Annotated in this window: 53 protein-coding genes, 1 tRNA gene and 1 pseudogene (2 of these 55 only partly in view); 37 read left to right on the forward strand and 18 right to left on the reverse strand. The window is 69.7% G+C overall.

What is annotated here, in order from left to right:
- The 5 genes in view from ML340_RS00780 to ML340_RS00800 are tightly spaced (at most 60 nt apart) and all read left to right on the forward strand, a layout consistent with a single transcriptional unit that may run on beyond the window.
- Positions 1 to 1,284, forward strand: the 3' portion of a protein-coding gene (locus ML340_RS00780; RefSeq protein ID WP_240095663.1) for a sensor histidine kinase. 72 nt of this gene lie to the left of the window's left edge; only the last 1,284 of its 1,356 coding nucleotides appear in the window; its start codon lies off the left edge, out of view; the stop codon is at positions 1,282 to 1,284.
- Between the two features lie 60 nt (positions 1,285 to 1,344).
- Complete coding sequence (locus ML340_RS00785; protein WP_240095665.1) at positions 1,345 to 1,923, forward strand: anthranilate synthase component II; 579 nt, start codon at positions 1,345 to 1,347, stop codon at positions 1,921 to 1,923.
- Between the two features lie 2 nt (positions 1,924 to 1,925).
- The gene (gene trpD, locus ML340_RS00790) at positions 1,926 to 2,963 is read left to right on the forward strand and encodes an anthranilate phosphoribosyltransferase (RefSeq protein ID WP_240095667.1); all 1,038 of its coding nucleotides are present in this window, start codon (positions 1,926 to 1,928) and stop codon (positions 2,961 to 2,963) included.
- Positions 2,960 to 3,748: an indole-3-glycerol phosphate synthase TrpC gene (gene trpC, locus ML340_RS00795; RefSeq protein WP_240095669.1), complete on the forward strand. Its 789-nt coding sequence runs from the start codon at positions 2,960 to 2,962 to the stop codon at positions 3,746 to 3,748. Before trpD ends, trpC begins: the two co-directional genes overlap by 4 nt.
- Positions 3,745 to 4,464, forward strand: a complete 720-nt coding sequence (locus ML340_RS00800; RefSeq protein WP_240095671.1) for a haloacid dehalogenase-like hydrolase — start codon at positions 3,745 to 3,747, stop codon at positions 4,462 to 4,464. Before trpC ends, ML340_RS00800 begins: the two co-directional genes overlap by 4 nt.
- A 15-nt stretch (positions 4,465 to 4,479) precedes the next feature.
- Here ML340_RS00800 and ML340_RS00805 read toward each other — a convergent pair whose 3' ends face one another.
- Both ML340_RS00805 and crp read right to left on the reverse strand, forming a co-directional pair.
- Positions 4,480 to 4,947, reverse strand: coding sequence for a GNAT family N-acetyltransferase (locus tag ML340_RS00805; protein WP_240095673.1), 468 nt, complete (start codon positions 4,945 to 4,947; stop codon positions 4,480 to 4,482).
- A gap of 6 nt (positions 4,948 to 4,953) precedes the next feature.
- Positions 4,954 to 5,634, reverse strand: a complete 681-nt coding sequence (gene crp / locus ML340_RS00810; protein WP_240095675.1) for a cAMP-activated global transcriptional regulator CRP — start codon at positions 5,632 to 5,634, stop codon at positions 4,954 to 4,956.
- 129 nt (positions 5,635 to 5,763) lie between these two features.
- On the opposite strand from crp, the gene speD reads away from it, so the two are divergent.
- The gene (gene speD, locus ML340_RS00815) at positions 5,764 to 6,555 is read left to right on the forward strand and encodes an adenosylmethionine decarboxylase (RefSeq protein WP_240095677.1); all 792 of its coding nucleotides are present in this window, start codon (positions 5,764 to 5,766) and stop codon (positions 6,553 to 6,555) included.
- Positions 6,556 to 6,684: 129 nt separating this feature from the next.
- Here the strand turns inward: speD and coq7 are convergent, their stop codons facing one another.
- Positions 6,685 to 7,332 (reverse strand): 2-polyprenyl-3-methyl-6-methoxy-1,4-benzoquinone monooxygenase, encoded by a 648-nt coding sequence (gene coq7 / locus ML340_RS00820; RefSeq protein WP_240095679.1) that lies wholly within the window; start codon positions 7,330 to 7,332, stop codon positions 6,685 to 6,687.
- A 192-nt stretch (positions 7,333 to 7,524) separates the two neighbouring features.
- Between coq7 and rplM the strand changes: the two genes are divergently transcribed.
- The 6 genes from rplM to maiA all read left to right on the forward strand — a co-directional run bounded on the left by rplM (position 7,525) and on the right by maiA (position 11,107).
- Entirely contained in the window at positions 7,525 to 7,953 is a 429-nt protein-coding gene (rplM, locus tag ML340_RS00825) for a 50S ribosomal protein L13 (protein WP_240095680.1), read from the forward strand.
- Positions 7,954 to 7,965: 12 nt separating this feature from the next.
- Positions 7,966 to 8,358, forward strand: coding sequence for a 30S ribosomal protein S9 (rpsI, locus tag ML340_RS00830; RefSeq protein ID WP_240095682.1), 393 nt, complete (start codon positions 7,966 to 7,968; stop codon positions 8,356 to 8,358).
- Positions 8,359 to 8,427: 69 nt separating this feature from the next.
- Positions 8,428 to 8,502: transfer RNA gene (locus ML340_RS00835), tRNA-Gln, on the forward strand.
- Between the two features lie 108 nt (positions 8,503 to 8,610).
- Positions 8,611 to 9,375, forward strand: a complete 765-nt coding sequence (locus ML340_RS00840) for a 2OG-Fe dioxygenase family protein (RefSeq protein ID WP_240095684.1) — start codon at positions 8,611 to 8,613, stop codon at positions 9,373 to 9,375.
- A gap of 51 nt (positions 9,376 to 9,426) precedes the next feature.
- Positions 9,427 to 10,416 carry a fumarylacetoacetate hydrolase family protein gene (locus tag ML340_RS00845; protein ID WP_240095686.1) on the forward strand — a complete coding sequence of 330 codons (990 nt, stop codon included), beginning with the start codon at positions 9,427 to 9,429 and terminating at the stop codon, positions 10,414 to 10,416.
- A 28-nt stretch (positions 10,417 to 10,444) separates the two neighbouring features.
- Positions 10,445 to 11,107, forward strand: a complete 663-nt coding sequence (gene maiA, locus ML340_RS00850) for a maleylacetoacetate isomerase (protein WP_240095688.1) — start codon at positions 10,445 to 10,447, stop codon at positions 11,105 to 11,107.
- Between the two features lie 9 nt (positions 11,108 to 11,116).
- Here maiA and ML340_RS00855 read toward each other — a convergent pair whose 3' ends face one another.
- Positions 11,117 to 12,223 (reverse strand): PilT/PilU family type 4a pilus ATPase, encoded by a 1,107-nt coding sequence (locus ML340_RS00855; RefSeq protein WP_240095690.1) that lies wholly within the window; start codon positions 12,221 to 12,223, stop codon positions 11,117 to 11,119.
- Positions 12,224 to 12,304: 81 nt separating this feature from the next.
- Between ML340_RS00855 and ML340_RS00860 the strand changes: the two genes are divergently transcribed.
- From ML340_RS00860 to ML340_RS00940, 17 genes and pseudogenes are all read left to right on the forward strand, one after another.
- A complete protein-coding gene (locus ML340_RS00860) occupies positions 12,305 to 13,585 on the forward strand; it encodes an OmpA family protein (RefSeq protein WP_240095692.1) in 1,281 nt (426 codons plus the stop codon).
- A 439-nt stretch (positions 13,586 to 14,024) separates the two neighbouring features.
- Entirely contained in the window at positions 14,025 to 14,240 is a 216-nt protein-coding gene (locus ML340_RS00865) for an HP1242/YdcH family protein (protein ID WP_240095694.1), read from the forward strand.
- A 111-nt stretch (positions 14,241 to 14,351) separates the two neighbouring features.
- Positions 14,352 to 15,728 carry a pyridoxal-phosphate dependent enzyme gene (locus ML340_RS00870; protein WP_240095696.1) on the forward strand — a complete coding sequence of 459 codons (1,377 nt, stop codon included), beginning with the start codon at positions 14,352 to 14,354 and terminating at the stop codon, positions 15,726 to 15,728.
- A gap of 28 nt (positions 15,729 to 15,756) precedes the next feature.
- Entirely contained in the window at positions 15,757 to 16,917 is a 1,161-nt protein-coding gene (locus ML340_RS00875) for a cystathionine gamma-synthase (RefSeq protein ID WP_240095699.1), read from the forward strand.
- A 250-nt stretch (positions 16,918 to 17,167) separates the two neighbouring features.
- The gene (locus tag ML340_RS00880) at positions 17,168 to 17,962 is read left to right on the forward strand and encodes an ABC transporter permease (RefSeq protein ID WP_240095701.1); all 795 of its coding nucleotides are present in this window, start codon (positions 17,168 to 17,170) and stop codon (positions 17,960 to 17,962) included.
- A 37-nt stretch (positions 17,963 to 17,999) separates the two neighbouring features.
- Positions 18,000 to 19,274 carry an ABC transporter ATP-binding protein gene (locus tag ML340_RS00885; protein WP_240095703.1) on the forward strand — a complete coding sequence of 425 codons (1,275 nt, stop codon included), beginning with the start codon at positions 18,000 to 18,002 and terminating at the stop codon, positions 19,272 to 19,274.
- The gene (locus ML340_RS00890; RefSeq protein WP_240095705.1) at positions 19,267 to 21,468 is read left to right on the forward strand and encodes a glycosyltransferase family 2 protein; all 2,202 of its coding nucleotides are present in this window, start codon (positions 19,267 to 19,269) and stop codon (positions 21,466 to 21,468) included. Before ML340_RS00885 ends, ML340_RS00890 begins: the two co-directional genes overlap by 8 nt.
- A 222-nt stretch (positions 21,469 to 21,690) precedes the next feature.
- A complete protein-coding gene (locus ML340_RS00895; protein ID WP_240095707.1) occupies positions 21,691 to 25,905 on the forward strand; it encodes an RHS repeat-associated core domain-containing protein in 4,215 nt (1,404 codons plus the stop codon).
- Between the two features lie 250 nt (positions 25,906 to 26,155).
- On the forward strand, positions 26,156 to 26,350 hold the full coding sequence (locus ML340_RS00900; protein WP_240095709.1) for an RHS repeat domain-containing protein: 195 nt from the start codon (positions 26,156 to 26,158) through the stop codon (positions 26,348 to 26,350).
- A gap of 66 nt (positions 26,351 to 26,416) precedes the next feature.
- Positions 26,417 to 27,516, forward strand: a protein-coding gene (locus ML340_RS00905; RefSeq protein ID WP_240095711.1) for an IS3 family transposase whose coding sequence is annotated in 2 segments (ribosomal slippage) — positions 26,417 to 26,666 and positions 26,666 to 27,516 — 1,101 coding nt in all. Because the reading frame shifts where the segments join, the coding sequence is not laid out codon by codon here.
- A gap of 35 nt (positions 27,517 to 27,551) precedes the next feature.
- On the forward strand, positions 27,552 to 28,853 hold the full coding sequence (locus ML340_RS00910) for an RHS repeat domain-containing protein (protein WP_240095713.1): 1,302 nt from the start codon (positions 27,552 to 27,554) through the stop codon (positions 28,851 to 28,853).
- Between the two features lie 506 nt (positions 28,854 to 29,359).
- Positions 29,360 to 29,752, forward strand: a pseudogene (locus tag ML340_RS12015) (RHS repeat-associated core domain-containing protein); the annotation flags it as partial.
- Between the two features lie 357 nt (positions 29,753 to 30,109).
- Positions 30,110 to 31,471, forward strand: coding sequence for an RHS repeat domain-containing protein (locus tag ML340_RS11960; RefSeq protein ID WP_486679352.1), 1,362 nt, complete (start codon positions 30,110 to 30,112; stop codon positions 31,469 to 31,471).
- Positions 31,472 to 31,587: 116 nt separating this feature from the next.
- Positions 31,588 to 31,905: a hypothetical protein gene (locus ML340_RS00930; RefSeq protein WP_240095715.1), complete on the forward strand. Its 318-nt coding sequence runs from the start codon at positions 31,588 to 31,590 to the stop codon at positions 31,903 to 31,905.
- 77 nt (positions 31,906 to 31,982) lie between these two features.
- On the forward strand, positions 31,983 to 32,114 hold the full coding sequence (locus ML340_RS11910) for a hypothetical protein (protein WP_275672547.1): 132 nt from the start codon (positions 31,983 to 31,985) through the stop codon (positions 32,112 to 32,114).
- Positions 32,115 to 32,151: 37 nt separating this feature from the next.
- On the forward strand, positions 32,152 to 33,081 hold the full coding sequence (locus ML340_RS00935) for an RHS repeat-associated core domain-containing protein (protein WP_240095717.1): 930 nt from the start codon (positions 32,152 to 32,154) through the stop codon (positions 33,079 to 33,081).
- Positions 33,047 to 33,454, forward strand: coding sequence for a hypothetical protein (locus ML340_RS00940; protein ID WP_240095719.1), 408 nt, complete (start codon positions 33,047 to 33,049; stop codon positions 33,452 to 33,454). Before ML340_RS00935 ends, ML340_RS00940 begins: the two co-directional genes overlap by 35 nt.
- A 77-nt stretch (positions 33,455 to 33,531) precedes the next feature.
- Here the strand turns inward: ML340_RS00940 and ML340_RS00945 are convergent, their stop codons facing one another.
- Positions 33,532 to 34,473, reverse strand: coding sequence for an electron transfer flavoprotein subunit alpha/FixB family protein (locus ML340_RS00945; RefSeq protein ID WP_240095721.1), 942 nt, complete (start codon positions 34,471 to 34,473; stop codon positions 33,532 to 33,534).
- Positions 34,473 to 35,219, reverse strand: a complete 747-nt coding sequence (locus ML340_RS00950; RefSeq protein ID WP_240095723.1) for an electron transfer flavoprotein subunit beta/FixA family protein — start codon at positions 35,217 to 35,219, stop codon at positions 34,473 to 34,475. Before ML340_RS00950 ends, ML340_RS00945 begins: the two co-directional genes overlap by 1 nt.
- A gap of 182 nt (positions 35,220 to 35,401) precedes the next feature.
- Here ML340_RS00950 and ML340_RS00955 point away from each other — a divergent pair, with 182 nt between their 5' ends.
- Together ML340_RS00955 and ML340_RS00960 are read left to right on the forward strand one after the other, a co-directional pair.
- Positions 35,402 to 36,115 (forward strand): CoA transferase subunit A, encoded by a 714-nt coding sequence (locus tag ML340_RS00955; RefSeq protein WP_240095725.1) that lies wholly within the window; start codon positions 35,402 to 35,404, stop codon positions 36,113 to 36,115.
- A gap of 137 nt (positions 36,116 to 36,252) precedes the next feature.
- Positions 36,253 to 36,879 (forward strand): CoA transferase subunit B, encoded by a 627-nt coding sequence (locus tag ML340_RS00960; protein ID WP_240095727.1) that lies wholly within the window; start codon positions 36,253 to 36,255, stop codon positions 36,877 to 36,879.
- Positions 36,880 to 36,985: 106 nt separating this feature from the next.
- Here the strand turns inward: ML340_RS00960 and ML340_RS00965 are convergent, their stop codons facing one another.
- From ML340_RS00965 to ML340_RS00985, 5 genes are all read right to left on the reverse strand, one after another.
- Entirely contained in the window at positions 36,986 to 38,599 is a 1,614-nt protein-coding gene (locus tag ML340_RS00965) for an electron transfer flavoprotein-ubiquinone oxidoreductase (protein ID WP_240095729.1), read from the reverse strand.
- Between the two features lie 73 nt (positions 38,600 to 38,672).
- On the reverse strand, positions 38,673 to 39,311 hold the full coding sequence (locus ML340_RS00970) for an ABC-type transport auxiliary lipoprotein family protein (RefSeq protein WP_240095731.1): 639 nt from the start codon (positions 39,309 to 39,311) through the stop codon (positions 38,673 to 38,675).
- Positions 39,311 to 40,237, reverse strand: a complete 927-nt coding sequence (locus ML340_RS00975) for an MlaD family protein (protein ID WP_240095733.1) — start codon at positions 40,235 to 40,237, stop codon at positions 39,311 to 39,313. Before ML340_RS00975 ends, ML340_RS00970 begins: the two co-directional genes overlap by 1 nt.
- A gap of 9 nt (positions 40,238 to 40,246) precedes the next feature.
- Positions 40,247 to 41,095, reverse strand: a complete 849-nt coding sequence (locus ML340_RS00980; RefSeq protein ID WP_240095735.1) for an ABC transporter ATP-binding protein — start codon at positions 41,093 to 41,095, stop codon at positions 40,247 to 40,249.
- A complete protein-coding gene (locus tag ML340_RS00985) occupies positions 41,095 to 42,216 on the reverse strand; it encodes an ABC transporter permease (RefSeq protein WP_240095737.1) in 1,122 nt (373 codons plus the stop codon). Before ML340_RS00985 ends, ML340_RS00980 begins: the two co-directional genes overlap by 1 nt.
- Before the next feature lie 77 nt (positions 42,217 to 42,293).
- Between ML340_RS00985 and ML340_RS00990 the strand changes: the two genes are divergently transcribed.
- On the forward strand, positions 42,294 to 43,544 hold the full coding sequence (locus ML340_RS00990; protein WP_240095739.1) for a threonine/serine exporter family protein: 1,251 nt from the start codon (positions 42,294 to 42,296) through the stop codon (positions 43,542 to 43,544).
- Positions 43,545 to 43,679: 135 nt separating this feature from the next.
- Here the strand turns inward: ML340_RS00990 and ML340_RS00995 are convergent, their stop codons facing one another.
- The 4 genes from ML340_RS00995 to ML340_RS01010 form a co-directional block, all read right to left on the reverse strand.
- A complete protein-coding gene (locus ML340_RS00995; protein ID WP_240095741.1) occupies positions 43,680 to 44,051 on the reverse strand; it encodes an H-NS histone family protein in 372 nt (123 codons plus the stop codon).
- A 211-nt stretch (positions 44,052 to 44,262) separates the two neighbouring features.
- The gene (locus ML340_RS01000) at positions 44,263 to 45,975 is read right to left on the reverse strand and encodes a proline--tRNA ligase (protein ID WP_240095743.1); all 1,713 of its coding nucleotides are present in this window, start codon (positions 45,973 to 45,975) and stop codon (positions 44,263 to 44,265) included.
- Between the two features lie 196 nt (positions 45,976 to 46,171).
- Positions 46,172 to 46,438, reverse strand: a complete 267-nt coding sequence (locus tag ML340_RS01005) for a DUF4124 domain-containing protein (protein ID WP_240095745.1) — start codon at positions 46,436 to 46,438, stop codon at positions 46,172 to 46,174.
- Complete coding sequence (locus ML340_RS01010) at positions 46,435 to 46,863, reverse strand: DUF4124 domain-containing protein (RefSeq protein WP_240095747.1); 429 nt, start codon at positions 46,861 to 46,863, stop codon at positions 46,435 to 46,437. The genes ML340_RS01005 and ML340_RS01010 overlap by 4 nt, the downstream gene beginning before the upstream one ends.
- A 75-nt stretch (positions 46,864 to 46,938) precedes the next feature.
- On the opposite strand from ML340_RS01010, the gene pssA reads away from it, so the two are divergent.
- The 3 genes from pssA to rimI are packed head-to-tail and all read left to right on the forward strand — an operon-like array spanning position 46,939 to position 48,523.
- Entirely contained in the window at positions 46,939 to 47,712 is a 774-nt protein-coding gene (gene pssA, locus ML340_RS01015) for a CDP-diacylglycerol--serine O-phosphatidyltransferase (protein WP_240095749.1), read from the forward strand.
- Entirely contained in the window at positions 47,709 to 48,047 is a 339-nt protein-coding gene (locus ML340_RS01020) for a hypothetical protein (protein WP_240095751.1), read from the forward strand. Before pssA ends, ML340_RS01020 begins: the two co-directional genes overlap by 4 nt.
- Positions 48,044 to 48,523, forward strand: a complete 480-nt coding sequence (gene rimI, locus ML340_RS01025; protein WP_240095753.1) for a ribosomal protein S18-alanine N-acetyltransferase — start codon at positions 48,044 to 48,046, stop codon at positions 48,521 to 48,523. Before ML340_RS01020 ends, rimI begins: the two co-directional genes overlap by 4 nt.
- Before the next feature lie 222 nt (positions 48,524 to 48,745).
- Here rimI and ML340_RS01030 read toward each other — a convergent pair whose 3' ends face one another.
- The 3 genes from ML340_RS01030 to ML340_RS01040 all read right to left on the reverse strand — a co-directional run bounded on the left by ML340_RS01030 (position 48,746) and on the right by ML340_RS01040 (position 53,574).
- Positions 48,746 to 51,574 carry a valine--tRNA ligase gene (locus ML340_RS01030; protein WP_240095755.1) on the reverse strand — a complete coding sequence of 943 codons (2,829 nt, stop codon included), beginning with the start codon at positions 51,572 to 51,574 and terminating at the stop codon, positions 48,746 to 48,748.
- A gap of 10 nt (positions 51,575 to 51,584) precedes the next feature.
- The gene (locus ML340_RS01035) at positions 51,585 to 52,010 is read right to left on the reverse strand and encodes a DNA polymerase III subunit chi (protein WP_240095757.1); all 426 of its coding nucleotides are present in this window, start codon (positions 52,008 to 52,010) and stop codon (positions 51,585 to 51,587) included.
- A 70-nt stretch (positions 52,011 to 52,080) separates the two neighbouring features.
- Positions 52,081 to 53,574, reverse strand: coding sequence for a leucyl aminopeptidase (locus tag ML340_RS01040; RefSeq protein WP_240095758.1), 1,494 nt, complete (start codon positions 53,572 to 53,574; stop codon positions 52,081 to 52,083).
- Positions 53,575 to 53,705: 131 nt separating this feature from the next.
- Between ML340_RS01040 and lptF the strand changes: the two genes are divergently transcribed.
- Both lptF and lptG read left to right on the forward strand, forming a co-directional pair.
- Entirely contained in the window at positions 53,706 to 54,785 is a 1,080-nt protein-coding gene (gene lptF, locus ML340_RS01045) for an LPS export ABC transporter permease LptF (protein WP_240095760.1), read from the forward strand.
- On the forward strand, positions 54,782 to 55,751 hold the 5' portion of the coding sequence (lptG, locus tag ML340_RS01050; RefSeq protein ID WP_240095763.1) for an LPS export ABC transporter permease LptG. 128 nt of this gene lie beyond the right edge of the window; only the first 970 of its 1,098 coding nucleotides appear in the window; it begins with the start codon at positions 54,782 to 54,784; its stop codon lies beyond the right edge, outside the window. The genes lptF and lptG overlap by 4 nt, the downstream gene beginning before the upstream one ends.

Genomic DNA, 55,751 nt, shown 5'->3' on the forward strand with positions numbered 1-55,751 from the left:
GTGGTGCTCGGTGCCGGGGTCTACCTGACCGTCTCCACCCTGCTGCTCGACGACGTGCGCGGGTTGGTGCGCAGCGACGCCCAGAACCTGGAGGACATCCACCGCCACGGCGGGCGCGCGCTGCTGCTGCAGGAGCTGCGCCAGCGGATCGAGGACGAGGGCGACCCGGACGCGATCTATGCGCTGCAGACCGCGGCCGGCGAGGCGCTGGTCGGGCGCCTGCCGCCCGGGCCGCTGCCGGCGAGCGGCACCCGCTGGGTCGAGTTCCTGCAGAGCCCGCAGGACCCGGACGAGCACGTGCTGCGCGTAGTCGCCCAGATCCGCCGCCTGCACGGCGGCGACCTGCTGCTGGTCGGCCAACGCCTGCGCGGGCAGGACCGCTTCCTCCTGCTCATGCAGCGTGCGGCGCTGCTGGCGCTGCTGGTGGCCGCCAGCCTCGGTGCGGTGGTTGGTTGGTTGACCTCGCGCTGGGTCGCGCGCCGGCTGCAGCAGTTCAACGCGGTGGCCGACCGTGTCGGCGCCGGCGAGCTGGCCCTGCGCGTGCGCCCCGACCACAGTGGCGACGCCTTCGACCGCCTGGCGCAGCGCTTCAACGGCATGCTCGACCGCATCGGCGAGCTGCTGGAGGGCGTGCGCCACGCCACCGACCACATCGCGCACGACCTGCGCACTCCGCTGACCCGCCTGCGCAACCGGCTGGAACTGCTGCGCGACCAGCCGCAGCCGGAGCCGACCCGGGCCGGGCTGGACGCCGCGATCGCCGAGACCGACCAGCTGCTGCAGTCGTTCGGCGCGCTGCTGCGGCTGGCGCGGATCGAGGCGCAGGCGCCGGTGCACGATGCGCCGGTGCTGGACCTGCGCGAGCTGGCCGCGGACGCGGCCGAGCTGTACACCCCGGTGGCGCAGGAGCGCGGCATCCGGATCGTGGCCGCGCTGGCCGACGCCGGCGTGCGCGGCGACCGCGACCAGCTGTTCCAGCTGCTGGTCAACCTGCTCGACAACGCGGTCAAGTACGCCCCGGCCGGCAGCGAGGTCGCGCTCTCGCTCTGGCGCGAGGACGCGCACGCGGTGCTGGAGGTCGCCGACCGCGGCCCCGGCATCCCGGAGGCCGACCGCGAGCGGGTGTTCGACCGCTTCCAGCGGCTGGAAGCGCACCGCGGCTCGCCCGGCACCGGGCTGGGCCTGAGCCTGGTGCGCGCGATCGTGCAGCGCCACGGCGGGCGCGTCGCCCTGCTCGACCACCAGCCCGGTCTGCGCGTGCGGGTGGAGCTGCCGGCCGCCTGAGCCGGCGGCCTGCGGTATCCTGCGCGGCCCGGCCGCGCCCACGGAGCCGCACCGCCCGCCATGTTGCTGGTGATCGACAACTACGACAGCTTCACCTTCAACCTCGTGCAGTACCTGCAGGAGCTGGGTGCCGAGGTGCGGGTGGAGCGCAACGACGCGCTCGACGTGGACGTGATCGCGGCGCTGGCGCCGGAGAAGATCGTGCTCTCGCCGGGGCCGTGCACCCCGAACGAGGCCGGCGTCTGCCTGGACGTGATCGCCCGCCTGGGGCCGCGGGTGCCGATCCTCGGGGTCTGCCTCGGCCACCAGAGCATCGGCCAGGCCTACGGCGGGCGGGTGGTGCGTGCCGGCAGCATCATGCACGGCAAGACCTCGCCGATCCGCCACACTGGCACCGGCGTGTTCGCCGGCTTGCCGGATCCGTTCCAGGCCACCCGCTACCACTCGCTGGTGGTCGAGCAGGCCAGTCTGCCGGACTGCCTGGAGGTCACTGCCTGGACCGAGACCGCCGACGGCGGGCGCGAGGCGATCATGGGCCTGCGCCACCGCCAGCACCCGGTCGAGGGCGTGCAGTTCCACCCCGAGTCGATCCTCACCGAGCACGGCCACGCCCTGCTGCGCAACTTCCTGGAGCGCTGAGCATGCCGATCACCCCGCAGGAGGCGCTGCAGCGCACGATCGAGCACCGCGAGATCTTCTTCGACGAGATGGTGCAGCTGATGCGCCAGATCATGCGCGGCGAGGTCAGCCCGGTGATGACCGCGGCGATCCTGACCGGGCTGCGGGTGAAGAAGGAAACCGTCGGCGAGATCGCGGCCGCCGCCAGCGTGCTGCGCGAATTCGCGCGGCCGGTGCAGGTGGCGGACAGGGCGCACCTGGTGGACATCGTCGGCACCGGCGGCGACGGCGCCCACACCTTCAACATCTCCACCGCCAGCATGTTCGTGGCCGCGGCCGCCGGGGCCAAGGTCGCCAAGCACGGCAACCGCAGCGTGTCGTCTAAGTCGGGCAGCGCGGACGTGCTGGAGGCGCTGGGCGCCGCGATCGAGCTGCAGCCGGAGCAGGTCGGGGCCTGCATCGACCGCTGCGGGATCGGCTTCATGTTCGCGCCGATCCACCATCCGGCGATGAAGGCGGTCTCCCCGGTGCGGCGCGAGATGGGCGTGCGCACCCTGTTCAACATCCTCGGGCCCCTGACCAACCCGGCCGGCGCCCCGGCGATCCTGATGGGCGTGTTCCACCCCGACCTGGTCGGCATCCAGGTGCGGGTGCTGCAGGAGCTGGGCGCCGAGCGCGCGCTGGTGGTGTGGGGGCGCGACGGCATGGACGAGCTCTCGCTCGGCGCCGCCACCCTGGTCGGCGAGCTGCGCGACGGCCAGGTGCGCGAGTACGAGCTGCATCCGGAGGACTTCGGCATCGCCATGGCGCACAGCCGCAACCTGCGGGTGGCGGACGCCGCCGAATCGAAGGCGATGCTGCTGGCCGCGCTGGAGAACCGCGAGGGCCTGCCGCGCGAGATCGTGGCCTACAACGCCGGCGCCGCGCTGTACGCGGCCGGCATCGCCGAGGACATCGCCGACGGCATCGCGCGCGCGCGCCGCGCGCTGGCCGACGGCAGCGCGCGCGACCGCCTCGACGCCTACGTCGCCACCACCCGCGCCCTGGCGGAGGCGGCATGAGCACCATCCTCGACACCATCCTCACCCGCAAGCACGCGGAAGTGGCCGCGCGCCGCGCGCAGGTGCCGCTCGCCGAGCTGCGCGCGCGCGCGGCCGACGCCCCGCCGCCGCGCGGCTTCGCCGATGCCATCGCCGCCCGGGTCGCGGCCGGGCGGGCGGCGGTGATCGCCGAGGTGAAGAAGGCCAGCCCGAGCCAGGGCGTGATCCGCGCCGACTTCGACCCGGCCGCGATCGCGCGCAGCTACGCCGCCGCCGGCGCGGCCTGTTTGTCGGTGCTGACCGACGTCGACTTCTTCCAGGGCCACGATGCCTACCTGCAGCAGGCGCGCGCCGCCTGCGCGCTGCCGGTGCTGCGCAAGGACTTCGTGGTCGATGCCTACCAGATCCACGAGGCGCGCGCGCTGGGCGCCGACTGCGTGCTGCTGATCGCCGCCGCGCTGGACGATGCGCAACTGTCGGAGTTCGGTTTCCTCGCCGCCGAGCTGGGCCTGGACGTGCTGCTGGAAGTGCACGACCTGGACGAGCTGGAGCGCGCGCTGCCGGTGCCGGCGCGCCTGCTCGGCATCAACAACCGCAACCTGAAGACCTTCGAGGTCTCGCTGCAGACCACGCTCGACCTGCTGCCGGCGGTGCCGGCCGACCGCGTGCTGGTGACCGAGAGCGGCATCCACACCCCGGCCGACGTGGCGCGCATGCGCGCGGCCGGCGTGCATGCCTTCCTGGTCGGCGAGGCGTTCATGCGCCAGCCCGACCCGGGCGCGGCGCTACGGGCCTTGTTCGCATGACCGCGGCCTACCCGCCGCCGCGGGACGAGGCGCCGCTGGTGGTGTTCGACTTCGACCACACCCTGTACGACGGCGACTCCGGCAGCCACCTCTTCAAGTGGCTGATCGACCGCGCTTGGTGGCGGCGCGCGCTGGCGCTGCTGCTGGCGCCGGTGGCCGGCCCGCTGGTGGCGTTCCTGCCGACCCGCCGTGCCGGCATCTCGGCCTTCGTCTGGGCCGGCACCGTGGGCGTGCATGACCGCACAACGCTGGAGGTGCTGATCGGCCGCTACGTCGCGCTGCATGGACACGCCCTCCAGGCGCGTCTGCTGCCGCGGGCGCTGGAGGTGTTCCAGAAGCACCGCGCGCACGGGGATCGCGTGCTGGTGGCCACCGGCGCCCCGCCGGAACTGGCGCGCGCGATCCTGGCGCTGGCCGGGCATGGCGACGTGCCGGTGATCGGCACCCTGCTGGCGCCGCGCCTAGGCGGAATGGGCGCGCGGCGGCACTGTCACCATGCGATGAAGATGGCCATGATCCGCGCGGCCGGCTATGCCCAGCCGGTGGCGCAGGCCTATTCCGACAGCAGCGCCGACCTCCCGCTGCTGCAGGCCGCGGCGCGGCCGGTGGTGGTCAATCCCAAGCCGGGGCGGGTGGCGTGGTTCCGGCGCGTGCTGCCGGCGGGGACGCCGATCCTGCACTGGGGCAGCCGCGGGCGCGGCGGCGATCCGGCCTGATCCGGCGGCGCGCCCTCAGTCGCCGAGCGCCTTGACGAAGCGCACCGAGCTGTCCTTGTAGCCGCAGGCGCGGTAGAACGCATGCGCCTCGGTGCGCTGCGCGCCGGAGGTCAGCTCGATCCGCGCCGCGCCGCCGGCGCGCGCGCGGCGTTCGGCCTCCTTCAGCAGGGCGCGGCCGATGCCCTGGCCCTGCGCGCTGTTGGTCACCACCAGCGCGGTCACCCGGCAGGTGGTGGTGCCCAGCGGCAGGTAGTACATGAAATCCAGCGCGACCAGCCCACACACCGCGCCGGCGCGGCGCGCGACCACCAGCGCCTGGCGGTCGTTGGCGAGGATCGCCGCGATCCGCTCGGCCGCCTCGTCGAGTTCGCAGGGATAGCCCAGCTCGGTCAGCAGCCGCGCCACGTCGTCGGCGTCGGCCACCATCGCGTTGCGCAGGTCGACGCCGGGCAGGTGGCGGCCGGGGGCGAACGCGCGGCTCATGCCGGGTCAGCGGGTGCCGTACAGGACCACGGTCTTGCCGCGCGCGTGCAGCTTGCCGTCCGCCTGCAGTTTCTTCAGCACCCGCCCGGCCATCTCGCGCGAGCAGCCGACCAGGCGCGCCAGCTCTTGGCGCGAGACCCGCAGCTGGGTGCCCTGCGGATGGCTGAGCGCCTCCGGCTCGCGCGCGAGGTCGAACAGGGTGCGGTAGATGCGGTCGGTCACGTCCAGGAACGCCAGCCGGCCGGCCTTGCGGCTGGTGTCCAGCAGGCGCTGGCTGATTTGCGCGCCGATCGAGTAGAGCAGGCGCGAGGCATCGCTGGCCTGCGCCAGCAGCAGCGCCTGCAGGCGGTCGTAGCCGATCTCGGCCAGCTCGCAGGCGGTGCGCGTGCGCAGCGCGACCCCGCGCTGCTCGGTCTCGACGAACAGGCCCATCTCGCCGACGAACTCGCCGGCGCCGATGTAGCCGAGCACCAGCTCGCGGCCGTCGTCCTCGGTGGCGATGATGCTGACCGAGCCGGAGATGATGTAGTACAGGGTGCCGGCCGGGTCCCCGGGGCGGAAGACATCGGTGCGCGCCGGGTACTTGCGGCGGTGGCAGTGGGCGATGAAGCGCTCGATCGTGGCCGCGTCCGCGCCCAGCGGCGTGGCCAGGCGGGCGAGCTGGGGCTTGGCGAAGGTGCTGCTCATGCCCCAATGGTACGTGAACGGAGGGCGGCCGGGGGCGGCAACCGCGCATCCGGGATGCCGCGGCCATGCGGCGGACACCCGCATGCCGCATAATCGCGGCCCCGCCACCGTCCCCGGAACCCGACCGCCGTGGTCAAGCCGCTGCCGCGCCTGAAGCTCCAGGGCTTCAACAACCTCACCAAGTCGCTGTCGTTCAACATCTACGACGTGTGCTACGCGGCGTCCGAGGACGAGCGCCGGCGCTACATCGAGTACATCGACGAGGCCTACAACGCCGACCGCCTGACCCAGATCCTGACCGACGTGGCGGAGATCATCGGCGCCAACATCCTCAACATCGCGCGCCAGGACTACGACCCGCAGGGCGCCTCGGTGACCATCCTGATCTCCGAGCAGCCGGTGATCGACAAGGCCGACGCCAAGGGCGTGATCTCCGACGCGGTGGTCGCGCACCTGGACAAGTCGCACATCACCGTGCACACCTACCCGGAGACCCATCCGGACAACGGCATCGCCACCTTCCGCGCCGACATCGACGTGTCCACCTGCGGCGTGATCTCGCCGCTGAAGGCGCTCAACTACCTGATCGAGAGCTTCGAGTCCGACATCGTGATCATGGACTACCGGGTGCGCGGCTTCACCCGCGACATTAAGGGCAAGAAGCACTACATCGACCACAAGATCAACTCGATCCAGGACTACCTGGCCAAGAACGTGAAGTCGCGCTACGAGATGCTCGACGTCAACGTCTACCAGGAGAACCTGTTCCACACCAAGATGCACCTGAAGGACTTCGACCTCGACCAGTACCTGTTCGAGGAGAAGGCGCGCAACCTGTCGTTCAAGGAGCGCATGAAGATCGAGGCGCGGCTCAAGCGCGAGATCGAGGAGCTCTACCACGGCCGCAACCTGGTCGACTGACCGCGGTCGCCGCCGCCACGTCCCCCGGCGCGCCGGCCTGCGCCAGCCTGTCGCCCACTGCGCACGGGCGCCGGGCCGCATGGGGCGATCGCCGGCTGCGGGCGGCGCGGCAGGCGCCGGCCATGGCGGTCACAGCCGGTAGGCCACGGCCTTCATCACCTTCGACATCCCCGCCATCAGGCTTGGGATCGGCGCCGGCAGCACGCGCGCGCCGGCGGCCAGCGCGGCATCGGCGTGGCGGGCCTCGTCGGCCTGCATCACCGCCAGGATCGCGCGGCTGCGGGCGTCGCCCTCCGGCAGCGACTGCAGGTGCGCGGCCAGGTGCGCCTCGACTTGGCGCTCGGTCTCGACCACGAAGCCGAGGTTCCAGCCGTCCCCGCGCAACCCGGCCAGCGCCCCGATCGCAAAGCTGCCGGCGTACCACAGCGGGTTGAACAGGCTCGGGCGGCTGCCGAGCTCGTGCAGGCGGTCCGCGCACCAGGCCAGGTGGTCGGTCTCCTCCTGCGCCGCCTGCAGCAGGTGGGCGCGGGTGGCCGGATCGCGCGCGACCGCGGCCTGGCCGACGTACAGGGCCTGCGCGCAGACCTCGCCGGTGTGGTTGATCCGCATCAGCCCGGCGGCGTGCCGGCGCGCGGCGTCCGCGAGGTCGCTGTCGGCGAGATCGGCGGCCGGGTTCGGGCGCTCGGCATGGGCCGGCCCGGCCACCGTCTGCAGCGCGTTCTGGGCGGCATCCAGCAGGCGGTCGAGGGCGGTCAGGCGGCGGGCGGTGGCGTCCATGCCGGCATTCTAGGTCGGCGGCGGGGCGCCCGCAGCCGGCGGGCGGGCTGCGGCTTGCAAGCGCCCGGCGGCGCAGCTATCATCCCGCCTCTTTCCGCTCGCGGGCCAAGGCCGGGCGCGGGAAACCACAACGCGAGGCGCCGTTCCGCAGGCCGCGGAACCAGCCCGACCAGAGACCCAGCAGAGTCCGTCATGAAGACCTTCATCGCCAAGAACGAGACCGTCCAGCGCGACTGGTACGTCGTCGACGCCCAGGGCAAGACCCTCGGCCGCCTCGCCGCCGCCCTGGCCTACCGCCTGCGCGGCAAGCACAAGCCCGTCTACACCCCGCACGTCGACACCGGCGACTATCTGGTCGTGATCAACGCCGACAAGATCGTGGCGACCGGCAACAAGCTGCAGGACAAGCTCTACCACCGTTTCACCGGCTACGTTGGCAACCTCAAGACCGAGACCCTGGCGCAGGCGCTGGAGCGCCACCCGGAGCGGGTGATCGAGATCGCGGTCAAGGGCATGCTGCCGAAGGGCCCGCTGGGCCGCGCCATGTACCGCAAGCTCAAGGTCTATGCCGGCCCGGAGCATCCGCACGCCGCCCAGCAGCCGCAGCCGCTCGACATCTAAGGTCCGATCCCCATGGCTATCACCCAGAACTACGGCACCGGCCGCCGCAAGTCCTCCACCGCCCGCGTGTTCCTGCGCAAGGGCAGCGGCAACATCACCATCAACGACCGTCCGCTGGACGAGTTCTTCGGCCGCGAGACCGCGCGCATGATCGTGCGCCAGCCGCTGGAACTGACCCAGACCCTGGACAAGTTCGACGTGGTGGTCACCGCCAGCGGCGGCGGCACCACCGGCCAGGCCGGTGCGATCCGCCTCGGCATCGCGCGCGCCCTGGTCGAGTACGACGAGACCCTCAAGCCGGAGCTGCGCAAGGCCGGGCTGATGACCCGCGACGCGCGCGAGGTCGAGCGCAAGAAGGTCGGCCTGCACAAGGCCCGCCGCGCCACCCAGTTCTCCAAGCGCTAAACGGCCGTTGCCCGCGCCCGGCGGGCGGCTTGCTCCGCCGGGCCGGTTTGGTCTTACAATTTGCAGCATAGCCCCGTCGCCAAGCGGTAAGGCACCTGACTCTGACTCAGGCATTCGGTGGTTCGAATCCATCCGGGGCTGCCATCTTCGGGCGAAGGCCCAGAAAACCCGCCGCAAGGCGGGTTTTTGCTTGCGCGCAAGCCGGCGCCGCGCGCCGGTGCCAGAATCCCCGCGACGACCGGAGCCCGATCCATGGCCGACCGCTTCCCGCCCCCGCTGGTGTCGCCGACGGCACTGGATGCGACCCTGCAGGCGCAGGGCTATGCGGTGCTGGATGCCGCCGGGGTGCGTGCGCTGGCCGGGGTGGACGCGGCGGCGCTGGCGGCGCTGGAGCCGGGCTGGGACGACCTGCCGCCGGACGACTACCTGAAGGACGGCGGGCGCTACCGTCGCCGCCGGCACGGTTCGTTCGTGGTCGAGGGCGGCCACCTGCACCCGGTGCCGCACCGCCGCCACTGGCAGCCGGTCGACTACAACGCGCTGCATGGCGGCATGGACCGCTGGTTCGCGCCGCTGGCCCCGGCCACGGTGGCCGCCCCGGGCTTCGCCGCGCTGGTGCTGGGGATCGCCGCCGCCTGCCAGCGCCAGCGTCCGCAGGCCGCGCGCTGGTACGTCGAGGCGCACCAGTTCCGGATCGACACCACGGATGGCCTGGGACGCCCGACCCCGGAGGGCGCCCATCGTGACGGGGTGGACTACGTGGCGGTGCTGCTGGTCGCGCGCCACCGCATCAAGGGCGGCGAGACCCGGGTGTTCGAGGCCGACGGCCCGCACGGGCAGCGCTTCACCCTGGCCGAGCCATGGTCGCTGCTGCTGCTGGACGATGCGCGGGTGATCCACGAATCGACCCCGATCCAGCCGCTGGATCCGGCCGGCGGGCACCGCGACACCCTGGTGCTGACCTTCCGCGAGCACGGCTTCCTCGGCGACCCGCCGGGCGTGCCGGCACCGGCCTGAGCCGGCCACCGTTACAATTGCAACATTGTCGAGCACACGGGCGAGGATGCGATGAAGCTGGGCTCCCTGAAGGAAGGCGGGCGCGACGGCACCCTGGTCGTGGTCGCGCGCGATCTGGCCCGCGCGGTGCGCGCGGACGGCATCGCGCCGACCCTGCAGCGCGCATTGGACGACTGGCAGCAGGCCGCGCCGCGGCTGGCCGCGCTGGCCGAGGACCTCGAGGCCGGGCGCGCCGCCGGCGCGTTCACGCTCGACATGCAGGCGCTGGCGGCGCCGCTGCCGCGCGCCTACGAGTTCGTCGACGGCAGCGCCTACCTGCCGCACGTGGAGCGCGTGCGCCGCGCGCGCGGCGCGCAGGTGCCGGAGCGCTTCTACGTCGATCCGCTGATGTACCAGGCGACCAGCGCCGGGTTCTACGGCCCGCGCGACCCGGTGCTGGTGGCCAGCGAGGACTACGGCATCGACCTCGAGGCCGAGGTGGTGGTCGTCACCGACGACGTGCCGATGGGCGTGGACCCGGCGCAGGCGGCCGCGCACATCCAGCTGGTCGGGCTGGTCAACGATGTGTCGCTGCGCAACCTGATCCCGGACGAGCTGGCCAAGGGCTTCGGCTTTTTGCAGTCCAAGCCGCGCAGCGCGCTCAGCCCGGTGCTGGTCACCCCCGACGAGCTGGGCCCGGCCTGGCAGGGCAACAAGGTGCACCTGCCGCTGCTGACCCACATCAACGGGCAGTGGTTCGGCGCCCCGGAGGCGGGCGTGGACATGCAGTTCGACTTCGCCCAGCTGGTCGCGCATGCGGCCAGGACCCGCCCGCTGGTGGCCGGGACGCTGGTCGGCTCCGGCACCGTGGCCAACCAGGACACCGCCAAGGGCGCGTCCTGCTTCGCCGAGAAGCGCACCGTCGAGGCCCTCGAGCACGGCCAGCCGCTGACCCCGTTCCTGAAGTTCGGCGACGTGGTGCGGATCGAGATGCTGGACCGCGACGGCCACAGCGTGTTCGGCGCGATCGAGCAGCGCATCGTGCGCTATCCTGCAAGCTGAGCCGGCGCGCGGCCGCGAGGGGGCGGCGATGAGCGAACACCTGCGGCTGTATTCGTACTGGCGTTCCAGCGCGGCCTACCGGGTGCGGATCGGGCTGCACCTGAAGGGGCTCGCCTACGAGACGGTGCCGGTGCACCTGCTGCGCGACGGCGGCCAGCAGCACGCCCCCGAATACCACGCGCTCAACCCGCAGGCGCTGGTGCCGACCCTGATGCATGGCCAGCGCCGCCTGACCCAGTCGCTGGCGATCCTGGAATACCTGGACGAGCTGTGGCCGACCCCGCCGCTGCTGCCGGCCAGCGCGCGCGACCGCGCGCGCGTGCGCGCGCTGGCGCAACTGGTCGCGTGCGACATCCACCCGCTCAACAACCTGCGCGTGCTGCAGTACTTCGAGCGCGAATGGGGCGTGCCGCAGGCCGAGCGCGACGGCTGGGTGCGGCACTGGATCGCGCAGGGCTTCGCTGCGCTGGAGGCGCAGCTGGCCGGGCACCCCTCGACCGGGCCGTACTGCGACGGCGAACAGCCGGGGCTGGCCGACTGCTGCCTGGTGCCGCAGGCCTACAACGCGCGCCGGTTCGGGGTGGATCTGGCCGCGTATCCCACCATCGCCCGGATCGAGGCAGCGTGCCTGGCACTGCCGGCGTTCGCCGCGGCCCGGCCGGAGGCGCAGCCGGACGCGCCGCCCGCGTAAGCGGCGCCCTCAGCGGGTCGCGAACACGTCGGCGTAGGGGTCGTGTTCGCCGCTGGCGCCCTCGGACAGGCGGAACTTGAGGGCCAGGCCGTCGCGCGAGTCGGCCGCCTTGAGCGCCTCCTCCATCTCGATCTTGCCGTCCTTGTACAGCCGGAACAGGCACTGGTCGAAGCTCTGCATGCCTTCCTGCAGCGACTCCTCCATCGCCTGCTTGATCTCGTGCACCTGGCCGCGGCGCAGCAGGTCGCGGATCAGCGGGGTGTTGATCAGCACCTCGGTGGCCGGCAGGCGGCGGCCGTCGATGCCGGTCACCAGGCGCTGGCTGACCACCGCCTTCAGGTTCAGCGCGAGGTTCATCAGCACGTTCTTGTGCGCGCCCTCGGGGAAGAAGTTGAGGATGCGCTCGATGGTCTGGTCGGCGTTGTTGGAGTGCAGGGTGGCCAGGCAGATGTGGCCGGTCTCGGCGAACGCGATCGCCGCCTCCATGGTCGCCGCGTCGCGGATCTCGCCGATCAGGATCACGTCCGGCGCCTCGCGCATCGCGTTCTTGAGCGCGGCGTGGAAGCTGTGGGTGTCCAGCCCGACCTCGCGCTGGTTGACGATCGACTTCTTGTGCCGGTGCAGGTACTCGATCGGGTCCTCGATGGTCAGGATGTGCCCGGTGGTGGTGCTGTTGCGGTGGTCGATCATCGAGGCCAGCGTGGTCGACTTGCCGGCGCCGGTGGAGCCCACGATCAGGACCAGCCCGCGCGGGGCCATGATGATGTCCTTGAGCACCTGCGGCAGCTGCAGTTCCTCGATGCTCGGGATCTGGCTGCGGATCGCGCGGATCACCAGCGCGACCTCGCCGCGCTGGCGGAACACGTTGACGCGGAAGCGCCCGGAATTGGGTACCGCGATCGCCATGTTCATCTCCATCTCGCGCTCGAACTCGGCGATCTGCGCCTCGTCCATCAGCGAGTAGGCGATCTTCTTCGGCATCCCGGCCGGCAGCGGCGCGCTGCCGAGGCTGATTAGCTGGCCCTCGACCTTGATGTTCACCGGCGCCCCGGACGTGAGGAACATGTCCGAGGCGTTCTTGTCCGCCATCAGCTTGAGGAAGTAGCCGATATCCATCGCGTGACTCCCGCGCCGGCCATTTGCGTCGGGGTGGCCGGCTTCCGACAATGACGGCAGCTCCCCAGGCCACCCGTCCCCATGACGCGCGCAAGCTTCGCACACTTCCCCGCCGCCCGGCAGGTCCGCCGCCTCGGGCTTGCGACCGTGGTCGCACTGGCCGGCTGCGCCAGCCTGCCGCCGCCCACGGCGGAGCTGGACACCGCGCGGGTCGCGGTCGAGCGCGCGCAGCAGGCGGACGCCGACCAGTACGCCGCGGAGATGATCGCGCGCGCGCGCGCCGAGCTGGAGCAGGCGCAGGCCGAGGCCGCGCGCGGGCGCGAGGACAAGGCGCGCAGCGCGGCGGTCGCCGCCGCGGCGGATGCCGACTTCGCGCGCATCCAGAGCGAGGCGGCGGTGCTGGCCGCGGACCGCCGCCAGCGCCTGGCGGAACTCGCGCGGCTGCGGCAACGCCTGCAGCTGGCGGAAGCGGGCGAGGACGACGGCCCCGACCTGCTCGGCCTGCCGCCTGGCAGCGGCAGCCCCGGCGAGCGCCTGCGTGCGCTGGAGGCCGATCCGCGCCTGAACCCGTACGCTCAGTACGAACGCCTGCAGGCGCGCCAGGCGATCGCTGCGCTGGAGGCGGCCGGCCGCCGCGACCAGGCCGCCGCGCTGGCGCTGGCGCAGCGCCGGGTCGAGATCGCCGAGCAGGCGGCGCGGATCGAGGCCACCCGCCGCGCGCTGGCGCGGCTGGACCGCGAGCGCGCCGATCTGCTGCTGGAAGCCAGCCGTCGCGACGCCGAGCGCGCGCGCGCGGAAGCCGAGCGCCTGCGGCTGGAGGCGCAGGTGCAGGCGGAGGAGGCGGCGCGCCTGCGCGCGCAGGCACAGCAGGCCGAGGCCGCGCTCGACGGCGCGCAGCAGGCGCAGGACGCGCGCGCGTCCGCGGCGCGCCAGAAGGAGTTGGCGCTGGCCCGGCAGGAGGCGGAGCTGGTGGCCGGGGCCAAGCTGCCGCCGGTGCGCACGGCCGCCGACGGCAGCGAGGTCTACACCCTCGCCGGCGATGCCTTCGCCTCCGGGCAGGCCACCTTGACTCCGGGAGCCGCGGCCAGCGTGCGCGCGCTCGGCACGTATCTGGCGCGGATCGGCGCCCCCGCGGTGGAGGTGGTCGGCCACAGCGACGACCAGGGCAAGCCGCAGGCCAACCTGCAACTGTCGCAGCGGCGCGCTGCCGCCGTGCGCGAGGCACTGGTCGCGGCCGGACTGCCACGTGGCCAGGTGCAGGCGCGCGGGGTCGGCGCCGCCGACCCGGTGGCCAGCAATGCCACTGCCGCCGGGCGCGCGCAGAACCGCCGGGTCGAGATCCGGGTCGCGCCCGGCGGCTGAAACGCCTGCATCTGCGCCTGGCCGCGAGGCGGGTGCGGACGAATCCCGAGCCAGGCAGGTGCCGCACAAGCTGAATGCGCGCCGCGAGCCGGTGTCGCTTGCGGGCCTAGGCGGGCGGGCGTAGTGTCGGGCCATGGGGTCGGTGCACCCGACCCCCGCGAGGAGGCCGGCCGATGCAGCACCCGATGCCGAGCGCGGAGCCCGCCGCCGCACATCGCGGTGCGTGCGCCGCGCGGCCGCGCCTGTGCATTCCCCGCCGGTTCCGGCCATCGGCCGGCATGCGCGAACTTCTGCCCGCATGCCGGGTCACATCTTTTAGGACGCGCGTCGGCGCATGCGTCGCTCGCGCTATCCGCATGGGGCAGGCCCGGCCTGCCCATCCCCCGCCGTCCCGCCCCGGCGCGGACGGTTCGTCCCCAGCCGAGTGAAGGAGGTTTCCATGTTCGAAGGTCAGCCGCAGGCGGAAGTCGAAGCCCTGATGAAGGCGAGCCCGGAGTTCCGGCAGCTCTACTACCGGCACCAGGAACTGGACAAGCAGGTGCTGGACGCGGAACTGGGCGTGCTGCCGCTGGACGACGTCACCCTCGGCCAGATGAAGCGCGAAAAGCTGGCGGCCAAGGAACGCCTGCTGCGGATGTACGAGAACCGGCACTGAGCGTCCACTTGCGGCCGGCGGGCGGCTTCCTCGTCGCCCGCCCGCCGGCCGCGCCCGGGCGGCGCACCGGGCATTGCTAGAATCCGCCCCTGCTGACTGGGCGAGCGCCGCATGGCCGTACACGATTCCATTCTCGAACTGATCGGGCAGACCCCGATCGTGCGCGTGCGCGGCCTCGACACCGGCCCCTGCGCGCTCTACCTCAAGCTCGAGTGCCAGAACCCGGGCGGCTCGATCAAGGACCGCATCGGCCTGGCCATGATTGAGGCCGCCGAGCGCCGCGGCGCGCTGCAGCCCGGGGCGACCCTGGTCGAGGGCACCGCCGGCAACACCGGGATCGGGCTGGCCCTGGCCGCGCGCCAGAAGGGCTACCGGCTGGTGCTGGTGGTCCCGGACAAGATGAGCCGGGAGAAGATCTTCAACCTCAAGGCGATGGGCGCGCAGGTGGTGCTGACCCGCAGCGACGTCGCCAAGGGCCATCCGGAGTACTACCAGGACCTCGCGCGCCGGATCGCGCAGGAGACCCCGGGGGCCTACTTCATCAACCAGTTCGGCAACCCCGACAACCCGGCCGCGCACGAGCACGGCACCGGGCCGGAGATCCTCGCGCAGATGGCCGCGGTCGGCGGGCTGGACGCGATGGTGGTCGGCTGCGGCAGCTCCGGCACCCTGACCGGGCTGTCGCGCTGCTTCGCCGCGCAGTCGCCGCACACCGAACTGGTGCTGGCCGACCCGGTCGGCTCCATTCTCGAGGAGTACATCAACCGCGGCACCCTGCGCGAGAAGTCCGGCACCTGGATGGTGGAGGGCATCGGCGAGGACTTCCTGCCGTCGATCGCCGACTTCAGCCGGGTCCGCCGCGCCTACGCCATCGGTGACCGCGAGAGCTTCGCCACCGCGCGCGAGCTGCTGGCGCGCGAGGGCATCCTCGGCGGCTCCTCGACCGGCACCCTGGTCGCCGCCGCGCTGCGCTACTGCCGTGAGCAGACGCAGCCGAAGAACGTGCTGACGCTGGTGTGCGACACCGGCAACAAGTACCTGTCGAAGATGTACAACGACGACTGGATGCTGGACAACGGCTTCCTCGAGCGCGCCCCGCACGGCGACCTGCGCGACCTGATCCTGCGCCCGTACGCGCAGCGCGGCACGGTGGTGGTGACGCCGCAGGACCCGCTGACCATCGCCTGGCAGCGCATGAAGCTGTACGACGTGAGCCAGCTGCCGGTGATGGAGGACGAGCGCATCGTCGGCATCGTCGACGAGTCCGACGTGCTGCTGCACGTGTACGGCGACGAGGCGCGCTTCCGCGACCCGGTCGCCACCGCGATGGTGCGCAAGCTGGACGTGGTCGACGTGCGCGCGCCGGTGGAGGCGCTGCTGCCGGTGTTCGACCGCGGCCACGTCGCGATCGTGATGGAGGGCGAGCGCTTCCTCGGCCTGATCACCCGCATCGACCTGCTCAACTACCTGCGCCGGCGCGTGCAGTGACCGCCCCCGCGCCCACGGACCTTTGCCGATGACCGAGCCTGCCCCGCTGCGCCTCGCCACCCTCGCCATCCACGGCGGGCAGGCGCCCGACCCGTCCACCGGCGCGGTGATGCCGCCGATCTACGCCACCAGCACCTACGCGCAGTCCAGCCCGGGCGTGCACCAGGGCTTCGAGTATTCGCGCAGCCAGAACCCGACCCGGTTCGCCTACGAGCGCTGCGTCGCCGCGTTGGAGGGCGGCAGGCGCGGCTTCGCGTTCGCCTCCGGGCTGGCCGCCACCGCGACCGTGCTCGAGCTGCTCGACAGCGGCGACCATGTGATCGCCAGCGACGACCTGTACGGCGGCAGCTACCGCCTGTTCGAGCGCGTGCGCAGGCGCAGCGCGGCGCTGGACTTCAGCTTCGTCGACCTGTCCGACCTCGACGCGTTCGCCGCCGCGATCACCCCGCGCACCCGCCTGGTGTGGATCGAGACCCCGACCAACCCGCTGCTGAAGCTGGTGGACATCGCCGCGGTCGCCGCGCTCGCGCACCGCCACGGGCTGCGGGTGGTGGTCGACAACACCTTCGCCTCGCCGGTGCTGCAGCGCCCGCTGCAACTGGGCGCCGACATCGTCATGCACTCGGCCACCAAGTACTTGAACGGCCATTCCGACATGGTCGGCGGGGTGCTGGTGGTCGGCGAGGATGCCGCGCTGGCCGAGCAGTTGGCCTTCCTGCAGAACGCGGTCGGCGCGGTGCAGGGGCCGTTCGACAGCTTTCTCGCCCTGCGCGGCCTGAAGACCCTCCCGCTGCGCATGCGCGCGCACTGCGCCAATGCGCTGGCGCTGGCGCAGTGGCTGCAGGGCCAGCCCGGCGTCGCCGAGGTGCTGTATCCGGGCCTGCCCAGCCACCCGCAGCACGCCCTGGCCGCGCGCCAGATGGACGGCTTCGGCGGCATGCTCTCGCTGCGCCTGGCCGGCGGCTTCCCCGCCGCGCAGCGGTTCTGCGAGCGGCTGCGGCTGTTCACCCTGGCCGAATCGCTGGGCGGGGTGGAGTCGCTGGTCAACCACCCGGCGGTGATGACCCATGCCAGCATCCCGCCGGCGCGGCGCGCGCAGCTGGGGATCGGCGACGACCTGGTGCGCCTGAGCGTCGGCATCGAGGCGGTCGAGGACCTGCAGGCCGACCTCGCCCAGGCGCTGGCATGAACCGCGCCGGCGCCGGAATGATCAGGGCAGGAAGTCGATCCCGTGGCGGGCACGCAGGGCGCGGCGGGGGCCGTGAGACGACCGGCGTCGCATGCGGTCATGCGCAAGATGGGGTCGGCCGGATGCACGCGGTGGATATGACGGATGCCGATGATCGCCGGATGGCGGGCGGGGCGGCGCCTCCCCGCGGTGCCCACGTCGACGGTGTCTGCATCCACCAGATCGGGGCGGGATGATGGCTTTGCCCCCGATGCAGGCCGGACCAATCCCGTTTCGTCGCCAGCATGTCTGGCTGGCATGGGAGTTGACCAAGCGGGAATGGCTCGCGCGCTATCGGCATGCGTTGCTCGGGCGGCTATGGGCGCTGGCGATCCCGGTGCTGATGCTCGGTGTCTACCTACTGGCCTTCGGTCCGCTGGTACGCGGGCATTGGCCTGGCGCGTATGGCTGGGGCGATTTCGCGCTGGCAGTATTCATCGGGCTGGCCGTGCACGGACTGTTCTCGGAGTGCCTGATGCGTGCTCCTACCCTGGTCACCACCAACCCCAGCTACGTCACCCGGATTGTCTTCCCGCTGGATCTGTTGCCATGGCCGATTCTCGTCAGTGCCAGCGTGCAGTTCGCTCTGCAGATGCTGGTTCTGCTCGTGGTCGTCGCGGCGACGCGCGGGCTCGGATGGAGCATCCTGACTGTGCCGCTGCTGCCGTTGCCGCTGCTGCCATTCCTGCTCGGCCTGTTGTGGATGCTGGGGGCGCTTGGCGTATACGTGCGCGACCTGCGCCAGCTGGTCGCGCCGGCGTCTTCGGTGATGCTGTTCCTCTCCTCGGCGCTGGTGCCGCTGACAGCGGTACCGGAGCGTTGGCGCTGGGTGTTCGAGATCAATCCGCTCACCCCCATCATCGAACAGTTGCGGCGGGTGCTGCTGTGGGGGCTGTGGCCGCAGTGGTGGGGGCTGTTCACTTATCTGCTGCTAGTGTCTGCATTCGCGCTGGCGGCGCATGCACTTTTTATGCGGTTGCGGCCGGGTTTCGCGGATGTGCTCTGACATCATCGTCCGGGTGCGAGGCCTGGGGAAATGCTACATGACGTACTCGCGCCCCTGGCATCGGCTGCAGGCGCTGCTGGGCGGCCGTCCCCGCGGGGATGCCTACTGGGCGCTTCGTGACGTGGACTTCGATCTGCATCGCGGCGAGACACTCGGAGTGATCGGCCGCAACGGCTCCGGCAAGTCCACCCTGTTGCAGATGATCGCCGGCACCCTCCAGCCCACCGAAGGGGAAATCGCCGTGCATGGCCGCGTCGCGGCCTTGCTCGAGCTCGGCAGCGGATTCAACCCGGATTTCACTGGGATCGAGAACGTCTATCTCAACGCGGCGCTGCACGGCCTCACGCGGGCGCAGGCCGAAGCGCAGCTTGGCGACATCCTGGCATTTGCCGACATCGGCGAGCATGCGTGGCAGCCTGTGCGTACGTATTCCAGCGGCATGTTGGTGCGGCTGGCGTTCGCGGTACTAGCGCACGTCGATGCGGACATCCTGATCCTGGACGAGGCCCTGGCTGTCGGGGATGCCTTCTTCGCGCAGCGATGCATGCGCTTCCTGCGTGAATTTCAGCGCCGCGGAACCCTGCTGTTCGTCAGCCACGATGCCGCCATGGTCAATGCCTTGTGCCGGCGTGCCCTTTGGCTCGATCGTGGCAGGCTGACAATGGATGGTGAGGCGTCCGCGGTGAACGAGGCCTACCTCGAGGCGTTGATCGCCGAGCGCGAAGGGCGAAGGCCACGACAGCCGGTGGCACGCGCGGCCATGCCCTCGGCTAGCGAGCAAGATGTTCGGCAGGAATTGTTCGAGACGCAATTGCGGAACTCGATCCACGTCCCGGTATTCGATCCGAATCGAGATCCCGACTTCGGAGATGGTGGGGCGAGGTTGCTGGACGTGAGGCTCGTGGATGCGCGAGGGGATGCGCTCGCGAACGTGACCGGTGGTGAGCTGGTGACCTTGGAGATCATTGCCGAGGCGATGGTCGATATCGAATCACCAATCGTGGGCTTTTACCTCAAAGATCGTTTCGGCCAGCTGCTGTTCGGCGACAACACCTTCCTGACGACGCGGGATGCTCCGCTGCGGCTCGCAGCCGGGACCGAGTACCGCGCACGCTTCACCTTCCGCATGCCGCGCTTGCAGGCGGGCGACTATGTGTTCACCGTCGGCCTCGCACGCGGTACCCAGGACGACCACGTGATCCAGCTGTGGGCGCACGAGGCGCTGCGGCTACATGCCCTGGGGCAAGGGTTGCCTACGGGCATCTTCGGCCTGCCGATGCTGGGCATTACACTCGAACCCCGGCATGGATGATTGCACTGAAATTGCCTTGATGCCGCGCGATGGGCCGCCCGGATTACCGGGTTGGTACCTGCTGCGGGTGCGTCTGCCGCCGATGCAGCCCTCGGTCGCGCGTTCCTGCCTCGAGGTCGAGACCCGCCAGCACGTTCGCTTGGCAGAGGCGGTCACGGTGCTGCCGCCGTGGCGGGGGGGCGGGGTCGGCGAACTCGTGGTTTGCCTGCGTGCGCCCTGGGCACGCGCGAGGCTCCGGATACCCCAGACATCGGCTACGGCCTGCACGGCGCGGGCCGGATTCGTCCGCATCGGCAAGTTCAGGGCGATGGCGCGGATGCTGGTTCACCTCATGCGCCGTCGCGGAATGGCGCAGACGCGCGCACTTGCGCTCGGTGCCATCGTCCGCTGGGTGGCGCAGGGCATGCGCAATGCCGGGACGTGGATGCACGCGCGTTACCTCGCTGCGATGGGTGTGCCTGACGACGAATATGCGATCTGGCAGGCCCTGCGTGCGCTGGATCCGGAAGCCGACGCGGATGCCATGCGCGCGCGCGTGCGTCGGTTGCCTGCGCGCCCGCGAGTCTCCATCCTGCTGCCAGTCTGCGACCCGCCCGAAGTCTGGCTCCGCAAATGCCTGGACAGTGTCCTCGCTCAGGCCTATCCGGACTGGGAGCTGTGCATCGCCGACGATGCTTCGGCCCTGCCGCACGTCCGTGCAGTGATCGAGGAGTATGCCCGCCGAGATGCCCGCATCCGCCGTCTGTTTCGCGCCCGCCGTGGTCACATCACCGCTGCGAGCAACGATGCACTGACTATGGCCAGCGGCGACTGGGTGGCACTGCTGGATCACGACGATCTGCTGGCGCCGCACGCGTTGCAGGAGATGGTCGCGGCCGCATTGGCGCACCCGCAGTGGCGGCTGCTGTATTCCGACGAGGACAAGATCGACGCCGAGGGTCGTCGCTTCGATCCGTACTTCAAGCCTGACTTCAACTACCGGTTGTTGCTCGGGCAGAATTACGTCGGCCATCTGCTGATGTGCCGCGCCGATCTCCTGCGCGAGATCGGCGGCTTCCGCACGGGGTATGACGGCAGCCAGGATTGGGATCTCGTCCTGCGCTGCGTGGAACGCCTGCGGCGCGAGGAGATCGGGCACGTTCCGCAGGTGCTGTACCACTGGCGCGCGCATGTCGGTTCCACGGCGGCCGACCCAACGGTGAAGAGCTATGCAACCGAGGCCGCCCGGCGTGCGGTGCAGGCGCATCTGCAGCGTCGCGGGCAGGAAGCGGAGGTGGAAGAGGTGGCTCCCGGATGCATGCGGGTCCGCCGCGCGTTGCCGTCAGTACCGCCGCAGGTGACGCTGATCGTGCCCACCCGTGACCGCGTGGATCTGCTGCGTCCCTGCGTCGAGGGCCTGCTGCACGCCACGGACTACCCGGCGCTGGAGCTGCTGGTGGTGGACAACGGGTCAGTGGAGGTGCGGACCCGCGATTACCTTGCAGCGATCGCACGCGATCCAAGGGTACGGGTGCTGCGGTTCGACGCGCCCTTCAATTACTCGGCGATCAATAATTTCGCTGCCCGTCATGCGTCCGGCAGCGTGCTCGGCCTAGTCAACAACGACATTCTCGTGATTGAGCCTGGATGGTTGCAGGAGATGGTGGCGGAGGTACTCTCGCCCGAGGTCGGCGCGGTTGGAGCGCGCCTGCTCTATCCGGACGGCCGCCTCCAGCATGCGGGGGTGGTCCTTGGCATCGGCGGTGTGGCCGCGCACCCCTGGTGTGGCTGGCCGGAGGAGACCCTCGGGCAGATGGGGCGCCTGCAAGTGGCGCAGGAACTGTCGGCGGTCACGGCGGCCTGTCTGCTGGTCCGGCGGGAGGTGTTCGAGCAGGTCGGCGGATTGGACGAGGCCTTAGCCGTGGCCTACAACGACGTGGACTTCTGTCTGCGTGTCCGCGCTGCGGGCTATCACAACGTCTGGACGCCGTACGCGCGGCTGGTGCACGCCGAATCCGCTACCCGCGGAGACGACCTGCGCCCGGACAAGCGCGCCCGACTGCAGCGCGAGGCGGATTTCATACGCCAGCGCTGGGGCGCGCTGCTCGACGACGATCCTGCCTACAACCCCAACCTCAGCCTCGACAGCGAAGCCTTCGCCCTCGCCGCCATCCCACGACCGCGGGCGAGGGGCCAATATGGAGGCAGTGGCTGATACCGGCGCTTTTCCGGATTGCCATCGCAAGAACCCCTGTGCTAGTTTCGGCCCACTCACTTCCTTCCCGGGGGCATGCGCGGCGGCTCATGGAGGAACGTGGGGTTGCCATGTCCGCAACGGCGCCCATGCTGGGGCGCCGGGCATTCTTGGGGAGGAAGCAGACGATGCAAATGCGCAACCGCTTGGCATTGCGGGGGGGGGGTAATTCTTGCAGTCGGGGTGTGGATCGCGCCGGCTGCTTCGTGGGCAGCAGGAACAAGCGGCACCAAAACCCTCGAAACAGTCGTCGTTCATGGCTATCGGCTGCTGAGGGTTGATTCCGGTTTTTCTCCCGGGGGGTTCAGTGTGCGAGAGGGGGATTCCCCTTCTGAGCGAAAGCAAAAAGAGAAGGAAAAAAACAAACAAATTCCTTGTGAGTCGGACGCAACCGACCATCCGGTACAAATTGCCACCGGCAAAAAGTTCCTGCCGGAATTCGATATCCCGGCGGTCGGCGAAGGCATCCCGCTGACCTTGAACCGGCTGTACCAGCAGGGCAACACCAAGATCGGGGCCTTCGGGCCCTCGTGGAGTTCCAATATCGATTACACCCTGGTGTTCGAATACCAGGGGCTGGTGTGCTGGGCGTATCTGGACCATGTGGAGCCGTGCGTTCCGGGCGGCAAGCCGCTGCTGACGGTGTATGCCTACGGGCCGAGCGGCTACCCGGTACGGTTCAACGCGGTAGATGGGCAATGGCGCTCCGCGCAGGGCGACGTGGCGGTTCTCGAAAACGGAACCTGGACGGTCCGCTATGCCAGCGGGGATCGTCATGAGTTCGACGGCAACGGCCGTCCGCTGCGGATTCTTGGCGAGCGCGGCATCGGCCTGACCTATGGCTACGACACGGGCGGGCGCCTGACCCGGATCACCCATACCAGCGGCCGCTTCCTGACCCTGACCTGGATCGGCGGCAAGGTGGCCAGCGTCACCGATGCCGGCGGCAAGACTTATGCCTTCGGCTATGACGCGAATGGATACCTGGCCAGGGTCGCGTATCCGGACAATCTGGGTATCCGCACCTATCACTACGAAAGCCCGTTGGGTGCCGACCTGCTGACCGGTGTGTCCATCAACGGCGTACGCTCCCTGCGTGTGCAGTACGTGAGTACCAGCGATGGCGTGAAGGTGCAGTGGTCTGGGTTGGAAGGCGGCGTAGAGCGCAGCAGCTTCGAATATTTCGCCGACCGCACCGAAGTGACCAACGCGCTGGGCCAGAAGACCACCTACTACGTCGGACAGGTCGGTGGTGGTCGCAATATCCTCGCGGTGGAGCGACCGCCGTCGCCGACCTGCGCGGGTAGCGTCGCGCAGACGTTCTACGATGCGAACGGCAACGTCATCGAGGAGCGCGACCAGTTCGGCGTGCGCACCACCTATGCCTACGATGCCGACCAGCGGCTGGTGGAGAAGATCACCGGCATCGGCCCCAATGGGGAGACCGACCAGCAGCAGATCACGCGGCTGGTGTGGGATGCGGTGTACAAGAACCGGCTGAACCAAGTGCAGGTCTATGGCGCCAGTCTGGACCAGCCGCTCAATACCACCACCTACACCTACTATCCAGACGGGGATCCGCGGGCGCGGCTGCTGCAGTCGGCGACGCTGACGAATCTGGGGGGTGGCCCGGTGGGCAGCCTGACCACCACCTACGCTTACACCCTGCACGCGAACGGCCTGGTGGCCACGATGGCGGTGGACGGTCCGCTGCCGGGTGACGGCGATGCGGTCACGTACGCCTACGACACGGCGGGCAACCTGACCAGCGTCCGCAACAGCCTGGGGCACGTGGCGACGTACTCCAATTACAATGCGCTCGGCCAGCCGGGTCGCATGGTCTCGCCCAACGGGGCCGTCACGGATTACACCTACAACGCGCGCGGCCAGGCACTGACGGAAAAACGTTGGGTCGACGGGGTGGCGCAGGTCACCGCCACCACCTATGACGATCGTGGGCGTCCGATTAGCGCGACGACCCCGGATGGAGTGACGACCCAGGCCGCCTACGATGTGTACGATCGGGTGGTGTCGATCAGCCGGGTGACGGCTCTGCCGCTGGAGGAGCCATGCGATCAGGGCCTAACGATCTGCGAGACGAGCCGGACCTGGACCGAGTTGCAGGCGTTCAGCTACAACCTGTTGTCGCAGCCGCTGACAGTGACGGTGAACTCGCGGTATCGGCTGACGCTATGGGACCAGGAGCGCAAAAAGCCGATCGTACGTGACACCACTACGCTGCAGCAGCGCGCGACCTTCGAGTACGACGGCAACGGCTTCCTCAGCCGCCGCAAGGGCGAGCATGGGCAGGCCACGACCTATCACTACAATGCCAACGGCGATCTGGACCAGGTCAGCGATGCGCTGGGCAATACGGTCAGCTACGGCTACGACCGGCGGCGCCGTGTCACCACGGTGACCGATGCGGCGGGGACGACGGTGACGGGGTATGACGCGCTGGGGCGGGTGGTGTCGGTGCGCGATGCGCGCGGGACTGTCACCCGCTACACCTATGACGGGCTGGGCCACCTGCTGGCGCAGGTCAGCCCGGACACCGGCACCACTGCGTTCACCTACGATGCGGTTGGGCAACTGATGCAGACGCAGAAGGCCGACGGCACGACGATCACGCAGGCCTACGACGGGCTGGGACGCCTGATCCGCCAGAGCGCGGGCGGGCAGACGCGCACGCTGACCTACGATGCCTGCACCAACGGCAAGGGGCTCCTGTGCGTGGCGGCGAAGACCGGTGGCACGGCGACGGCCGCCAGCTTCGCCTATACCCCCTGGGGCCAGCTCGCCACCCGGCAGGACACGCTCGACGGCGTGACCGACACCACCCGCTACGGGTATGACGGCCTGGGCCGTCTGAGCCGGATCGAGTACCCGAGCGGGATCGCGGTGGGATATGGCTATACCGATGGGCACCTGGAGACGGTCACGGCGGCGGTGAATGGCAGTACGACGACGGTGGCGACGCTGAGCGGCTACCAGGCCTTTGGCCCGCCGGCCTATCTGACCTATGGCAACGGGCTGCTGCGGACGGTGAGTTACGACACCGACCGGCGCATCATCGGCATCAGCACGAATGCGGCATCGGGCCCGCTGCAGAGCCTGACCTACGGGTTCGATGCGGCAGATCGCATCACCGCGATCACCGATGGCGTCGATGCGGCGCAGACCCAGCACTACCAGTACGATGCGCTGTCGCGCCTGGTGCGGTCGGAGCACGCGGGCGGGAACGTGGCCAGCTACGGGTACGACGCGGTGGGCAACCGGGTGAGCCAGGGCAACACCGTCCCGGCGAGCGCGAGCAGCTACACCTACGCGGCGGACGGCAACCGCCTGCTGCAGGCGGCCACGGGCGGGCTGAGCCGCGGGTTCACCTACGACGCCACCGGCAACGTCACCGCGTACACGGATGCATCGGGCATCGCGCACACGCTGGCGTATGATCCCTTCGGCCGCCTGGCCGGCCACACGGCGCAGGGGGTGACCACGACCTACACGGTGAACGCCCTGGACCAGCGGATGGGCAAGCGCAACGCCAGCCACCAGAGCCGCTACGTGTACGCCGGCTTCAACCAGCTGCTGGCCGAATACACCGATGGGCAATGGACGAGCTACATCTACCTCGGCAGCGAGCCGGTCGCGCTGGTGCGCAACGCCCAACTCTATTACCTGCACCCCGACCACCTGGGAAGGCCGCAGCTGGCGACGGATGCCGGGCAGCAGGTGGTGTGGAAGGCGGCGAACCGGGCATTCGACCGCGGCGTCACTCTCGACACCATCGGCGGGCTGAACCTCGGCTTCCCGGGGCAGTATTACGAGGCCGAATCCGGCCTGTGGCACAACGGCTACCGCGAGTACGACGCGGGCTTGGGCCGCTACCTGCAGTCCGACCCGATCGGGCTGGCGGGCGGGGTGAATACGTATGCCTATGTCGGGGGGAATCCGATCTCGTTTATTGATCCGTTCGGATTGCGGGAGTGCTATTACACACGGGCAGGCTTGAACGAAGCGCTCGAGCCGGTATCTCCAGAGTCGTACCTTCTCGGCGGCGGTCGCTTGGTGTATGCAGGGCTCGCAAAAGCTATCCCTGCGATTGCAGCTACATTGGAGTCAACAACAATAGGGCAAGCTGCATTCGCGGTGGCGGCTCGAAATTCGTTGAAAGATTTGTTCCGTGGGCCACTTGCGCCAGTTTTTGCTGGTATCAGGCAGCCGAGCTTTCAAGCACAAATGGAAAAATACGGATTTGATGCGGCAAAAGTTTTGTCGAAATCATCCGCAACGAATGCGACTTTGAATAGTGGCGCAGCCGCTGCAGTTGCAGCTACTGCGGCTGCAGATGCGGGGAATAAATCCAATGGCTCGCCATGCTTTTGTAAAGATTGATAGCGAAGCCATGTCGATATTCAGAAGGCTGGTTATTGGGGTTGTCATTCTTTCGGCAATATGGGCTGTTGGGTACTTCTTCGCTGGGTTCCAAGTGGCGTGGGTCTTGGTTGTCGCGGCAATCATCATTGCGTTGGTTGGCATGGTGATTACGTGATGCTAGCCCGCGCAGGTCGGGTCTCGGCATATTGGGGTCCACTGTATTGGGGTCAGGTTCACTTCCTGACCGTAAGCAGAAAGTTCCTGCACCATGGCTTTGGGCCGCATCACCGCGATCACCGATGGCGTCGATACGGCGCAGACCCAGCAGTTCCAGTACGACGCGCTGTCGCGGCTGGTGCGGTCCGAGCATGCGGGCGGCAACGTGGCCAGCTACGGGTACGACGCGGTGGGCAACCGGGTGAGCCAGGGCAATACCCTGCAGGGTATATCGGGGTGGGGCTGACCTGAGACGTATCGTGTAGCCACCTGGCTGGTGAGTTCTCTACCCTCAACAGGCAAGGAGAGCTCCATGAAGAAGCGATTCACCGACGAGCAGATCATCGGCATCCTGCGCGAGGCCGAGATCGGCGCCATGTCGATCAAGGCCTTGTGCAAGAAGCACAACGTCACCGAGCAGACCTTTTTCCGGTGGTGCAACAAGTTCGGCGGCCTTGACGTTCCAGATGCCCGCCGGCTCAAGGACCTCGAGTCTGAGAATGCCCGGCTCAAGCGGCTGGTCGCCGAGCAGATGCTGGTCATTGATGGGATGAAGGAGATCGTCCGAAAAAAATGACGACCCCGTCGGAACGACGCGACACGGTTCAGGTGCTGGTCCGTCGGGGTCTCTCGCAGCGAAAGGCGCTTCGTTATCTGGGCCTGAGTCGCCGCATCGCCAGCTACGCCCCGCGCCAGGCCGCCAAGGACCAGGCGGTGGCCGAGCGGCTGCTGGCCGCGTCGCCGAAGGTGCCGCGCTTCGGGTATCGCCGGATGGCGGCCTGGCTGGACCTGGGCGAGGCCCGGGTGCGGCGCCTGTGGCGCCAGCTGGGCTTGAACATTCCCCGCCGCAGGCCGCGTCGCCGCCGCTGCGGCAACGACATCCGCCTGCCGGGCGCGGTGCGCCCGAATGCGGTCTGGAGCTACGACTTCGTCCACGACCAGATGGTCGACGGGCGCTCGCTGAAGATGCTGTGCGTGATCGACGAATACACCCGCGAATGCCTGGCGATCGAGGTCGATGCCAGCCTGCGGGCGCAGGACGTGATCCTGACCCTGTCGCGGCTGATGCGGCTCTACGGCAAGCCGGCCTTTGTCCGCTCCGACAACGGCGCCGAGTTCACGGCGGCCAAGGTGATGCGCTGGCTGCGCGACGCGGCGATCGGCCCGGCGTTCATCGCGCCGGGTAGCCCCTGGCAGAACGGATTCGTCGAAAGCTTCAACGGCAAGCTGCGGGACGAACTGCTGAACCGCGAATGGTTCCGCAGCCGCGCCGAGGCAAAGGTGCTGATCGAACGCTGGCGGCAGTTCTACAACGAGCAGCGGCCGCACAGCGCCCATGGCTACAAGCCCCCGGCGAGCGTTCGCCGGAACTGGTCGGAACCCGATACCATCAACCCCGGACTCACTGCCTGATTGGCTACAAGTTCCGTACTCAGGTCACCTTTGCCATGGCTTTGGACCGGATCACCGCGATCACCGATGGTGTGGATGCGGCGCAGACCCAGCAGTACCGGTACGACGCGCTCTCGCGCCTGGTGCGGTCCGAGCATGCGGGCGGCAACGTGGCCAGCGACGGGTACGACGCGGTGGGCAACCGGGTGAGCCTGGGGAATACCCTGCCGGCGAGCACGACGGGCTACGCCTACGCCGCCAGCGGCAACCGGCTGCTGCAGGCGGCCACGGGCGGCGTGAGCCGCGGGTTCACCTACGACGCCACCGGCAATGTCACCGCGTACGCCGATGCCGCAGGCATCACGCACACACTGGCGTATGATCCCTTTGGCCGTCTGGCCAGCCACACGGCGCAGGACATGACCACGACCTACACGGTGAACGCCCTGGACCAGCGGATGGGCAAGCGCAATGCTGGCCACCAGAGCCGGTATGTGTACGCCGGCTTCAACCAGCTGCTGGCGGAGTACACCGACGGGGCGTGGACGAGCTACGTCTACCGCGGCGGCGAGCCGGTGGCGCTGGTGCGCAATGACCAACTCTACTTCCTGCACCCCGACCACCTGGGCCGGCCGCAGCTGGCGACGAATGCCGGGCAGCAGGTGGTGTGGAAGGCGGCCAACCGGGCGTTCGACCGCGGCGTCACTCTCGACACCATCGGCGGGCTGAACCTGGGCTTCCCGGGGCAGTACTACGATGCCGAATCCGGCCTGTGGCACAACGGCTACCGCGAGTACGAGGCCAGCCTGGGCCGCTACCTGCAATCCGACCCGATCGGGCTGGTGGGTGGGGTGAATACGTATGGGTATGTTGGGGGGAATCCAATCTCGTTCGTTGACCCGCTAGGGTTGAGGGCTACGTGTAAGTGCACCGGAAATGGCGCAGAAATTAATATCAATTTCGAATTCAAAGGCGACGGAGCCACCCCGGAAAAGATTGCAGCGATGAGGTCATCGATCGAAAATCGATGGTCCGCCCCTGGTTTCACAGTCACTACGAGTATCGGTGGTCGGGGCGCATCGAAGATCAATATTCCAGCGGCTGATGGTCGGTCGTTCGTGCAAGGAAACGGCGGCACATGGTATGGAGAGGCAGATCCATGGGTGGCTGCACACGAGGCGGGCCATTTAATGAAACTGCCTGATCGCTATACGGAACCTACGCCGGGGCACACTATTCCACAGCCAGGGTGGGAAGGAACAATCATGGCTGAATATATGGGTACGGTGACTTCAGCGGATCGCCAAGGTGTACTTGATGCACTCGGCTGCAACTGTGCGTGTGGGGGTGGCAAGTGAGACCTCTGAAGCATGTCACAATTGCGGTGATTGTTCTAGGTTTCTTGCCTGGCTGTGCTAGTGGCCGAAGCGAAGAGGAGTTTGAGGCGCGCGTATCCAAGCTTGTCGATCATACGACGAAGTCGGCAACAGCAGAGCAGACGGCATTCAGGGAGTTGGAAGCGTTTGGGCCCCGAGTGGTGCCGTATCTAGTTGGTCACTTGGGTGACATGCGGCCTCTAGCGGAAAACAAAATTAGCTTTGAGAGCAGGGCATCGGATACCTTCGAGGGAGTACGGCATTATAGCCCAGGCACGGTTCACGATGCTTTGGCTGCCATCCTCAATGCAATCACCGGTCAGAGTTTCGTTTTTGTATACAATGGCGCAACAGGGGCAGAGCGGGAAAAGAATCGGCGCAGTTGGATCGAGTGGTGTCGCGCGACATATCCTGATCAAGCCGATGTATGCAGTGGGGAATAGCCAAGAGGGCTCAGGTCGACCCAGCAGCGCGCGACCTTCGAGTACGACGGCAACGGGTTTCTCAGCCGCCGCAAGGGCGAGCACGGGCAGGCCACGACCTACCACTACAACGCCAATGGCGATCTGGACCAGGTCAGCGATGCGCTGGGCAATACGGTCAGCTACGGCTACGACCGCCAGCGCCGTGTCACCACGGTGACCGATGCGGCGGGGACGACGGTGACGGGGTATGACGCGCTGGGGCGGGTGGTGTCGGTGCGCGATGCGCGCGGGACTGTCACCCGCTACACCTATGACGGGCTGGGCCACCTGCTGGCGCAGGTCAGCCCGGATACCGGCACCACCACGTTCACCTACAACGGCGTTGGGCAACTGATGCAGACGCAGAAGGCCGACGGCACGACGATCACGCAGGCCTACGACGGGCTGGGACGCCTGATCCGCCAGAGCGCGGGCGAACAGACGCGCACGCTGACCTACGATGCCTGCACCAACGGCAAGGGGCTCCTGTGCGTGGCGGCGAAGACCGGTGGCACGGCGACGGCCGCCAGCTTCGCCTATACCCCCTGGGGCCAGCTCGCCACCCGGCAGGACACGCTCGACGGCGTGACCGACACCACCCGCTACGGGTATGACGGCCTAGGCCGTCTGAGCCGGATCGAGTACCCGAGCGGGATCAGTGTCGGATATGGCTATGCCGATGGGCGCCTGACCGGCATCACGGCGACGGTGAACGGCAGTACGACCACCGTGGCGACGCTGGATGGATACCAGGCCTTCGGCCCGCCGGTGTACATGATCTACGGCAACGGGCTGCTGCGTACCTTCAATTACGACACCGACCGCCGGATCACCGGTATCAGCACCAACGCGGCGGCGGGCCCGCTGCAAAGCCTGACCTACGGGTTCGATGCGGCGGACCGCATCACCGCGATCACCGATGGTGTGGATGCGGCGCAGACGCAGCAGTACCAGTACGACGCGCTGTCGCGGCTGGTGCGCGCGGAGCACGCAGGCGGCAACGTGGCCAGCTACGGATACGATGCGGTGGGCAACCGGGTGAGTCTGGGGAATACCCTGCCGGCGAGCACGACGGGCTACGCCCACGCCGCCAGCGGCAACCGGCTGCTGCAGGCGGCCACGGGCGGGGTGAGCCGGGGTTTTGCCTACGACGCCACCGGCAATGTCACCGCGTACACCGATGCATCCGGCGTGGCGCACACGCTGGCGTATGATCCGTTCGGCCGCTTGGCCAGCCACGTGGCGCAGGGGGTGACCACGACTTACACGGTGAACGCCCTGGACCAGCGGATGGGCAAGCGCAATGCCAGCCAGCAGAGCCGCTACGTGTACGCCGGCTTCAACCAGTTGCTGGCCGAATATACCGACGGCGCGTGGACGAGCTACGTCTACCGCGGCAGCGAGCCGGTAGCGCTGATCCGCAACAGCCAGATCACATACCTGCACCCCGACCATCTGGGCCGGCCGCAGCTGGCGACGGATGCAGGCCAGCAGGTGGTGTGGAAGGCGGCCAACCGGGCGTTCGACCGCGGCGTCAGCCTCGACACCATCGGCGGGCTGAACCTCGGCTTCCCGGGGCAGTACTACGATGCCGAATCCGGCCTGTGGCACAACGGCTACCGCGAGTACGACGCGGGCCTGGGCCGCTACCTGCAGTCCGACCCGATCGGGCTGGCGGGCGGGGTGAATACGTATGCCTATGTTGGGGGGAATCCGGTTAATTGGATTGATCCGCTTGGACTGCGAGCACTCACTGATTGTGAGAAGAGCATCATTGGCCCTCACCTTCCTAACGTGAATCTCGACAAGATCGATGTTCAGGAGGGGATACCGAAAATTGCGCAGATGTTGGGTGCCGGCGGCGCAGATGCTTGGACATTCAAGAATACGGTCTTTCTCGGTGTTCCAGATGCCCCTAACACGAAGGAAGGCATCACTCTTTTGGCGCACGAGGTGACGCATTCTGATCAGTATCGATCCATGAGCCTCCTCGGCATGGGGTTGTCCTACGGCGTGATGCACATGATTTTCGGTTACACGAATAATCCATTTGAAGTTGATGCACGGGCAAAAGCTAGCGAGGTTCGCGCGCAAATGGATAAGGCAGGAGGCGGCCCATGCGGATGCGGGAAATAGCGTTAGTCGCGCTGCTCTGTGCGCCATCTGCTTGTACTTCTGCAGATAGCGGTAGCGATCGCTTTGTGAAGCTTAGATCGCTAGATGACACGAGCCGAAATTCGGCATGCTTAGCCTTGTCGGACGAGAAGAAAATCGAATTGTTCTTTGAGGCGCAACAGAGGCATCATGAGTATTTCGGATTTGACCAATGCTTCGCTTCATCGTCGCCCACATTTATGTCCGCTCTTAAGAGCGAAATCGTAAGGCGCGGGACTGTCGAAAGTGCGAGGCACTACATCATGGTGCTCGCAATTACGCAGCAGCAAGGCAAAACCTCTAGCGCTGAAATCAAAGCTATGGAGCTGCCACAGTTATGCAAGAGTCTTGCCGATAATCGTCCGTCAGGAAATCCAGCGCAGTGCATCAAGATGGCCGAAGATTTAGTGGAATAGCTCCACCCGAAGCCCCGTATTGTCGGCATATCGGGGTCAGGTTCACTTCCTGGCCGAAAGCAGAAAGCTCTTGCAGCATGGCTTTGGACCGCATCACCGCGATCACCGATGGCGTCGATGCGGCGCAGACCCAGCAGTTCCAGTACGACGCGCTGTCGCGGCTGGTACGGTCCGAGCACGCGGGCGGCAACGTGCACGCTGGCGTATGATCCGTTCGGCCGCCTGGCCAGCCACGTGGCGCAGGGGATGACCACGACCTACACGGTGAACGCCCTGGACCAGCGGATGGGCAAGCGCAATGCCAGCCACCAGAGCCGCTACGTGTACGCCGGCTTCAACCAGCTGCTGGCCGAATACACCGACGGGCAATGGACGAGCGACGTCTACCGCGGCGGCGAGCCGGTGGCGCTGGTGCGCAATGACCAGCTCTACTTCCTGCACCTCGACCACCTGGGCCGTCCGCAGCTGGCGACGAATGCCAGCCAACAGGTGGTGTGGAAGGCGGCCAACCGGGCGTTCGACCGCGGCGTCAGCCTCGACACGCTGGGCGGGCTGAACCTGGGCTTCCCGGGGCAGTATTACGATGCCGAATCCGGCCTGTGGCACAACGGCTACCGCGAGTACGACGCGGGCCTGGGCCGCTACCTGCAGTCCGACCCGATCGGGCTGGCGGGTGGGGTGAATACGTATGCCTATGTTGGGGGGAATCCGGTTTCGTTCGTTGACCCCTTCGGCTTGAAGCTCTGTCGCGTGAATCTTCCCAACACTGGGCCAAATGCACGCCCCTACTTGGATGACAAGTTTTATCCAGCAGTTGCCAAGTGGTTGGAGTTGAACCAGGCGGCGGGAATCAATGTGCAGATCAACCGAGCATTCAGAACGACGGCGGATCAAGCCAATCTGGGTGCTGGTGCCATCACTCCGGCCAAGCCAGGAAATAGCTTGCATGAAGCTGGGTGGGCAATAGATATCAATTGGGCAAATGGTTTGACGAGCGCTCAGCGATCAACTGTGCTTCAGAACGCAACAGCGGCTGGCCTAAGCTGGGGAGGTAATTTCCGCACCCCTGATCGTCCGCATTTTTACCAAGATCCGGGTAATCGCTCGGCCCTGATAAAACAAGCTCAGAAGGATTTCGTTGATGGCTCCGCTGATGGCTGCACGTGTGGTCCATAACGCGTTGTCCGCGCTGTTGCTGTTCCCGGTAGCTGCATGTGCAGCTACCGGCGGTGGAATCGGCACCTATTCGACGCTGGCATACAATGAGGAAAGCGGTGACCTAAATGGCCTTGAGGTGGCGCTTGTTCCCGTGGATGGGGGTCTGGTCGCGTCTGTGCAAATGGCCGAGGATGGCATTAATGAGCTTCACCTTGCCACGGTGAAGGAAAGCGCAGGACTTTTGCTGTTTTCTCTTCGTCTTGACGATGGGAGTACTGTCAAGTTCTCCATGAAGTGCTCGCCGAAAAGTTGTGTAGGCAAATATGCTTGGAGGCAAGCGACCGTGAAGTTCACGCTGCCTAAAAGCAACGGTTACTGGAATAAGAAATAGCACGTCCCCATCATGCACAAGGCCCGCATCGCTGCGGGTCTTGGCGTATCCAAGCGAAGGATGCGGGCGGCGGGGGATCACCCCAGCGCTTTCTCCAGCTCCGGCAGCACCTGGAACAGGTCGCCGACCAGGCCGATGTCGGCGACCTCGAAGATCGGGGCGTCGGCGTCCTTGTTGATGGCGACGATGGTGCCGGCGTCCTTGATGCCGGTGAGGTGCTGGATGGCACCGCTGATGCCGACGGCGATGTACAGCTCCGGCGCGATGATCTTGCCGGTCTGACCCACCTGCAGCTCGTTCGGCACGTAGCCGGCGTCCACCGCGGCGCGCGAGGCGCCGACCGCGGCGCCGAGCTTGTCGGCAAGGCGGTAGATGATCTGGAAGTTCTCGGCCGAACCGACGCCGCGGCCGCCGGAGACCACGCGCCGGGCCGACTGCAGGTCGGGGCGGTCGGACTTGCCGGCCGCCAGGCCGACGAAGCGGGTGTGGCTGGGCAGCGCCACGTCCACGGCCGCTGCCTCCACCGCGGCGTTGCCGCCGCGCGCGGCTTCCGGCCACGACGCGGTGCGCACGGTGGCGACCACGGCCTGGTCGGCCGGCGCTTCGACGGTGATGATGGCGTTGCCGGCGTAGATCGGGCGCTTGAAGGTGTGGCTGCCGTCCACCGCCATGAGGTCGGACACCTGGTTCACGCCCAGCAGCGCGGCCACGCAGGGCATCAGGTCCTTGCCGAAGGTGGTGGAGGGGCCGAACACGTGGCTGTAGCCGGCGGCCAGCGCGGCCACCTGCGGCGCCAGCACCTGGGCGACGGCGTGCGCGTTGGCCGGGTGGGCGACGGTCAGCACCTTGGTGACGCCGGCGATCTGCGCGGCCTCGGCGGCCACGGCGGCGGGGTCGGTGGCAAGCACCACGATGTCGATGGCCTCCGGCGAGAGCGCCTGCGCGGCGCTCACGCACTTGGCGGTGGCCGGGTTGAGCTTGCCGTCCTGGTGTTCGGCGACGATGAGGACCTTGGCCATCACAGCAACCCCTTCTGCTTGAGCGCGGCCACCAGTTCGGCCGCATCCTTGACCATGATGCCGCGGCTGCGCTTGGGCGGCGGCGCGTAGTGGGTGATCCTGAGCGAGTCGTGCGCATCCACCCCGAGCTCGGCCAGCGCCAGCGTCTCCAGCGGCTTGCTCTTGGCCTTCATGATGTCCGGCAGCTTGATGAAGCGCGGCTCGTTCAGGCGCAGGTCGGTGGTGACCACCGCCGGCAGCTCGACCTCGAGCGTCTCGAGGCCGGCATCGACCTCGCGCACCACGGTGGCCTTGCCGCCCTCGACGGTGAGCTTGCTGGCGAAGGTCGCCTGCGGGCGGCCCCACAGCGTGGCCAGCATCTGCCCGGTCTGGTTGGCGTCGTCGTCGATCGCCTGCTTGCCCAGCAGGACCAGGCCGGGCTGCTCCTTCTCGACCAGCTTGAGCAGGATGCGCGCCGCGGTCAGCGGCTGCACCGGCTGCTCGGCGACCACGTGGATGGCGCGGTTGGCGCCCATCGCCAGCCCGTTGCGCAGGTGCGGCTGGGCATCGGCCGGCGCGATGGTGGCGACGACCACCTCGCTGGCGAGGCCGGCGTCGCGCAGGCGCAGCGCTTCCTCCAGCGCGATGTCGTCGAACGGGTTGGGCGAGAGCTTGACGCCGTCGGTGACCACGCCGGAGCCGTCCGGCTTGACCTGGATGCGGACGTTGTAGTCCACCACGCGCTTGTAGCCGACGAGGATCTTCATCGTCTGGGAGTCCTGGCAGGGGGGAGCGCCGCGGCGGCGGGCGCGCGGCAGGCGGATTGTAACGGCCGCGAACGTACCGTGCAGTACGGGCCGCCGCGCATGCCTGCCCGAAGGTACGGTGGGCGCGGCGGGGGCGCCCGCTACAATGCGCGCCTGTCCCCACCCATCGCGGAGCCCGCTGCATGGCAACCGCCAAGAGCAAGCTGTACCCCGACGCCGCCACCGCGCTCGCCGGCCTGGTCGCGGATGGCCAGACCCTCGCCGTCGGCGGCTTCGGCCTGTGCGGCATCCCGGAGGCGCTGATCGCGGCGCTGCGTGATTCCGGGGTCAAGCACCTGACCGTGATCTCCAACAACGCCGGGGTAGACGGCTTCGGCCTCGGCCAGCTGCTGGAGACGCGCCAGATCCGCAAGATGATTTCCTCCTACGTCGGCGAGAACAAGGAATTCGAACGCCAGTACCTGGCCGGCGAGCTGGAGCTGGAGTTCAACCCGCAGGGCACCCTGGCCGAGCGCCTGCGCGCCGGCGGCGCCGGCATCCCCGCCTTCTTCACCGCCACCGGCTACGGCACCGTGGTGGCCGAGGGCAAGGAGACCCGCCAGATCGACGGCCGCTGGTACGTGCTGGAGACCGCGCTCAAGGCCGACGTGGCGCTGGTCAAGGCGTGGAAGGCCGACCATGCCGGCAACCTGGTGTTCCGCAAGACCGCGCGCAACTTCAACCCGGCCTGCGCGATGGCCGGCAAGGTGTGCGTGGCGGAGGTGGAGGAGGTCGTGGAGATCGGCGCGATCGACCCCGACCACGTGCACCTGCCGGGGATCTACGTCGATCGCCTCGTGCACAACCCGCACCCGGAGAAGCGCATCGAGCAGCGCACCGTGCGCCAGGGCGAGTGAACGCGTTTGGCCGATGCCCTGCCGGCATCGGCCGCGTTCGCGAACGCCCGGCCATGGAGGGCCGGGCTGGACCGCCCGGAGCTGACGTGGCGTCGCCACGGATGGCGACATAATCAACGAATACGGAGTAGACAATCATGGCCTGGACCCGCGAACAGATGGCGCGCCGCGCGGCGCAGGAGCTGGCCGACGGGATGTACGTCAACCTCGGCATCGGCCTGCCGACGCTGGTGGCCAACTACATCCCCGAGGGCATGAACGTCTGGCTGCAGAGCGAGAACGGCCTGCTCGGCATCGGCCCGTTCCCGACCGAAGACGAGGTGGATGCCGACCTGATCAACGCCGGCAAACAGACGGTGACCGCGGTGCCGGGGGCCAGCTACTTCGGCAGCCACGACTCCTTCGCGATGATCCGTGGCGGCCACATCGACCTGGCGATCCTCGGCGCGATGGAGGTCACCGACAAGGGCGACCTCGCCAACTGGATGGTGCCCGGCAAGATGGTCAAGGGCATGGGCGGCGCGATGGACCTGGTGGCCGGCGTGCAGCGCGTGGTGGTGCTGATGGAGCACACCACCAAGGCCGGCACCTCCAAGATCCTGCCCGAATGCACCCTGCCGCTGACCGGCGTGGGCGTGGTGGACCGCATCATCACCGAGCTGGGCGTGTTCGACATCACCCCGCACGGCCTCACCGTGGTGGAACTGGCGGACGGGGTGACCCACGCCGAGGTGCAGGCCAAGACCGCGGTGCCGGTGCGCTGACCGCGCGCCCCCGGCCGGTGCACATGTACGCACCGCGCGAGGTGGCCGAACTGCATGCACCTCCGAATCCGCATGCGACCACATGCCTGCGCGCAGGCCGGTCGCCTCACATCGTCTGGTAATTCGGCCCGCTGCCGCCCTCGGGCGTGACCCAGTCGATGATCTGGTACGGGTCCTTGATGTCGCAGGTCTTGCAGTGCACGCAGTTGGCGGCGTTGATCTGCAGGCGCGGGCCGGCGGCGTCCTGCACGATCTCGTAGACCGCGGCCGGGCAGAACCGGGTGCAGGGGTTGCCGTACTCGCTGGCGCAGGTGGTGACGCAGATGCCCGGGTCGTGCACGCGCAAGTGCACCGGCTGGTCCTCGTCGTGCGCGGTGGCGGCGTAGTACACCCCCTGCAGGCGGTCGCGCGGCGGCAGGGTGCGCTCGAGGTAGTCGCGGCGCGGCGCCTCGGCGGCGTCCAGGCGCTGCAGGCTGGCGTAGTCGGGGGAGTTGCGCAGGGTCCAGGGGGAGTGTCCGGCGGTCACCGTTTCCCAGGCGGCATTGGCCATGCCGAACCACAGCCCGCGCTTGAAGCCGGGCTTGATGTTGCGCACCTTGCGCAGCTCCGCCATCACCGGCGAGGCGCGCAGGACCGCGTCCCAGCCGGCGGGCGCCAGCTCATGCGCGGCCAGGTGCGCGGCGGCGAGCATGCCGCTGCGGATCGCCTGGTGGGTGCCCTTGATCTTGGGCACGTTGAGCAGGCCGGCGGTGTCGCCGATCAGCAGCGCGCCGGGCATCTCCACCTTGGGCAGGCTCTGCCAGCCGCCGGTCACGATCGCGCGCGCGCCGGCGGAGAGGATGCTGCCGCCCTCCAGCAGCGGGCGGAGGAAGGGGTGGTTCTTCCACTGCTGGAAGGCCTCCCACGGCTGGTAGCGGGGGTCGCGGTAGTCCAGCCCGCTGACGTAGCCGAGCGCGATCCGGTCCTGGTCGAGGTGGTAGAGGAAGCCGCCGCCATAGGTGCGGGTGTCGGCGGGCCAGCCGACGCTGTGGAAGATGCGTCCCGGCTGCACCCGCCCGGCCGGCACCTGCCACAGTTCCTTGATCCCGATCGAGTAGGTCTGCGGGTCGCTGTGCGCGTCCAGCGCGAAGCGCCGCACCAGGCGCTTGGTCAGGTGGCCGCGCGCCCCCTCGGCCAGCACCGTGACCTTGGCGTGGATGTCGATGCCGGCGGTGTAGCCGGGCTTGTGGTGGCCGTCGCGGGCCACGCCCATGTCGCCGATGCGCACGCCGAGCACGCGCCCGTCCTCGGCATGCAGGGTCTCGGCCGCGGCGAAGCCGGGGTAGATCTCCACCCCGAGCGCCTCCGCCTGCGGCGCCAGCCACGCGCACAGCGCGCCGAGGCTGACGATCACGTTGCCGTGGTTGCGCATGCCCGGTGGCAGCGGTAGGCGACGGCCGCCGGTCTTGGACAGCAGCCAGAACTCGTCCTCGCCGGCATCCACGCACACCGGCGGCGGCGCCTTGCGCCAGTCTGGCAGCAGCGCGTCCAGCGGGGCGGTCTCGATCACCGCGCCGGACAGGATGTGGGCGCCGATGGTGCTGGCCTTCTCGATCACGCACACGCTCACGTCGGGGCGCAGCTGCTTCATGCGGATGGCGAATGCGAGCCCGGCCGGGCCGGCGCCGACCACCACCACGTCGTATTCCATCACGTCGCGTTCGACGGGCTGCTCGCTCATGCCGGCTGGCTCCTCGCGGTCATGCCCGGATTGTCCCCGGTTTGCGCCGGTGCGGGCAAATCGCCCGCGCGGGTCAGCGCGCGGCGTGTGCCTCGCGCTGGTGCGCCTGCCCGGTCGCCAGCGCCCAGCCGGCGATCGCGCGGCTGGTCGCACGCAGGGCCTGGCCGAGCGCGTCGGCCGCCTGCGCGGCGCCGTCGCCGGCGGCAGGCACGGTCTGGCGGAAGGCCTGGCTGCCGACCACCTGCTGCTCGGGCAGGTGCATCAGCCGCGCCTGCACCTCCACCACCGCGGTCGGCGGTCGCCCGGCGGAGAAATCGGCCTCGAAGTGGCGGATGTCCAGGCCCAGCCGGTAGTCGGCGTTGATGCCGCTGCCCTGGCGCGCGACCGCGGTGATCCGGCCGGAGTCCTCCAGCGTGTAGAGCACGCTGTCCTCCAGCATCTGGGTCGGGGTGTCGGCCCACAGCGCGCCCTTGTAGACCTGCAGTTCGCCGGCCTCCGGGATCACCGCGATCCGCGGCAGATCGAGCATGCGCGGCGCCTCCGGCGGGGCGATGCTGAGCGACCAGGCGACCGTCGGCCAGGCCGGGTCGGGGCTGGCGCGCAGCGGCGGCGCATAGATCGTGGGCGATGCGCGCGGGCCGGCATCGAGGCCGAGGCAGCCGGCCAGCGGTAGGGCCAGCAGCAGCGCGGGCAGCAGGGAGCGCAGGCGCATCATCGCGGTTCGAACTCCTTGGGGGCGTCGCGGCCGAGCAGGTAGCGCGCCGGGTTGCCTTCCAGGCGGTCGCTGATCCGGCGCAGGTCGCGGATCAGCGCGCGCAGCTCGGCCAGGGTCGGCCCGAGCTGGGCCAGACCGTCGTTGGCGAAGCTGCGCAGGGCCGGGCGGTTCTCGGCCAGGATCGCATCCGCGCTGCCGGCGACGGCGTCGAGCTTGCCCACGGTCGCATCCAGCCGCTCCATCAGCGCCGGCAGGCGCGCGATGACGTCGCGGTCCACCTTCTGCAGGGAGCCGTTGGCGGTGGCGAGGGTGGCGTTGAGGTTGGCGCTGGCGCGGCGGGCGTCGAGGATCAGCGCGGTGATGTCCTCGCGGTGGCTGGCCAGGCTGTCGGTCGCCGCCTCGATGTGGCTGAGCGTCTGCGAGACATGGCGGATGTTCTCCTCGCTCAGCAGCTGGTCCAGGCGCGCCACCAGGCGGTTGGTGGAGTCGGCGATGTTCTGCAGCGCGGACGGCTCGGCGCGGATCACCGGGATTGGCTGCTGCTCGCTGGGTTCCAGCAGCGCCGCGCGCGGGCTGCCGCCGGTGAGCTGGATGAACGGCACCCCGGTGATGCCCTGCTGCGACAGCCGCGCGCGGGTATCGACCTTGACCGGGGTGCCGGCCTTGAGCTTGAGCAGCGCCACGACCCGGCGCGGATCGTTGGCGTCCAGGCTGAGCTTGTCCACGGTGCCGACCGAGATGCCGTTGTACTGCACGCTGCCGCCCTCGGTCAGGCCGGTCACCGGCTCGTTGAACACCACCTCGTAGCGGCGCCAGTTGCGGTCGGCGCCGAACTTGGTCGCCCACAGCGTGAACAGCAGCAGGAAGACCGTGGTCAGCAGGGCGAAGCCGCCGATGAGCACGTAGTTGGCGCGGGTTTCCATGGGGCGACTCTACGCGATCGGGGGCGTGGAGGGGGTGTAGGCGGCCTCGTGCGGGGCGGCGCGCGCGGCGCGCCCGCGCGGGCCGTTGAAGTACTCCTGCACCCACGGATGGTCGAAGTGCTCCAGCTCGCGCACCGGCGCCACCGCCACGATCTTGCGGTCGGCCAGCACCGCGACCCGGTCGCAGATCGCGTACAGGGTGTCGAGGTCGTGGGTGATCAGGAACACGGTCAGCCCGAGGGCGCGCTGCAGGCTCTGCAGCAGGTGGTCGAACGCGGCCGCGCCGATCGGGTCCAGGCCCGCGGTCGGCTCGTCCAGGAACAGCAGCGGCGGGTCCAGCGCCAGCGCGCGCGCCAGCGCCGCGCGCTTGCGCATGCCGCCGGACAGCTGCGAGGGCAGCTTGCAGATGGTGTCGGCGGGCAGCCCGGCCAGCTTGGTCTTGAGCAGCGCCAGCTCGTAGCGCAGCGAATCCGGCAGGTCGGGGTAGTACTCCTTCAGCGGCACCTGCACGTTCTCGCCGACGGTCAGCGAGGAGAACAGCGCGCCGTCCTGGAACAGCACCCCGATGTTGCGGTCGATGTGCCGGCGCAGCACCGGGTCCGGCGAGAGCGCATCGACCCCGAGGATCTCGATGCGTCCCGCGGCCGGCTGCTCGAGCCCGAGCAGGGCGCGCATGAACACCGACTTGCCGCTGCCGGAGCCACCGACCACGCCGAGGATCTCGCCGCGGCGCACGTCCAGGTCCAGCCCGTCGTGCACCACCTGGTCGCCGAAGCGGGTCACCAGCCCGCGCACGCGGACCGGCGGCGCGTCCGCCGGCGCGCCCGCGCCGTCGAGGGGGATCGGGGCGGCCTGCATCAGAAGTCCATCTCCATGAACCACAGCGCGGCCAGCGCATCGAGCACGATCACCATCGAGATCGCCTGCACCACGCTGGAGGTGGTGCGTTCGCCCAGCGACTGCGCGGTGCCCTCCACCTGCAGCCCCTCCAGGCAGCCGATCAGCGCGATCACCAGCGCGAACACCGGTGCCTTGACCATGCCGACCACGAAGTGGCGGATCTCCAGGGTGTCCTGCATCCGCGCGAGGTAGGCCGCGGCCGGGATGTCGAGCACGAAGTTGCCGACCGCCATGCCGCCGAGCAGGCCGGCCATCATCGCGATGAAGGCCAGCAGCGGCAGCATCCCCAGCAGCGCCAGCACCCGCGGGATCACCAGCAGGTCGACCGGGTCCAGCCCGAGCACGCGGATCGCGTCCACCTCCTCGCCGTTGACCATCATCCCGATCTGCGCGGTGAACGCGCTGGCGGTGCGCCCGGCCAGCAGGATCGCCGCCAGCAGCACCCCGAACTCGCGCAAAAAGGCGATCGTCACCAGCTCCACCACGTAGATGGTGGCGCCGAAGTCGGCCAGCACGGTGGCACCGAGGAAGGCGATCACCGCGCCGACCATGAACGACAGCAGCGCCACCAGCGGGGTGGCGTCCAGGCCGACTTCCTCCATGTGGTGCACGGTCGCGGTCAGGCGCAGCCGGCGCGGCTCCTTGAGCAGGCGCAGCAGCTTGGCCAGCACCTCGCCGAGGAAGCCGACCAGCGCCAGCGCCTCGCGCGCGTTGTCCGCGATGGCGCGGCCCAGCCGCTCCAGCGCGGCGAGGAAGCCGGTGTCGCGCACCGGCTTGGGGCGGTCGTCGTGCACGTCCTCGATCGCATGGATCAGGGCCTGGTGCTCGTCGCGGAAGCGGAAGCGATCGAACGCCAGCCCGCGGCGGTCGGCGCAGCGCAGCAGCTGCAGGACCCCGAGCGAATCCAGACGCTCGACCCCGCGCGCGTCGATGCATTCGATCCCGGGCGGCACGCTGCGCAGCGCCTCGCCCACTTCGGCGGCGAAGCGCAGGGTCCAGCGCCCGCCCAGGCGCAGCACGCGCGGATCGTCCGGATCGGGGGCGGCGGTCGGCGGATGGTGGTTGGGAGCCTGGGGCATGCGCCGGCAAGCTTACGCAAAGCCGTCGCCGCGATGTGAAGCCGGCGCGCCGCGGCCGCGCATGTCATCCTGTGCGCATGTCCGAGCATGCCGGCCACGCGGCCGTCTCCTACACCGAGCGGGTGGCGTTCGTGGCCGAGCTGGCCAGCCATCTGCACGCCTACGGCACCACCGCGCAGCGCCTCGAGGGCGCGATCGTCGCGGTGGCCAAGCGCCTGGGGCTGGAATGCGAGCCGTGGGTGAACCCGACCGGCATGATCCTCGCCTTCAGCGACCCGCGGCGGCCCGCCGGCGAGACCGACACCACCCGCGTGATCCGGCTGGAGGGCGGCGACACCAACCTGTACAAGCTGTGCGAGGCCGACCGCATCGCCGAGGACGTGCTCGCCGGCCGCCTGCAGGTGGCGGAGGGGCGGCAGGCGCTGCGCGCGCTGCAGCGGCTGGCCGGGCGGCGCGGGCGGGCGATGCAGGTGTTCGGCTTCGCGCTGGCCTCGGCCGCGGTCGCCGGCCTGCTGCGGCTGCCGTGGCTGGACATCGCCACCGCCGGCGCGATCGGGCTGGTGATCGGGCTGCTGGACGTGGCTGCGCAGTCGCGCCCGCGCCTGCACGAGGCGTTCGAGGCGATCTGCGGGCTGGTCGCGGGCGCGATGGCGATCGCGGTCTCGGTCTGGGTCGGCCCGCTCAACCTCAACACCGTGATCATCGCCTCGCTGATCGTGCTGCTGCCGGGCATGGCGCTGACCAATGCCATGAACGAGCTGACCAGCCGCCACCTGGTGTCCGGCACCGCGCGCTTCGCCGGCGCGCTGACTACCATCCTCAAGCTGACCATCGGCACCGCGATCGCGCTCGGGATCGCCGCCCAGCTCGGGATCGAACCGGCGGTGCGGGCCGCGCGGCCGCAGCCGGACTGGGTGGTGTGGCTGGCGCTGGCGGTCGGCGCGTATGCATTCGCGGTGCTGTTCCGCGCGCACCGCCGCGACTACCCGCTGGTGATGGGCGCGGCGGCCTCCGGCTACCTGATCTCGCGCTACGGCGGGGAATGGCTCGGGGCGCAGGCCGGGCTGTTTTTGGCCGCCCTGCTGATGACCGCCGCCGGCAACGTCTATGCGCGCTGGCGCAAGCGCCCGGGCGCGCTGATCCGGCTGCCCGGCCTGATCATGCTGGTCCCGGGCAGCGTCGCCCTGCGCGGGGTCATCACCCTGGTGCAGGCGCAGGACTTCGGCGCCGGGCAGGAGGCGGCGCTGGCGGCGCTGAATACCCTGATGGCGCTGCTGGCCGGGCTGCTGTTCGGCAACCTGCTGGTGAGCGCGCGGCGCAATCTCTAGCGTGGCGGTCCCGGCGCGCGCGGCCATCCGCCGTCGTGGTCGGGGTGACCACGCCCCAAGAGCGGGGCGTGAAAAACGAAACGCCGGCCAGGGCCGGCGTTTCCGGAAATCCCGCACAGGCGGCAATCGCGCCGGTTATTTCTGGATCAGGAACTCGTCCAGCTTGCGCCCGGCCGCCAGTTCGCCGGCCAGCCAGCGCGGCGGGCGCCCGCGCCCGGTCCAGGTCTCGGCCGGATTGGCCGGGTTGCGGTACTTCGGCGGCACCTTGCCGCCGCTGCGCTTGGCGGCGGCCTTGCGCGGCTTCTTCGCGGCCGGTGCGGCGGCCTTGGGGCCGGCCTTGCCGTACAGCTCCTCGAAGGTCCAGCCGTGGCTCTTGAGGAGCTTGTTGACCGCGGCGCGGGTCTGCGCGGCGGGCTTGCGCTTGGCCAGGGCCTTCTTGCGCTTGTTGGCCAGGGCGATCAGGGCGGACAGTTCCTGCGGGCTCAAGTGTTCGATATTGACGTTCATCGGCATCCCGGATGGTGGAAGGACTGGATAAAAACATTCCATCCATGGATGCGGCGCATCATACCAATACCGTGGAATAACGCCAGAGTTTTTGTGAATCCCGTTTGATTGCCACGGATTGCACCCGGAATACGCAGAAAATGCCCGCTGGTGGTCGCCCGCGGGCAGGCGCCCGCCGGCGACAGGGTTGGCGGGATTCCGGGGCGGGGGGTCAGCCGATCCCGAGCCGGCGCAGCAGGGCGGCCTTGTCCAGCGTCTCGGCCTCGGCCGCGGTGCGCGCGCGGTATTCGAACTGGCCGGTTTCCAGCCCGCGCGCGGACACCACCACCCGGTGCGGGATGCCGATCAGTTCGATGTCGGCGAACATCGCGCCGGGGCGCAGGCCGCGGTCGTCGAGGGCGGTATCGATGCCGGCGGCGGTCAATTCGGCGTACAGCGCCTCGGCCGCGGCCGTCACCGCCGGGTCGGCCTTGGGATTGATCACGCAGACCGCGACGCGCCACGGCGCCATCGGCTCCGGCCACACGATCCCGGCGGCGTCGTGGTTCTGCTCGATCGCCGCGGCCACGATCCGCGACACCCCGATCCCGTAGCAGCCCATCATCGGGGGCACGGCCTTGCCCGCCGCGTCCAGCACGCGGCAGTGCATCGCCTCGGAATACTTGCGGCCGAGCGCGAACACGTGGCCGACCTCGATCCCGCGCGCGATCCGCAGCACGCCGCGGCCGTCCGGCGAGGGGTCGCCTTCGACCACGTTGCGGATGTCCGCGACCTCCGGCTCCGGCAGGTCGCGGCCCCAGTTCACCCCGGCGAGATGGAATCCGGACTTGTTGGCGCCGACCACGAAATCGGCCATCGCCGCCACCGTGCGGTCGGCGATCACCCGGATCGGCCGGCGCGGCTGTCGCGGGCCGAGGAAGCCCGGCTCGCTGCCGAGGTGCTCGAGGATCTCCGCCTCGCTGGCCAGCCGGTACTCGGCCAGCCCCGGCAGTTTCGCCAGCTTGATTTCGTTCAGCACGTGGTCGCCGCGCACCAGTGCCAGAATGAATTGCGGCGCGCCGTCCGCGTCCGCGCCGATCAGCGCCACCGACTTGACCGTGCGCGCCAGCGGGATGCCCAGCAGCGCGGCGACCTCCTCGCAGGTTTTCTGGACCGGGGTGGCGACCTCGCGCAGCGCCTCCGCGGGCGCCGGGCGCGGGCCGGGCGCGATGGCCTCGGCCAGCTCCACGTTGGCGGCGTAGTCGGAACCGTCGCTGTAGGCCAGCGCGTCCTCGCCGGACTCGGCCAGCACCTGGAATTCGTGCGAGGCGCTGCCGCCGATCGCGCCGGTGTCCGCCGCCACCGCGCGGAACTTCAGCCCGAGCCGGGTGAAGATGCGCGTGTAGGTGGCGTACATGTTGCGGTATTCGGCCTGGAGCGAATCCTCGTCGATGTGGAAGGAATAGGCATCCTTCATCAGGAATTCGCGCGCCCGCATCACCCCGAAGCGCGGACGGATCTCGTCGCGGAACTTGGTGGTGATCTGGTACAGGTTCACCGGCAGCTGCTTGTAGCTGGAGAATTCCTGGCGGAAGAAATCGGTGACCGCTTCCTCCGCGGTCGGGGTGAAGCAGTATTCCTGCTCCTTGCGGTCGCGGATCTTCAGCAGCTGCGGGCCGAATTTCGCCCAGCGCCCGGTTTCCTCCCACAGCTCCTTCGGCTGCACCGAGGGCATGGCCATTTCGATCGCGCCGGCGCGGTCCATTTCCTCACGCACCACGCGCTCGACCTTGCGCAGCACGCGCAGGCCCAGCGGCGACCAGGTGTACAGGCCAGCGGCCAGCTTGCGGATCATGCCGGCCTTGAGCATCAGCCGGTGGCTGGCGATCTCGGCCTCGGCCGGGGTTTCCTTTTCGGTGCGGAGGTGGAACTGCGACAGGCGCATGCGCGGGGGGTCGTAAATGCGGCGGAGGGCGCATTCTGCCATGTGCGTGCGCGAGGGCCCTGCGGCGCATGCGCCCGCCGCGACCGGAGGGGCGGCCCGTGCGTGGTTCGACAGGCTCGCCACGAACGGGCGGGGGCGGCGAACGGGCGGGGGGCCTGCTGCGGATGGGCTTGGGGCTGGCCGGACGCCGGCGCGGTCAGCGCGCGCCGTCGACCTCAATGCCGTCCTTCGGGGTCTTGCGGATGCGTTCGTAGCGCCGGCCCTTGGGTGGGGTGTCGGTTACGTGCAGCACCCCGGCATCGTCGCGCCAGCGGTACAGGCTGTCGGCGCGCTCGGCGGCGATCGCGGCGGCGCGCGCGGCGACCGCGCGCTCCTGGGCGCGGCGCGGCATCTCGATGGTCAGCCACCACCAGGCGGCGACCGCCAGCAGGACCGCGGCCACCAGCGCGGCCAGCGCCTTCATCGCCCGCCGCAGTAGGCCTTGACCGCGGCTTCGTTGAGGGTGCGCTGCTGGGCGCGTTCCTCGGCGGTGAGGTTGCGGTCGGGCTTGCCGTCGCCGGTGGTGTCCAGCCCGATCGGCTCGTTGCCCTGCAGGCGCTTGAGGTTGGCGCGCGCGTCCAGGCACTGCTTGCTCGGCCCGCCGGCGCCCGCGGCGGCGGCGCGCGCTTCGCCGCCCGCGGCGGGCGTCGTGGATGCGGCGGGGGACGGGGCGGGCGCGCGCTCGGCGAGGGTGCGGGTGGCGTGCACCCCGGCCGGCGGCGAATCGGCGTAATGGGTCACGCCCTGGGCGTCTTTCCACTGGTAGACGGTGGTCTGTGCCGCGGCCAGCGCCGGCAGGGCGGCGAGCGCGACGGCGGCGGTCAGGGCGAGGCGGCGCAAGGCGGTCATGGGCGGGGCCGGCAGCGGGGTCGGCCTTGATTGCAGCACTGCGCGGGGGCTGCCGCAAGCCCGTACACTGCCGGCATGGAACCCGAGCACGCCCCGACCCCGCCGCGTCCGCGCGGCCGCGGCATCTACCTGCTGCCGAACCTGTTCACCACCGGCGGCCTGTTCGCCGGCTTCTTCGCCATCATCGCCGCCTCGCAGGGGCGGTTCGAGGCCGCCTGCATCGCGATCTTCGTGGCCGCGGTGCTGGATGGGATCGACGGCCGGGTCGCGCGCCTGACCCATACCCAGAGCGAGTTCGGGGTGCAGTACGACTCGCTGGCCGACCTGATCAGCTTCGGCATGGCGCCGGCGCTGGTGATGTACCACTGGGCGCTGGCGGCGCTGAAGCTGGACGGCGCCACCGCGGGCAAGCTCGGCTGGCTGGCGGCGTTCCTGTACGCCGCCTGCGCGGCATTGCGGCTGGCCCGCTTCAACAGCCAGGTCGGGCAGGTCGACAAGCGCTGGTTCGTGGGCCTGGCCAGCCCGGCCGCGGCCGGGCTGATGGCCAGCTTCGTCTGGACCTGCGCCAGCCTCGGCTGGAGCGGACGCGAACTGCGCCATGCCGCGCTGGCGTTGACGGTGGCCGCGGCGCTGCTGATGGTCAGCCGGATCCGCTACAACAGCTTCAAGGGCGGCAGTGGGCCGAAGTCGGACCGGGTCCCGTTCGTCGCCCTGCTGGTGGCGGTGGCGGTGATCGTGGCGCTGGTGCTGGATCCGCCCAAGGTGCTGCTGGCCGCCAGCGTGCTGTACGCCCTGTCCGGGCCGCTGCTGTGGTTCCGGCGCCGGCACGAGCCTGCGGCCACGGCATGAGCGCCGCCATGGCCGGGGCGTGGACGCCGCGCCAGCGCGCCGTGCTGGCGGAACTGGGGCTGGTGGTGTACCGGCGCGCGGGTGCACCGGCCGCGGCGGATCCCGGCCCCGCACTCGTGGCCATGGCGGAGGCGGGCGATCCGCCGCTCGAGATGGCGATCGATGCGGCGATGCTGGCGCGGCTGGCGCGCGCGGCCGGGCTGCCGCCCGAGCACCTGCTCGCCAGCGCGCCGGCGCTGGCCGCGGCCAGCGTCGGCCTGGCCGGCGATGCGGCCGCCAAGCGCGCGCTGTGGCCGCGCCTGCGCCGGCTGCGCGCGCAGCAGGTGCCTGGATGAACGCGCGCCCGCGCCCGCTGGCGGAGGACGCGCGGCTGCGGCCGATGCGCGAGGACGACCTCGACGCGGTGATGCGGATTGAGACCGCGGCCTACGCCTTCCCGTGGACGCGCGGGATCATGCTGGACTGCCTGCGCGCCGGCTATGCGATGTGGGTGCAGGAAGGCGCCGCCGGCCTGCTCGGCTACGGCGTGCTCAGCATCGCCGCCGGCGAGGCGCACCTGCTCAACCTCTGCACCGCGCCCGGGCACGAGGGGCGCGGCCATGCCCAGCGCCTGCTGCAGGCGCTGCTGAAAATCGCGCGCGCCGGCGGCGCGCAGCGGGTGTTCCTGGAGGTGCGGCCGTCGAACCCGCGCGCGATCGCGCTGTACCAGCGCAGCGGCTTCAACGAGATCGGCCGCCGCCCGCGCTACTACCCGGCCATCGGCGGCCGCGAGGACGCGATCGTGATGGCGATGGAGCTGTTGCCAGAGTGATCGCGCCGGGGCGCGGAGGCGGCCCGCGCCGATTCATCCTTCGACGGGCGCAGGACGAACGGGCCTGTGTCCTGCGCCGGGCCCGGGACGAATAGGCTTGCGTACAGAGCCAGATCCGGGATGCATCAGGCTTGCGTCCTGCGCCCAGCCCAGGACGAACGGGGGTGGGTCCTGCGACAGGCGGGACGTGCGTGCGTCGGGCAGGGGCGACGGGCCGCGCGCTCAGCCCAGCCGCGCGCGCTGTTCGGCGAGGGCGGCGAGCTTGCTGCTCCAGTCGGCCAGGCGCTGGCGCTCCAGCTCCACCACCGCCTCCGGCACGCCGGGGCCGAACTTGGCCAGCTTGGCCGCGCTCTTGTCCTTCTCCGCGGCGACCTTGGCCAGCTCCTTGTCCAGGCGCGCGCGCTCGGCGTCGAGGTCGACCAGCCCCTCCAGCGGCACGAACAGCTGCAGCGCGCCGACCACCGCCGGCGCGGCGGCCGGCGGCTCGCCGGTGATCGCCTCGATCCCCTCCAGCTTGCACAAGAAGCGCAGCGGCGCATCGAAGCGGGCGAGGCGTGCCGCGTCGGCGGCCTCGCCGCCGCGCACCAGCAGCCGCGCCTGGCGCGCCGGCGGCACGCCCAGCTCGCTGCGGATCCGGCGCAGCTCGCCGACCACCGCCTTCAGCCATTCGACGTCGGCCGCGGCCTGCGCGAAGTCCGTCGCATCGATATCTCCGGCCTGCGGATAGGCCTGCAGCATGATGCTGCCGGACTTGCCCAGCTTCGGCGCGAGCGCCTGCCACAGTTCCTCGGTCACGAACGGGATCAGCGGGTGCAGCAGCCGCAGCAGCGCGTCCAGCACGTACAGCAGGGTGTGGCGGGTCGAATCCGCCGCGGCCGCCTCCTCGCCCTGCAGGGCCGGCTTGGCCAGCTCCAGGAACCAGTCGCAGACCTGGTTCCAGGCGAATTCGTACAGGCACTGCGCGAGCAGGTCGAAGCGGTAGCCGGCGAAGTGCTCGGCGGCTTCCGCGCAGGTGCGGTCGAGCAAGGCGAGCACCCAGCGCTCGGCGTCGGTGCGCGGCTGCGGCGCGCCGTCGAAGCTGGCCTCGCCCACGTTCATCAGCGCGAAGCGGGTCGCGTTCCACAGCTTGTTGCAGAAGTTCTTGTAGCCTTCGGCGCGCGCGAGGTCGAACTTGATGTCGCGGCCGGGACCGGCCAGCGCGGCCATGGTGAAGCGCAGCGCGTCGGCGCCGTGCGGTTTGATGCCCTCTGGGAACTCCTTGCGGGTGGCCTTCTCGATCTTCTCGGCCATCTTCGGCTGCATCAATCCGGTGGTGCGCTTGGCGACCAGCGTCTCCAGATCGATCCCATCGATGATGTCCAGCGGGTCGAGGATGTTGCCCTTCGACTTCGACATCTTCTGCCCGTCTTTGTCGCGCACCAGGCCGGTGATGTAGACATCGCGGAATGGCACGCGCCCGACCAGGTGGTCGGTCAGCATGATCATGCGCGCCACCCAGAAGAAGATGATGTCGAAGCCGGTGACCAGCACGGCGGTCGGCAGGAAGGTGTCGAAGCCGCGCGCCTGCATGTTCTGCGCATCCGGCCAGCCCATGGTCGAGAACGGGAACAGCGCGGAGGAGAACCAGGTCTCCAGCACGTCTGGATCCTGCCGCAGCGGCGCATCGCCCAGGCCGTGGCGGGCACGCACTTCGGCTTCGCTGCGACCGACATAGACCCGGCCTTCGTCATCGAACCACGCCGGGATACGGTGGCCCCACCAGAGCTGGCGGCTGATCGTCCAGTCCTGGATGTTCTCCAGCCAGTGGCGGTAGGTGTTGATCCAGTTCGGCGGGACGAACTTCACCTCGCCCGACTCGACGAGTTCCAGGCCGCGGCGGGCCAGGTCGTCCATCTTCACGAACCACTGGTCAGTGAGGAAGGGCTCGATCACCTGCCCGCTGCGGTCGCCGCGCGGCACCTGCAGTTTGTGTGGCGCGACCTCCACCAGCAGGCCGGCAGCCTCGAGGTCGGCCACGATCGCTTTGCGCGCGTCGAAGCGATCCAGGCCATGGTATTGCGCGGGAATGTCTGCGCGGGTGGCGACGATCTTCGCCTCGTCGGTGAACACGTTGATCAGCGGCAGGCCATGGCGCTGGCCGACCGCGTAGTCGTTGAAGTCATGCGCCGGGGTCACCTTCACCACGCCGGTGCCGAACGCGCGGTCCACGTAGGCGTCGGTGATGACCGGGATGCGGCGGCCGGTCAGCGGCAGTTGGATGGCCTTGCCATGCAGGTCGCGGTAGCGCGGGTCCTCCGGGTGCACCATCACCGCGGTGTCGCCCAGCATCGTTTCCGGACGGGTGGTGGCCACCACCACGTAGTCGCGCACCTCGCGCAGGACCTCGTTGCCGTCGGCGTCGTGCTCGACGTATTCGAAGGTGGCGCCGTCGGCCAGCGGGTAGCGGATCGACCACAGGTGGCCGTTCTCTTCCTCGTTGACCACCTCGAGATCGGAGATCGCGGTCTTCAGCACCGGATCCCAGTTGACCAGGCGCTGGCCGCGGTAGATCAGACCCTCTTCATACAGGCGCACGAACGCCTCGGTGACCGCCGCGCTGGCCATCGGGTCCATGGTGAACACGCTGCGCGACCAGTCGCCGGACGCGCCAAGGCGGCGCATCTGGCGCTCGATGGTGTCGCCGGAGTGCTGCTTCCACTCCCACACCTTTTCGATGAACTTCTCGCGACCCAGCGAATCGCGGGTCTCGCCCTTGCCCTCGATCGCCAGGTTGCGGCTCACCACCATCTCGGTGGCGATGCCGGCATGGTCGGTGCCCATCTGCCACAGCGTGCGGTAGCCGCGCATGCGGTGGTAGCGGATCAAGGCGTCCTGCAGGGTGTGCTGGAACGCGTGGCCCATGTGCAGGGTGCCGGTGACGTTCGGTGGCGGCAGCAGGATGGTGTAGGCCGGGCCGTCGCCCTGCGGCGCGAACGCGCCGCTGGCCTCCCACTGCGCATACAGGCGGGATTCGAAGGACTTGGGGTCGTAACCGGGGGCGAGGGTGGTCATCGGAGCGGGATTACATGTCGTATTTGTTGAGCTGGAAGCCGAGCGCCTGGTAGTGCTTCCAGCGCGCGCGCAGCGGGCCGCGCGCGGCCGGATCGGCCGGCACCACTTCCAGCACGCGCTCGAACGCGCCTTGCGGCGGGTCGTCGCGCAGGTTGATCAGCAGCGGGCGCAGCGGCGCGTCGATCTCCGGCGGGGCGATCAGCACCGGGGTGGCCTCCTCGTCCTCGTCCTGCCCGGCGATCTGGTGCGGAAGGTACTCGTCGGGATCGAACGCCCACAGCAGGTCGTCCAGCGCCTCGGCCTGGGCCTGGTCGCGCGCCAGGATCAGGGTCGGCTGCCCGCTCGCGTAGGCCTTGCGCGCCAGTTCGCACACCAGCAGCAGCGGCTGCGCGCGGAAGCGCGGCTTGGTGATCAGGTAGAAGTCGGCGCGCGGCATGCAGGCGAGGAAGCGTGGCGGGGGAGGCATGGGCGGGCGCGGAGATGGCCCGCGCCCGCCGGCGTCGGACTCAGCCCTGCGCCGGCCGGCAGCGGTCCAGCAGCCACTGGCAGAGCATGCCGACCGGGCGCCCGGTGGCCATGCCGAGCTTGCCGTCGCCGTTGGCGACCCCGGCGATGTCCAGGTGCACCCAGCGCTGGCCCTCGGTGAAGCGCGACAGGAAGCAGCCGGCGGTGATCGCGCCGGCCCAGCGGCCGCCGATGTTGTAGACGTCGGCGAAGGCCGACTCCAGCTGGCTCTGGTACTCGTCCCACAGCGGCAGCTGCCAGCCGCGGTCGAACACGGTCTCGCCGGCGGCGAGCAGCTCGCGGGCGAGGTCGTCGCTGGCCTTGGTCATCACCCCGGTGGCGAACTTGCCCAGCGCGATCACGCAGGCGCCGGTGAGGGTGGCCACGTCGACCAGCGCCGCCGGCTGGAAGCGCTGCGCGTAGGTCAGCGCGTCGCACAGGATCAGGCGGCCCTCGGCGTCGGTATTGCCGACCTCGATGGTCTTGCCGGACATGCTGGTGATGACGTCCGACGGGCGGTAGCTGTTGCCGTCGATCGCGTTCTCCACCGCGGCGGCGATGCACACCAGGTTGACCGGCAGCTGCATCTCGACCGCGGCCACGAAGGTGCCGAGCACGCTGCCGGCGCCGCTCATGTCGTACTTCATCTCCTCGATGCCGCCCTGCACCTTGAGGTTGACGCCGCCGGTGTCGAAGGTGATGCCCTTGCCGACCAGCACGTAGGGGCGGGCGTCGCCGCCGTTGGCGTACTTGAGCACGATCAGGCGCGGGCGCTGCGCGCTGCCGCGCGCGACCGCCAGCAGCGCGCCCATGCCGAGCGCCTGCATCGCGTCCTCCTCCAGCACCTCGCAGCTCACGCCCGGGCGGTCCGCGGCGAAGTCCTGCGCGCGCTGGGCGAGGCCGGCCGGGGTGCACAGGTTGGGCGGCAGGTTGCCGAGCTCGCGGGTGAATTCGACCCCGCGCGCGATCGCGACGCCCTGGGCGAGCGCGGCGGCGTCGTCGCCGGCCAGCTCCAAGCGCTCCAGGCCCTTGTCCTCGCGCTTCTTGTTGTCGCGCCCGAGGGTCGCGAGATAGCGGTAGCAGGCGTGGTCGGCGGCGATCGCGGCCTGGCGGATCGCCCACGCCGGGTCGCGCCCGGGCACCGCCAGCTCGGTCAGGGTCAGCAGCGCGCTGCGCACCGGGCCGCTACGCAGCGCGCGCGCGGCGTCGCCGACCGCCTTCAGGTACTGCGGCACCGCGAACTTGGCGGCCTCGCCCAGGCCCACCACCAGCACCCGCGGCGCGGCGATGCCGGGCAGGTCGAGCAGCAGCGCGGTCTTGCCGGTCTTGCCGCTGACGTCGCCGCGCGCGACCAGCGCCGCCAGGCGCCCCCCGCAGGCTGCGTCCAGCTGCTGGCCGGCCGGGGTCAGCCGCCCGTCGGCATAGGCGCCGACCACCACGCAGTCGACGGCGGCGGAGGCGGCGGGAGTGGGGTTCAGGGCGAATTGCAGGCTCATCGGCGAAAGTCCGGTGCGGATGGAGGGTGGCGCGCGGCCGGCGGGCGCGGTGCGGGCGGTCGCATACAATGCCGCGGCCGCGCCCGGCCATGTGGATGCGGAAACCCCCGATTCTAAGCCACCCGGGCCCGATGCCGAAGCTGGACCGCTACCTGAGCAGTGAGATCGCGCGCGCCGTGCTGGCGGCCCTGGTCGTGCTGTGCATGGTCAGCCTCGGCGGGCTGGTGGCGGACCTGATCGGCGAGATGGCGCGCGGCAAGCTGGCGCCGCCGCTGCTGCTGTCGCAGCTGGGGCTGCGCATGGTGCGCTACTTGCCGATCATCCTGCCGCTTGCGCTGCTGCTCGGCCTGCTGCTGGCGCTGGGGCGGCTGTACCGGGATTCGGAGATGTACGTGCTGACCGCGGTCGGGGTCGGCCCGGGCCGGCTGCTGCGGCCGGTGCTGCTGGTCGCGCTGCCGGTGCTGGCGGTGATCGCGCTGTCCTCGCTGTGGCTGGGCCCGCTGGCCGACCGCACCGCGCGCGCGATGGTCGCCGAGGCCAACCGAAACCTGCTGGCGGCCGGGCTGGAGCCGGGCCGTTTCAGCGTGCTCGGCAACGGCAGCGTCGCCTATGCCGACGCGCTGTCGCCGGACGGCACCCGCCTGCAGCGGGTGTTCCTGTACCGCGAGCGGGACGGCCGGATGGACGTGGTGACCGCGCGCAGCGGCCAGCTCTACCGCGACCGCGGCGCGCGCGTGCTGGCGCTCGAGGACGGCTTCCGGGTCGAGGGCCCGCTGGCCGGCGCCGTCCTCGACTACCGCCTGATGCGCTACCGGCGCAGCGAGAACGTGCTGCAGCCGGGCGCGGAGGAGCGCCCGAGCGAGGATCCGGCGTTCTGGCCGACCACCCGCCTGTTCAGGGACGCCTCGCGCGCCGCGCGCGCCGAGCTGCACTGGCGGATCGCGCCGCCGATCCTGAGCCTGGCGTTCGTGCTGCTGGCGGTGCCGCTGGCGCGCAGCTCCCCGCGCCAGGCGCGCTACGGGGCGATGCTGCTGGCGTTCCTGGCCTACATGGTCGGGGTGTTCCTGATGATGCTCGGCACCCAGTGGATCGCCGAGGGGCGCATGCCGGCGGCGCTCGGCCTGTGGTGGCTGCTGCTGCCGATGCTGGCGCTGGGCGCGGTGCTGTACGCGCGCGACGGCCGCGTGGCGCGCCCGTGGTGGCGGCGATGAGGCTGCGCCCCGCCCTGCACGACCAGTACATCGCGCGCACGGTCAGCCTGACCGTGCTCGGGGCGTGGGGCGTGCTGCTCGGGCTGGACGTAGTGATGGCGTTCGCCGGCGACGTCGGCAACATCGGCAAGGGCAGCTACACTGCCAGCCACGCGGTGGTGGCGACCCTGCTGTCGGTGCCGTGGCGCGCCTACAACCTGTTCCCGACCGCGGCGGTGATCGGCGCCCTGCTCGGCCTGGGCCAGCTGGCGGCGACCTCGGAGCTGACCGCGCTGCGCGCGCTCGGGTTGTCGCGCCGGCGCCTGAGCGTGTCGGTGGCGATCCCGCTGGCCCTGCTCACGGTGCTGATGGTGGCCAACGGCGAGTCGCTGGCGCCGTGGGGGGATGCGCGCAGCCAGGCGGTCCGCAGCGTGCGCAACCCGAACCTGGTCGTGGCCCAGTACAGCGGGCTGTGGGCGCGCGAGGGCGGGATGTTCCTCAACGCGCGCGACGGCCAGACCCGCCAGCGTGGCGACGACCGCTGGCTGGAGCTGCGCGGGGTGCGCCTGTTCCAGTTCGCCGCGGACGGCCGCCTGCAGTCGGTCGCCAACGTGGAGGTCGCCGAGCACCGTCCCGGCGGCTGGCTGCTGCGCGGGGTCGAGCGCACCACCTTCGGCGAGAAATCCGTGCAGCGCACCCGGGTGGCGGAGGAGCGCTGGCAGTCCAGCCTCGACGAGACCGTGCTCGAGGCCAGCGTGACCCGCCCGCGCACGATGGGCAGCCGCGAGCTGGCGCGCAGCATCGAGTACCGCAAGCGCAACGGCCTGCAGGCCTCCGAGTTCGAGGAGGTCTATTGGGGGCGCTGGTTCTACCCGCTCAACGTACTGGCGCTGTGCCTGGCGGCGATCCCGTTCGCGTTCGGCACCCTGCGCAGCGGCGGCTACGGCAAGCGCCTGTTCCTCGGCATCGTGTTCGCGCTCGGCTTCT

Origin of the sequence: Thermomonas flagellata, from assembly GCF_022419185.1 — a bacterium.
In the GTDB taxonomy this organism is placed as follows: domain Bacteria; phylum Pseudomonadota; class Gammaproteobacteria; order Xanthomonadales; family Xanthomonadaceae; genus Thermomonas; species Thermomonas flagellata.

Coding starts and splice junctions, on each gene's coding strand:
- rimI (WP_240095753.1), top strand. CDS start 48,044: ATGAACGCGCGCCCGCGCCCGCTGGCGGAGGACGCGCGGCTGCGGCCG.
- ML340_RS01035 (WP_240095757.1), bottom strand. CDS start 52,010: ATGCCGCGCGCCGACTTCTACCTGATCACCAAGCCGCGCTTCCGCGCG.
- ML340_RS01030 (WP_240095755.1), bottom strand. CDS start 51,574: ATGACCACCCTCGCCCCCGGTTACGACCCCAAGTCCTTCGAATCCCGC.
- ML340_RS00910 (WP_240095713.1), top strand. CDS start 27,552: ATGGCTTTGGACCGGATCACCGCGATCACCGATGGTGTGGATGCGGCG.
- ML340_RS01000 (WP_240095743.1), bottom strand. CDS start 45,975: ATGCGCCTGTCGCAGTTCCACCTCCGCACCGAAAAGGAAACCCCGGCC.
- ML340_RS00945 (WP_240095721.1), bottom strand. CDS start 34,473: ATGGCCAAGGTCCTCATCGTCGCCGAACACCAGGACGGCAAGCTCAAC.
- pssA (WP_240095749.1), top strand. CDS start 46,939: ATGGAACCCGAGCACGCCCCGACCCCGCCGCGTCCGCGCGGCCGCGGC.
- ML340_RS00890 (WP_240095705.1), top strand. CDS start 19,267: ATGGATGATTGCACTGAAATTGCCTTGATGCCGCGCGATGGGCCGCCC.
- ML340_RS00900 (WP_240095709.1), top strand. CDS start 26,156: ATGGCTTTGGGCCGCATCACCGCGATCACCGATGGCGTCGATACGGCG.
- ML340_RS00880 (WP_240095701.1), top strand. CDS start 17,168: ATGCAGGCCGGACCAATCCCGTTTCGTCGCCAGCATGTCTGGCTGGCA.
- ML340_RS00840 (WP_240095684.1), top strand. CDS start 8,611: ATGGCCGACCGCTTCCCGCCCCCGCTGGTGTCGCCGACGGCACTGGAT.
- ML340_RS00960 (WP_240095727.1), top strand. CDS start 36,253: ATGGCCTGGACCCGCGAACAGATGGCGCGCCGCGCGGCGCAGGAGCTG.
- ML340_RS00965 (WP_240095729.1), bottom strand. CDS start 38,599: ATGAGCGAGCAGCCCGTCGAACGCGACGTGATGGAATACGACGTGGTG.
- ML340_RS01010 (WP_240095747.1), bottom strand. CDS start 46,863: ATGACCGCCTTGCGCCGCCTCGCCCTGACCGCCGCCGTCGCGCTCGCC.
- ML340_RS00935 (WP_240095717.1), top strand. CDS start 32,152: ATGACCACGACCTACACGGTGAACGCCCTGGACCAGCGGATGGGCAAG.
- lptF (WP_240095760.1), top strand. CDS start 53,706: ATGCCGAAGCTGGACCGCTACCTGAGCAGTGAGATCGCGCGCGCCGTG.
- crp (WP_240095675.1), bottom strand. CDS start 5,634: ATGAGCAGCACCTTCGCCAAGCCCCAGCTCGCCCGCCTGGCCACGCCG.
- ML340_RS01005 (WP_240095745.1), bottom strand. CDS start 46,438: ATGAAGGCGCTGGCCGCGCTGGTGGCCGCGGTCCTGCTGGCGGTCGCC.
- ML340_RS00875 (WP_240095699.1), top strand. CDS start 15,757: ATGACCGAGCCTGCCCCGCTGCGCCTCGCCACCCTCGCCATCCACGGC.
- ML340_RS00885 (WP_240095703.1), top strand. CDS start 18,000: ATGACGTACTCGCGCCCCTGGCATCGGCTGCAGGCGCTGCTGGGCGGC.
- ML340_RS00985 (WP_240095737.1), bottom strand. CDS start 42,216: ATGCCCCAGGCTCCCAACCACCATCCGCCGACCGCCGCCCCCGATCCG.
- ML340_RS00800 (WP_240095671.1), top strand. CDS start 3,745: ATGACCGCGGCCTACCCGCCGCCGCGGGACGAGGCGCCGCTGGTGGTG.
- ML340_RS00865 (WP_240095694.1), top strand. CDS start 14,025: ATGTTCGAAGGTCAGCCGCAGGCGGAAGTCGAAGCCCTGATGAAGGCG.
- maiA (WP_240095688.1), top strand. CDS start 10,445: ATGAGCGAACACCTGCGGCTGTATTCGTACTGGCGTTCCAGCGCGGCC.
- ML340_RS00955 (WP_240095725.1), top strand. CDS start 35,402: ATGGCAACCGCCAAGAGCAAGCTGTACCCCGACGCCGCCACCGCGCTC.
- ML340_RS00995 (WP_240095741.1), bottom strand. CDS start 44,051: ATGAACGTCAATATCGAACACTTGAGCCCGCAGGAACTGTCCGCCCTG.
- ML340_RS01040 (WP_240095758.1), bottom strand. CDS start 53,574: ATGAGCCTGCAATTCGCCCTGAACCCCACTCCCGCCGCCTCCGCCGCC.
- ML340_RS00980 (WP_240095735.1), bottom strand. CDS start 41,095: ATGCAGGCCGCCCCGATCCCCCTCGACGGCGCGGGCGCGCCGGCGGAC.
- coq7 (WP_240095679.1), bottom strand. CDS start 7,332: ATGGACGCCACCGCCCGCCGCCTGACCGCCCTCGACCGCCTGCTGGAT.
- ML340_RS00785 (WP_240095665.1), top strand. CDS start 1,345: ATGTTGCTGGTGATCGACAACTACGACAGCTTCACCTTCAACCTCGTG.
- ML340_RS00805 (WP_240095673.1), bottom strand. CDS start 4,947: ATGAGCCGCGCGTTCGCCCCCGGCCGCCACCTGCCCGGCGTCGACCTG.
- ML340_RS00860 (WP_240095692.1), top strand. CDS start 12,305: ATGACGCGCGCAAGCTTCGCACACTTCCCCGCCGCCCGGCAGGTCCGC.
- ML340_RS00950 (WP_240095723.1), bottom strand. CDS start 35,219: ATGAAGATCCTCGTCGGCTACAAGCGCGTGGTGGACTACAACGTCCGC.
- ML340_RS00870 (WP_240095696.1), top strand. CDS start 14,352: ATGGCCGTACACGATTCCATTCTCGAACTGATCGGGCAGACCCCGATC.
- ML340_RS00975 (WP_240095733.1), bottom strand. CDS start 40,237: ATGGAAACCCGCGCCAACTACGTGCTCATCGGCGGCTTCGCCCTGCTG.
- ML340_RS11910 (WP_275672547.1), top strand. CDS start 31,983: ATGGCTTTGGACCGCATCACCGCGATCACCGATGGCGTCGATGCGGCG.
- ML340_RS00845 (WP_240095686.1), top strand. CDS start 9,427: ATGAAGCTGGGCTCCCTGAAGGAAGGCGGGCGCGACGGCACCCTGGTC.
- ML340_RS00940 (WP_240095719.1), top strand. CDS start 33,047: ATGGCTCCGCTGATGGCTGCACGTGTGGTCCATAACGCGTTGTCCGCG.
- trpD (WP_240095667.1), top strand. CDS start 1,926: ATGCCGATCACCCCGCAGGAGGCGCTGCAGCGCACGATCGAGCACCGC.
- ML340_RS00990 (WP_240095739.1), top strand. CDS start 42,294: ATGTCCGAGCATGCCGGCCACGCGGCCGTCTCCTACACCGAGCGGGTG.
- ML340_RS11960 (WP_486679352.1), top strand. CDS start 30,110: ATGATCTACGGCAACGGGCTGCTGCGTACCTTCAATTACGACACCGAC.
- trpC (WP_240095669.1), top strand. CDS start 2,960: ATGAGCACCATCCTCGACACCATCCTCACCCGCAAGCACGCGGAAGTG.
- ML340_RS00970 (WP_240095731.1), bottom strand. CDS start 39,311: ATGCGCCTGCGCTCCCTGCTGCCCGCGCTGCTGCTGGCCCTACCGCTG.
- ML340_RS00855 (WP_240095690.1), bottom strand. CDS start 12,223: ATGGATATCGGCTACTTCCTCAAGCTGATGGCGGACAAGAACGCCTCG.
- rpsI (WP_240095682.1), top strand. CDS start 7,966: ATGGCTATCACCCAGAACTACGGCACCGGCCGCCGCAAGTCCTCCACC.
- rplM (WP_240095680.1), top strand. CDS start 7,525: ATGAAGACCTTCATCGCCAAGAACGAGACCGTCCAGCGCGACTGGTAC.
- ML340_RS01020 (WP_240095751.1), top strand. CDS start 47,709: ATGAGCGCCGCCATGGCCGGGGCGTGGACGCCGCGCCAGCGCGCCGTG.